We start from the raw sequence: 57,350 nt of genomic DNA, 5'->3' as shown, positions 1-57,350 counted from the left end.
GACACTTTTGGATCAAGAAGCCTTTCAGGCAGGAATGCGTAAGGCGCAAATCGTCGATGTTCGCGAAAAGAAAGATTTCGATGCTGGCCATATTTTGGGTGCCCGCAATATTCCTTACTCGATGTTTGGTCAACGATACAAAGAAATCCGTGAAGATTTACCGGTGTACCTTTACGACGAAAGCAAAACATTGAGCACTCGGGCCGCGTTGCGGTTAGCACGTCACGGCTATTCAAAGCTATTTATTCTTAGCGATGGTTACGGTCGGTGGGACGGTAAAATTAAAACTAGCAAGCATTGATTGAAAGCAAAGCCGGTGAGTAACCACAAAAAAGACGCTGATTTCCTGCCTAATAAGCAGACCATCAGCGTCTTTTTGTTAGAATTAATGAGCGTGGTTAGACTAGCTAAGATGGGCTGAGCGAGATTTACGCATTGCCCGTCGACGATTATCATCAAAACGTTGTTCCTCTTCTTCAATTGGAGAAACAACGGTTTTGTGAAATGAGAAAATGGCCGCAGCCACCGCCCCAATTGTTGCTAGTGTACCCCATAAGAAGCCTTTGCCAAATGATTTCATGGTGAACCTCCTTTTTAGGCGCTGTTTTACAGCAGCCCGCCTTTTTGTTTACAATCATATTATCGTCGTTTTAAAGACAATCGTCCAGTTAAACGGATAAGTGTGGAGGGAAATCATGACTTTGATTTTTGCGCATCGTGGTGTAACCGATCAAGCACCGGCTAATACGTTAACTGCATTTGCGGATGCGTTATCTTTAGGGATTGATGGCATTGAAACTGATGTGCAGCAAACCCAAGATGGCCAGTTAGTCATTTTCCATGATGCTCGATTGGAATACCAGACGAATGGATATGGTCCGGTTAGTGCGCACACATTAGCTTATTTGCAATCGCTGGTTATTCGTGATCATACTCGGCGCGGGAAGATGATGACGGTCGATGAACTGTTAACCTTTCTTCAGCAACAAGATTTTCGTGGCTTGCTTAATTTGGAGCTCAAAACGCGCCAAAAAATCATGCCGCAACTAGAAGCACGTTTGGCGGCAAAGCTCCTATCTGGCTCCTGGCCGTTTACGGTGGTGATTTCCAGCTTCTCATCAAAACGACTGCAACGATTTCATAAACTAGCACCACAAATTGATACAGCATTATTATTTCGATTCACGTCTTGGCAGGCCCGATGGTTGTCCAGACGGGGAATTATTACTGCTTGGCACTCGAAAACTTGGTGGTGGCAGCGGCATCAGCAGCCCACAAAGGCGTCGGTGCGTGTTTGGACAGTTAATGATCGTTCGACGCTGACAGCATGTTTTGAACAGCAAGTTAATGGCGTGATTACCGATCGGGTGCGTTTGGCTAAGCAGCTGCGGCAACAGCAGACCGATCATTAAAATTGGTTTTTTAGAGGAGATAGCATGAACAAACCCAAAGTACTACTCATTGTGGGGCCCACGGCGGTTGGCAAAACGCAACTTTCAATCGAACTAGCTAAGCAATTTAACGGTGAAATCATTTCTGGGGACTCGATGCAAGTCTATCGTCACCTTGATATTGGGACAGCTAAAGTAACGCCAGTCGAGCAAGAACATGTTCCACACTATTTAATCGATATTCGTGAAGTAAGCGAAGGATTCACCGTGGCGCAGTTTGTAGATGAGGCGACAAACTTGATTAGTCAGATTACCGCACGTGGAAAATTGCCAATCATTGTTGGTGGTACCGGATTTTATCTCCAAGCGTTGCTGGATGGCCTACAATTAGGCAGTCCCGCTGATGAACAGCGCCGACAATTTTGGCAAACCATGCTGGCAAACCACGATCAACGGTGGCTCTGGCAACAATTGGCACAGCGTGATCTGAAAGCCGCCGATCAAATTCCGGTTGGTAATTCTCGTCGAGTAATCCGGGCGTTAGAGGTTTTCGAACACACAGGACACTCCATTTTAGATCAAACGCGCCGCTCACCACAGTTTGATGCGTTGATCGTTGGATTAACAACAGATCGGGCGGTTTTGTATAAGCGGATTAATCAACGAGTTGACGAGATGATGACAGCCGGACTGACCGAAGAAGCTCATTGGTTATATGAACGGCGACAGGTGGCGCCGCAGGCCAGTCGTGGAATTGGCTACAAAGAATTATTTGCGTACTTCGAAGACCAAGAATCATTGAGTGAAGCAGTTGCGGCCATCAAGCAGCATTCTCGCCACTATGCGAAACGACAGTTAACCTGGTTTCGCCATCAACTACCAGTTGAGTGGTTTGATCTTGTCAGCGGGGCAGATACCGTCGCTGAAATTGAACAACGGGTCGCCGATTGGCAGCCTAAGTCGGACAACGGCTAAATTAAATTGGCGTTCATGTCAGAACTTATGACATGAACGCTTGTTTTATTCGGGGAAACGTGGGAAGATGCTCTTGTACAAGTTCGTTAATGGCGTTGTGCTTTGAATTGAGGAGGTGCCTATGGCTGAAAAGCAATTACGTCGGTCACTGGCGGTGCTGCCAATGAGCACGGTAATGACACTAACCGGGCTGACTGCTCGGCAAATCCGTTACTATGAGACGCAAGCTTTGGTTCATCCAGTGCGCAACGAAGGTAACCGGCGCCGCTATTCATTACAAGATGTGGACCGATTATTGGAAGTGAAAGATGGTTTAGCAAGTGGCATGGATTTTGCCACGTTGCGTCGGCTCTTTAGCCAGTCCGCGCGGATTCAAAAGCAAGCAACGGCTTCGCTTAGTGATCAACAAGCCCGCCAGTATTTAGAACCAGAGATGCAACAATTAGCGGGGATGAAACCACCAGAACCAGGATTATGGCGTCATCTCTAGTCTGTTTAAGTTCACTAGTAGGAAAGGAAATCGATTATGCCAAGGAAAAATTATACCAAGGATGATATTCGTAACATGGTCAAGTCAGAGCACGTCGAATTTTTACGGTTGATGTTTACTGATTTGCTCGGCTCAATTAAAAATGTGGAAGTCCCAGTCAGTCAACTGGAAAAACTATTGGATCACAAGCTCATGTTCGATGGCTCGTCAATTGATGGGTTTGTTCGAATTGAAGAAAGCGATATGTACTTGATTCCTGATTTGGCGACCTGGATGGTTTTCCCTTGGGGCAGTGAACATGGTAAGGTTGCGCGGTTAATCTGTGAAGTTTATACATCTGATGGAGAACCCTTTGCTGGTGATCCACGGAATAACTTAATTCGGGTGATGGACGAAATGCGAGCGGCCGGATTTACCACGTTTAATATTGGGCCAGAACCAGAATTTTTCTTATTTAAGATGGACGAAAATGGCGAGCCAACGTTGAAATTGAATGATAAGGGGAGTTACTTCGATCTCGCGCCAATGGATTTGGGCGAAAATTGTCGCCGGGATATTGTACTAGAAATGGAGAAGATGGGTTTTGAAGTTGAAGCCGCTCACCATGAAGTTGCTCCTGGTCAGCATGAAATTGATTTCAAATATGCCGACGCCTTAGAGGCCGCCGACAATATTCAGACGTTCAAGCTGGTGGTTAAAACCATTGCTAGAAAATACGGCCTATTTGCGACGTTCATGCCTAAACCGCTGGAAGGCATTAACGGTTCAGGGATGCACATGAATATGTCGTTATCAACCGCTGAGGGCAATGCTTTTTATGATCCAGATGGGGAATTACAACTAAGCCAAACAGCTTACTATTTCCTCGGTGGTTTGTTGGCCCACGCGCGGGCCTTTACCGCAATTGTTAATCCAATCGTGAATTCATATAAACGCTTGGTACCCGGTTTTGAAGCGCCTGTCTACGTGGCTTGGTCTGGTTCCAATCGTTCGCCACTTGTGCGGGTGCCTAGTGCCCGAGGCAATTCAACCCGTCTGGAATTGCGACAGGTTGATCCGGCGGCTAATCCTTATCTGGCTATCGCAGCGATGCTAGAAGCTGGTTTAGATGGGATTCGTCATGAGATCACACCAAATGACTCGGTTGATCGAAACATTTATTCTATGAATGAAGCAGAGCGTGAGGATAACCACATCAGTAATTTACCAGACAATTTGCATAATGCGACGAAAGCGTTGCAAGCTGATCCAACGATGCGTGCTGCGCTAGGTGATCACTTATATCAGAGCTTTGTTGAGGCTAAGAAGCTCGAATGGGCGTCTTATCGTCAGTCAGTTACCAAGTGGGAACGTGATCAGTATTTGGAACAGTATTAAGCCTCATTTTCAATATTAATAATGCACCGATCTAAGCTGTCTACCATTGGATGTCAATTATGGTGGGCAGTTTTATGATTAATCAGAAATTTGTGAAACCTAGCGAATGGTTAAAAATTGCGTTGATTTGGCGGGTGATGATTGTCGCTGTGGTTGCATTAGTGTACGATGAGACAGTAAGAACACTTTGAAGTTAGGGGTAAGACGGCATGGATAATCCACAATCAAATGAAGAACAGGCACGGCAGGTGCAGCCAGCATTATCCGGTAAGTTAAGTCAAAAGTCGCATTATTTACAGGACTTGACGGACGCCATTGATGCTTTTGATGATCGACGTGTCTATGAGTTAGTTGACCCGCAACGTTACGCGACACTGATTCGGGGTAATGATCAGGCCGAAGTTAATCCATTGGCAAGTCTGGTTACTGATCTGCATCCGGACTTAAGTCATTATCTTAGTCATGACTTATTAGCTTATTTAAAACAAACCTATCCTTTCTTTTACTTTGAAGAAAGTGATCAAGGACACTTTGAAATTTACTTTGGTAACTGGTGGGATCGCCGCCAATTTGGTGAACTCGATGTCTTAAACGTTCAATTTGTTTTTGATCAGGTAGAATATGAAAAGTTAACGCAATCCTTTGCACTAGAAGCTGAAAATAAGAATTACAATTCCGATCGTATCAAGGATATTGCTCATCAAAGTCAGGAATTGCAAGCGTTGATGGATCAGCAAGAGCAACGTGATCTAGAAAAAGAAAAATTGCGTGCGCAACTAAAAGAAGTCGGTGAGAACCGCGGTATTTTTGCTGGTGGTCGGGCTAAGTCGGAACGGCAGGAGTTATTAGATCGTTTAACGGTTTTAGCGGATGAGGATGACCGCGCTAATAATGCTTATAAGGGCATGAAAGCTAATGAAGATGAGTCGTTGGTACTGGCTAAGGAAGATACAATCCTTAGTTATGAAAAACAGGCGATTCGTAAAGTGTTCGGTGATTTCGCCACGTTTGAAGATCGTAATGCCAATCTTTATGTGGACTATTTAAGCCATTTAATTGGACGGCACATTGAGTCTGATCAACAACACGAGGAGCTCCGGGCTTCAAAACAAAATAGCGGGGTGAAACACAATGGCAAGTGAGACGCAAAAAGAACAATTAGCGGCCGATGATAGTGCAACATCAGCAGAATCGATAAGTGAACAAGCGAAAGCATCACAGGCGACTGAATCAGATAGCCAAGCAAAAGATCAATCAGCGACTCACAAACCCAAACCGGCCACGTTATCGCCTAGTCAACGATTCCGAATTTACAATAACAATTTAAAAGCTGGTTTAAAAAATGGATTGGCCTTTACAGATCGCTTAGATCAATTGACAGAAACTAGCGATACTGATGAATTATTAGCGTCTGCAACAGCATTGTTCACTTTTCATCTGGATACAGCCTTCGTGACCTTTCCACATCAGTATTCCGCGGCCGATTATTATTTACTGTTTATGGGGCGTCTACTGGAGCTGCATCGTCAAGCTGGGATAACCTTAAGCAGCGCGGCAGAACATGAAGAACTGAGCTTAACGGTGGATGCGTTGGGCGATCAGCATGCCTTCAAATTTGTGTTAGTCGGTGGTCAGAATGGCGGCGCATTCTTTACCGACAAGCACTCCGGCTTACACTTGTTTTACATGAATCTTGAGCGACAACAGGTTCGCTTTAATAGTAAGGCTTTCACGGATTTATTCGCGATTGAATTGGCTGATCAGCCTGTGGAACAACGGATGACTGCCATCAAAACATTGATCTTATTTGCGAAGGATCTGGAGCAGGATTATGATTTCTCCGCTGATTATAACTTGTTAGAGACTGACAATCAGGCTCGTTATCTAACGAAGCATGCTGATTTGCCTGCTGGTACGGTGGATAAACTCTTTGTCGCATCGGCGGATAGTCATTATATGCTACAAAATGCTCCAAGTGGCCAAGGCGCGATGATTGAATTGGCAGATGGAACGGTCTTTGGCATTGCCAATGCTGGGGATGATAACGCTCCTAAATGGGTGATCACAGTCACAGATAAAAATGATGCGATATCTCTAATGGCAATTCTGCTCAACTATGATTTTATTCGGCAGTGGTATCTCGCTAATCGTGATGATCTAGAAATTCAATCAGATCCGTTGATTTTTGCTTAAGGAGGTAATCGTCAATGTTAGATTTGGCTTTGCTACTGCGTGAGTCAATTGAGTTCGATCAGCAAGTCTCCCAAGCGAAACAATTACATTGGAGCCGTGATGCTAGTTTACAAAATGCTTATGTCGCACTATTGGTTGAATTGGCCGAAATTGCGAATACCAGCGAATGGTTTAAAGTTTGGAAGGAGCACCGGGGCAAGCATAATTCAGGGCAAAGTGAACGGACAACGCTGCTAGAAGAATATGTCGACGCACTGGATTTCTTCTTACTAATTTTCCATAAGCAACAGTGGACGCATTTAACCGTTTTGACATCAGCAGAGCTAGACAAGTTGGCGATTGGCCCGAAACTGGATTTAGATCAAGTTTATCTGGGCATCAATAGTATGGTGCTTAGCAGTTTAAAAGAACATCGTCAAGGCGATTTTGGGCATGCTTGGCATCTGTTTTTAACCATGGGCTTACGCGGTTTTGGGTTTAGCCAAGCCGAAATCCAGACTGCCTACCAAGACAAACGAGCCGTTAATTTACAACGCCAAGCTGATAATTATTAAGTTGGCTAGTGATTCTGAGAAAAAGGTCAAAAAATAGGTCGCCTTCCGTGATTTAGGAAGGTGGCCTATTTGATTTATCTAATTCCGTTAGGTCATTGTGGATGCCTAATCCGGTGAAAGCGTCTTTTAGCGTCTAAACGAGGGTGACGCGGAAAAAGGATGCGGATTGTGTGACATCTTTTATTTAATAGCTGGGATTAACTGACTAGATCCTAGTTGGTAGCTGGGTGAGGCACAAAATCAGCTTGTGCATAGAAAAAGTCGCTGAAGGTAATCTTCTGTGGATCATGACTAACGAGATCAGTCATTTTTTGAATTGAACTGGTCATATAGTGTGGCGTATAAATTAAGCCATCTACCAACCAATTTTTAACGAGCCCAATATAAGCAGACACGATAAAAGCAATTTGAATGTTTTCGGGAACGTCAATTTCCAAAAAGTCGGACTTTAACTGATCGTGAAATCGTTCAAGTGCTTTAGTTAAGCGCGCAATTAGTTGATACTCAAAGAGCCCGTTTTCTTGGGTATTGAGCAAGACATTAAACATGTTCGCCTCAGTTTCGATATAGCTGAAAGCTGCATTGACGGAGAATAATTGGGTGACTTGGGTCGAAGGCCTGATCAATGGTAATCGGTCAGTGCTGTCGATCATCACAGCATTAAAAAAATCATCTAAAATTTCTGTCATTGCGCTGGCAATAAAATCGCGCTTGTCTTTATAGTGGAGATAAAAGGTGCCTCGAGTGATGTGGGCAGTTTCAGTAATTTTTTGCACACTAATGTTTTCGATCTTATATTGCTGCATCAAATTGATGAGGGCAGCTTTTAAACTTGACCGTGTTTTAATTACCCGAGGATCCAAATGCTTAGCCATGTGAATTCCCCCAAGCTGTCATTCGATGAATTCTTATTAGACAGCTTATTGATAAATGTTTACAAAGCCCATTATATAAGAAATGAAAGCGCTTCGTCAACCGACATATCACGGATAATGTACAAATGATTGCACGCTAGTTGAACAAGCCACGATAGTCAATTAGGTCTAACGTGGGTTCTTCAAAGAACTTAGCCGCATTTTGTTTAAGGAAAAGCTCGGAATATAAATTGACACTATGACACCACTTTTCTATACTGATATGAGTGAAGTTACGCAGCAGTAGCTCAGTTGGATAGAGCATCGGTCTTCTAAACCGAGGGTCGTGGGTTCGAACCCCACTTGCTGCATTGTTTAGATGACTAGTTTTACAGAAAGCCTAACGGAGCGGCGGAGGTAGCAAGATGTGGAAAAAGATTGTGGCAGCGATGGTTGTCTTAGCAAGCATGGTAGTTCTGACAGCTTGTGGCCAAAAAAGTTATGGCGGCGTCCAGGTGACGCAAAAAGAATATACCCGTGTTCAAACTGAGAATAACCGGATTGAGGCCTTGGTCACAGCGCTACAAAAATTCCGTTACGATGACGAAGCGAGTGCTAATAAAGTCTATCAGGCGGCTGATAAAGTTAATCAAACTTTACGGCCCGGATTAAGTGAGGGACAAAAAAATCAGTTGGCTAATACCCTTGGCGATGGTCCAACGGGCGTGAAGGGCATCGTGAAAGCTGCCGTTGGCAAGCAATATAATTTCGATGATGAAGTTGCCTCGCAATTTCATGCCAATTTTCGTTTGATTTTTGATATGGCAGCCTACTCAATTGGCAATTCCGCCCAGCAACGTAGCAAGATCGAGACACAGATGCGCAAAGACACAAATGCGGATACTGAGTTGTATAAAATTGGCAGTCAAGAATAACAAATGTAATGATTTAGTAAAAAAAGACTTTTTTCTGTTAAGAAAGCGTTGAAATTTGAAACTCCCAGACTAACCTTGGTAAACTAATCCTAGTAAAGTTGCTGTCTAGCAACACCAAGGGAGGTTTTAAGATGGTCGCAGTTGTCGTTTTAGTCGTTGTTTTAATTGGTAGTGGCGCGTGGGAGTTGATGTACCGTCCTGCCGCATCACATTTATCAACCAATCGGACGACTGCCCAAGCCTCTCGCCGCCAACGGTTGAAACGCGATTAATTTAAGCTTGATCTAACGGGAATCCACAAGTTAACGGATTCTTTTTTTGTTTCATTGAGTGACGTTTTCTCATAGCCAGTTAATGGGCCGGGATGGATGCACTTGTCCTATCAGTTTGACGTTGACCGTGCCGTTTTTTTTTGGTATACTTTTAACGTTGTCGTTGTGGGCTTCCACACTGCAACCGCACAGAACAAGTTATAAGTTTGTTTCATGGTGAGACAGCACTTGTTTTTGGCGAGTCTAAGACTTTAATTTGAGGAGGTGCACAACGTGTACGCAATTATCAAAACTGGTGGTAAGCAATATAAAGTTGAAAAGGGATCACCGATCTTTGTTGAAAAGTTGGATGCAAAGGAAGGCGACAAGGTCACTTTTGACGAAGTTGTGTTAGTTGCTAGCCGTGCCATTACTGTTGGGACACCATTGGTTGAAGGTGCTTCAGTAGCAGGTACAGTTGAAAAGCAAGGCAAGGAAAAGAAGGTTGTAACCTTTAAGTACAAGCCAAAGAAAAACCAACACACTAAAAAAGGTCACCGTCAGCCTTATACACGGGTTATGATTGACGATATCACCACAAAATAACTCAGTTTGCTTAAACCAAAACTAAGAAGATTATGATAAAAGTTGCGATTTCAAGAAATTCCGATCAGCAAGTGACGTCATTTAAGATGACTGGTCACGCTGGTTCAGGACAATACGGTGAAGACATTGTGTGCGCGGCCGCATCTGTGTTGGCAATTACCACGGTTAATGCGTTAGACGAGGTAGCGACGGTTCATCCGTCACTGACTTCTGACGATGCAAATGGCGGGTATTTAGCCTTAACAATGCATGATCGCAATCAGGCAGCTGAGACGATCCTCGCAACATTCACATTAGGAATGACACAAATCGCCGAGAAATATGCACAATTCATTACGATTAGTGATGGTCACTTTAACTAATGGAGGTGGAACCACATGTTATTGGACATGAATCTACAATTCTTCGCTCACCATAAAGGGGGCGGATCGACAACTAACGGTCGTGACTCAGCAGGTCGTCGGTTAGGAACGAAACGGGCAGATGGTCAACAGATCAACGCCGGTTCGATCATCTACCGTCAGCGTGGCACGCACATTCTACCTGGTCTTAATGTTGGCCGTGGTGGGGATGATACCTTGTTTGCATTGACTGATGGTGTTGTTAAGTTTGAACGGAAGGGTAAGGATCGCCGTCAGGTGTCTGTTTACCCGGTTGCTGAAGCTGAATAACGAGTCGATTGACGGGCATGATGTGTAAAACATTGTGTTCGTTTTTTTGTTTGACGAAGTGAAATGTCACAAGTTTACGATGATTTAGTTGTGGAGATGACGCAATGAGTAGACAAGAACGATTAAAACGCGTTCAAAAGGAGTTAGTGCACTTGCGATTAGATGCCATCATGATCACGGATGGGTTTAATTTACAGTATTTAACTGGTTTTAGTGACGTGGGCGGCGATGGTTGTCTATTAATTAGTCAATCCAACTACTGGATGATTACTGATGCGCGCTATGAAACCGCAATGACTGATGATTTGCCAGCGGGTGTCCAGCTGCTAATTACCAGAGATTACTATGGACAAGTTGCGACCTTAGTTGAACAAGAACAAATGACAGTTGTCGGCTTCGAGGATACTTTGCCATATGCTATTTGGGCCCAACTTGATGAGCAGCTAACGGCGGACTTTGTTGGCATGCATGCGATTGTGGATCATTTACGTGAGGTCAAGGACGAAACAGAAATCATGGCTCTGCGACATGCCATTACTTTATCCAGTCAAGGATACGATGAAGTTTTACCAACGATCGTTGCCGGCATGACCGAGATCGAGGTGGCCAATCGCTTGGACGAATGGATGCGAGCTCATGGTTCAACCGGTCCCTCATTTGCCACGATTGTCGCTAGCGGTCCACGAGCGGCGCAACCACACGGCGCAGCGACTAATAAAAAGCTTCAACAAGGCGAATTAGTGACCGTCGACTTTGGCTTTTATTTCGATGGGTATACCTCTGATATTACGCGAACATTCGCCCTGGGGCATGTTGATGAAACGCTAAAACGAATTTACGACTTAACTTTAACCGCTAATCAGGCTGTGATCGCTGCCATTAGACCCGGCGTTTCAGGCGCTGAGCTTGACGCTGCTGGTCGCGACATCATCATTGCGGGAGGTTATGGGCCGCAATTCAATCATGGAATGGGCCATGGAATTGGCCTGAATATTCATGAAGAGCCACAGGTTTATGGACCACGGATGCCATATCAACTGAGCGCGAACCAAGTTATTACGGTAGAACCTGGTATTTATGTGCCAGATGTAGGCGGAGTCCGGATTGAAGATGATGTGTTGGTGACTGAAAATGGGGCAGAAGTCTTAACAAGTTCACCCAAGACGTTGCAAGTTATTTAACTGTCGTACCGTCCGCACTTGTGGATGCTCAATATCACTTAGTTTATTTCGCGCTGAGCTGTTTTTGAAATGGTTGCTATTGCAACGCTAGGAGCGATTACTGTATACTGAACAAGAATGAATTTTAGGAGGAACGATTATGTCGATCTCAACTGCAGACTTTAAAAATGGATTAACGATCGAAGTTGACCATGCCATCTGGCGGATTGTTGAATTCCAGCACGTTAAACCTGGTAAAGGTGGGGCGTTTGTTCGATCAAAGTTAAAGAATTTGCGGACTGGTGCCGTTCAAGAAAAGACGTTCCGCGCCGGTGCCAAGATGGAATTGGCCGAAATTTCACAGGCCAAGATGCAGTATTTGTACAACGATGGGACTAATTATGTTTTCATGAATACTGAAACTTATGACCAAGTTTCCATTCCAAATGAGTCGATGAAAGATGCAGCCAAGTACTTATTGGAAAATATGGAAGTGACTGTGACTTCATTCGGTAACGAAATCCTTGGTGTGGAAGTTCCTAACACGGTTACGCTAGAAGTTGCTGAGACTGAACCAGGTATTCGCGGAGACACGGCTACTGGTGGTTCTAAGCCAGCAACCATGGAAACTGGGCTGGTTGTGCAAGTGCCATTTTTCGTGAATGCCGGTGACAAGTTGATCATTAATACCCAGGAAGGGACCTACGTCTCTCGGGCCTAGGTAGGTTGCTAGATTGGAGGTCGTCATGCCTGAAGTGAATAAAATCACGTTAAATCAGCCAGAAGATGCATTGGGCACCATTGAAATTTCAGCTGACGTTTTGGAGATTATTGTTGGCGTTGCAGCCAGTCAAGTTGAAGGCGTTAATCGAATGCGTGGAAACATTGCGAATAACGTTTCCGAATTGTTTGGCCGAACTGAATTGAGTAAGGGTGTCAAACTTAACTTGGAAGACGGCGTTATTACAGCCGATGTGTTCGTTTATCTTGACTACGGGGTTAGCGTGCCAAAAGTTGCCTTGGAATTGCAAGATAAGATCAAGCAACAAGTTGCCTTAATGACTGAGTTGACGGTCGGTGAAGTGAACATTCACATTGTTGGGATTGTTCCAGAAAAAAACAATTCGGATATTGATCCTGACGACATCTTCGGCGATCATTTAACGACTGAATCAAATGAAACGACAAGTAAAGATGGTGAAGCGTAGTGGATTTATCGCGGCACCAAATTCGTGAGATTGCCTTTCAGGTCTTGTTCGCCAAACACGCGAATTCTGATGCTGATGTGGCCGCTTTGTACCAACAACTTATTGATCACGATGAAGATCAGTCCACAATTGTGCCAGAGTATCTAGTTACGTTGGTCAATGGGGTACTTGAACATCAAGATCAATTGGATGCTGAAATTGACGCGCAATTAGCCAACAAGTGGTCGGTTAGACGATTAGCTTATCCTGATCTCATTATTTTGCGGTTAGGTTTGTATGAGATGAGCTATTCGGCGACAGTTCCGACTCGAGTCGCTTTAAATGAGGCGATTGAGTTAACTAAAGAATTTTCCGATGACGATTCTCGGCGTTTTGTTAATGGCGTGCTTTCTAAGTTGTTTGATCAAGCAGACCAGAAAAATAAGGCTTGAGTTACCGTATTTTAAGTAAAATATGAGCGTTCGGATTCTTTTAGTCGTCTGACTAATAAGTCCGAGCGCTTTTTTGGTAAGCTTCGTCTTGTTAGTGCTTAGGATCATCCGGCTGGCCTCACTCTGATTATTTTTGGTGTATCCAGATTATCTTGGCGTAATTCGACTTGGTTTCATAAACGGTCAACTGCCACGATCAGCTGTAATGTGGTAAAATTATTCAGCATAAGTTAATAAAATGGACTGAAGAAATGTAAATGGAGTGAGACGCATGACAGCAAAATTAATTGATGGACGGGCAATTGCTAAGCAACTAAATGAAACAACTGCAAAGCAGTCCTTGGCTTTAACCAGTCAAGGGGTTATTCCTGGCTTGGCTGTTATAATGGTCGGCGATGATCCAGCCAGTGCCATTTATGTTCGAAATAAAGAGCGTCAAGCAGGCAAACTGCATTTCAACTCAGTCGTGAAGAAGTTACCGTCCAGTGCAACACAGGCTGAACTATTAGCGTTAGTGGCGCGGTACAATCAGGACCCTGAAATCCATGCGATTTTGGTTCAGTCACCGTTACCAGATCACTTGGATGAAGAAGAAGTTGTCCAAGCCATTAACCCAGTGAAGGATGTTGATGGTTTACATCCGCTTAATTTGGGTCGTTTATTTGGCGATGTTGGGCTGCATTATCCGGTGGCGTGCACGCCTAAGGGCATCATGACAATGTTGCATGACCAGCAAATCAATATTTCCGGGCAACATGTCCTCATGATTGGCCGTAGTCGACTTGTTGGTAAGCCAATGGTCGCCTTATTAAATAATGAGAATGCAACGGTAACCTTGGCCCACCGGCATACTAGTGCTGCTCAGTTAATGACTTTAAGCAAAATGGCCGATATTATCATTGTGGCAGTCGGCCAGCAAAATATTGTGACCGCTGATATGGTCAAACCTGGCGCGACGATCATTGATGTCGGGATGAATCGTCGAGCGAATGGTAAATTAACCGGGGATGTGGCTGACGGTGTTGACGAGGTTGCCGGGTTTATTACGCCGGTCCCCGGCGGTGTAGGCCCCATGACCATTGCTACATTAATGCAGCAAACCGTTCAATTAGCTGCTTGGCAAAATGGGTTGGAGGTTTAAAATGGTTGCTCGTGAAGATTACTTAACGGTAACCACTTTAACGCGCTATTTGAAACGAAAATTTGATGCCGATCCGTATTTGGGCCGAGTGTATTTGACTGGCGAAATTTCTAATTTTCGCTTACGCCCGAATGCACATCAATATTTTAGTCTAAAAGATGATCAAGCTAAGATTAGTGCCATCATGTTCAAGTCAGCGTTTGCCAAACTTAAATTTCAGCCAGAGGCCGGCATGAAAGTACTGGTTACCGGAAGGATTTCGCTGTACGAACCCTCAGGCAGTTATCAAATTTACGTCGATCACATGGAACCTGATGGTGTGGGGGCTTTGTATCAGGCCTATGAGCAGTTAAAACGAAAGTTAGCTAGCGAAGGACTATTTGAGCGGCCAAAACGTGCATTATCGATGTTTCCTAAGCGAATTGCTGTGATCACGAGTCCATCAGGAGCCGTTATCCGAGATATTATCACAACCACACGACGACGTTATCCGATTGTGCAGCTTGTTTTATTTCCGGCGCAAGTTCAAGGGGACGCGGCAGCCAGTGATTTAGTCCGGCGGATTGAGCAGGTCAATGCGTTAGGTGGATTTGATACACTCATTATCGGTCGTGGTGGTGGATCGATTGAAGACCTGTGGCCGTTTAATGAAGAAGCCGTGGCCCGCGCTATCAGTGCCAGTGCAATTCCAGTGATTTCATCCGTGGGTCACGAAACGGATACCACAATCGCTGATTTAGTTGCGGATGTGCGCGCCGCCACACCGACAGCTGCGGCGGAACTGGCAACACCGGTGTTGACTGATGTGTTGTCGGCTTTAAGCGAATTAAAAAATCGGTTGCTGCAAGCACTAACTAGTCGATTACGTGTCGACCAGCAACGCTTAAGTCGGTTACAGCAAACATACGTCTTCACGCAGCCGCAACGATTGTATGAAGGGTATGTACAGCGTTTGAGCTTGTTGACAGATCAATTAATCCGCGCTCAACGGCAAGTAGTCAGCCAAAACCAGCAGCAACTCAGCACGCTCCAAACTCGCTTAAGTCCGCGCTTATTATCAGATCGTTTTAACCAACAACAAGAACAACTGTTGGCATTACGGACGCGTTTGTTCACATCGGGGACCACTCTTTTTCAAAAGCGACAGCAACAGGTGGCGGCGTTAGCCAGTCAATTAGATTTGTTGAGTCCGCTAAAGATAATGACACGTGGTTACAGTTATGTGACCACCGATGAAACAGTGATTAAATCCACTAGTCAATTAACGATCGGCCAGTCGGTTACGTTACACTTAGCGGATGGTCAGGCAACTGCTCAGATCGCAACACTTAAATCAGATCATGAAAGGAATTAATCATGGCAAAATCAGACGAAGCACAACCAACATTTGAAGAAAATTTAACGCGGCTTCAGGAGATTGTGACCCAGTTAGAGCAAGGTGATGTGCCGTTAGAAACGGCCTTGACGCAATTTCAAGCGGGGGTCAAACTCAGTCAACAACTGCAGGAGACCTTGACAAAAGCAGAAAAAACGCTCACTCAGGTGATGAATGACGACGGACAAACCGTTGATTTTGAAGTCAAGCCAGCTACTGGTGATAATGCTGATGAGTAAAGTCTTAACGGCCTTTGAAGCGACTTATTTGCCACAAATTAACGACTGTTTGACAAAGCAAATGGCGCACAGCAGCACGCAGCCCACCTTGCAGGCGGCGATGTCTTATTCGGTGATGGCCGGGGGCAAGCGGTTGCGGCCGTTGTTAACCATTGCGGCTTTGACCGGCTTGAACGGTGAACTAACAGGCGAAGAATTGGCAGCAGCTTGTGCCGTGGAATTGATTCACACGTATTCCTTGATTCACGATGATTTACCTGCTATGGATAATGATGATCTACGACGTGGACAAGCAACTAATCACAAAGTTTACGGTGAAGACGTCGCCATCTTGGCAGGGGACGGTTTACAGGCACTTGCGTTTGATTGGCTCAGCACATTGTCGTTGCCGCTAATAACTAAAGTGACATTGATTGGTGAACTTGCCCATGCTGCTGGACCGGGCGGAATGGTTGCTGGTCAAACATTGGATGTCACTTTAGCTGGCACCACGATTTCACTGGCAAAATTGCAACAATTACATCGCGAAAAAACCGGGGCCTTACTTGTTTATGCTGTGCGCGCCGGGGCATTTATGGGCCAAGCGTCCAAGGAACAGCTGGCGTTACTAACGAAATTTGGGCAGGCTTTCGGATTAGCGTTTCAAATTTATGATGACATCTTAGATGAAACTCAGACGGCTGCGGCTCTTGGTAAAACGCCGAACAAAGACGTGGCAGAAGGTAAAAATACGTATCCCAAATTACTTGGTTTATCTGGTGCTAAGCAGGCATTGATCGAACAGGTGGTTGTGGCTAGACAGTGTTGCAATCAATTGGCGACTACGGGGATGAACGTTGAGCGGTTAGAAGCGTTGCTTGACTACTTTATCATTGATGGGAAGGAAACGAATTAATGGAAAAACAACGGGTGGATATTCTACTGGTGGAACAGGGACTTTTCACTTCACGTGAACAAGCTAAGCGTGCGGTCATGGCTGGCGAGGTTTTGGGCAAAAACGAAGAGCGTCTGGATAAGCCGGGCGAAAAAATTCCCACTGACACGGAGCTGCACATTAAGGGAGTACCCATGCCATATGTTAGTCGGGGGGGCTTCAAATTAGCCAAAGCGTTACAGGTGTTTAATATTGATGTGAGTGGTCAAACAGTATTGGACATTGGCTCATCTACAGGTGGCTTTACAGATGTGATGTTACAAAATGGCGCTGCGCGGTCCTATGCACTCGATGTTGGTAGTAATCAGCTCGTCTGGCAACTTCGCGAAGATCCCAGAGTGGTCGTAATGGAGCATACAAATTTCCGGTATGTAACGTTAGCTGACTTCACGCAGGGACAACCGACTTTTGCCAGTATTGATGTTTCATTTATTTCATTACATTTAATTTTACCGAACTTAAAAACAATTCTAGCCCCAGGTGGGCAAGTGGTCGCGTTAATTAAGCCACAATTTGAGGCTGGTAAGAATCGGGTCGGCAAGCATGGTATTGTCCGTGACTCGGCAGTGCATCGAGCCGTATTAGAGGATATGGTAGACTTTGCCAGCCAGAGTGGTTATGACGTGTTAGGCTTAGATTTCTCGCCAATTAAGGGTGGTGGCGGCAACATCGAATTTCTTATTCACTTAGTTAACGCTGGTGAACAAGGTCAGGTTAGTGCAAATGTATCAATTGATGACACACTGTCAGCTGCTTATACCCAGTTAAATCAAAAACAGGATGGCAAGTAGGGATGAAGAAGAAAGAACGCCAGGCGCAAATTCGCCGGTTAGTGGCCAATCAGGCCATTCATACCCAAACGGAATTAGTGACGGTCCTTCAGGAAGCCGGTTTGGCAGTCACCCAAGCGACTGTTTCACGAGATATTACCGATTTACAATTAGTTAAGGTGCCTGACGATCAGGGGCACACCTACTACACATTTTCTAATGATCGACCTGTTGATGGCGAGGCCAAACTGCGACGAAATTTGCGCGGTAACGTGGTTGAAATGAAAGTCAACGATCGGTTTTGTTTGTTAAATGTGTTACCAGGCAATGGACCTGTCATTGGTAGCCTGATCAAACAGATGAATTACGCAGAAGTGTTTGGTGTCCTGAGTGATGATAGCTCAGTCCTGATTGTCGGCAATTCCGTGCTGAGCACGACCCAGATCCGAGCCCGGTTGGCTAGTTTAGGTGCAGAATAGCGAGGAACCGCGATGCTACAGGAATTATCAATTAAAAATTTTGCGATTATTGAATCTTTAAATATCGCCTTTGATGACGGAATGAGCGTTTTGACTGGGGAGACAGGCGCCGGAAAGTCGATTATTATTGATGCGGTTGGTTTGCTAGCCGGTGGTCGAGCAGCCAGTGATTTCATTCGGAAAGGGGCTAACAAAGCGACGATTCAAGGCTTGTTCGTTTTGCCAAAGGCGTCACCGACCTTTAAAGTTTTGGATCAACTCGGCGTCGACTATGCGGATCGACAAGTGGTCATCGATCGCGAATTGAATAAAAATGGACATAATGTGAGTCGGATTAATGGCACCATCGTGAATACAACCACCCTTAAGCGTGTTGGAGAAACGATGGTTGATATTCATGGTCAAAATGAACATCAAGAATTAATGCAACCCGAGAAGCATTTGAGCTTACTGGATGAATTTCAGCCGCAAACGTTGGCACCGCTAAAGGCCACGTATGAGCAAGAATATGCCACTTTTAAACAGGTTAGTCGATTAGTTGTCAATAAGCGTGAACATGCTCAAGAATGGGCGCAGCGGTTAGATATGCTTTCGTTTCAGGTGCAGGAGATTGGTGACGCCAATTTGCAACCAGATGAGGAAGAACAGTTGCTGACTGAACGGGATCATTTGGCGAATTATCAACGCATTGTCACTGCTTTAGAAAGCAGTCATGAGGCGATCACAGGTGGTGAAGATGCTGCCGCCTTGGATCAAATTGGTGTCGCAATGACTGCGATGCAAGATATAGCGGACCTCGATCCTGCCTATGAAACACTAGCAGATGGCTTAGCTAATGCCTATTATGGCTTACAAGATACGGTTAACGATTTGTCTAGTCAACTAGCTAATCAGGAGTTCGATGAAGGTCGATTGGATGAAATTGAAAGTCGGCTGGAAGAAATTCATCAGCTAAAGCGAAAATACGGCGATTCGGTTGCTAGTGTGTTGGTTTACTTTGACAAGATTAAGTCTGAGTTAGCAAATATGCAGGCCGATCAAGATGATGATCAGGCCTTAGAAACCCAACTTGCTGAGGTTAAGACCCGTTTAGCTGCGGCAGGAGATCAATTAAGTCAGAAACGTCAGGCATTGGCAAAAACGTTGGAACAGGCAGTCCATAAGCAACTCAAAGCGTTGTATATGGAAAAGGCCGTCTTCCAGGTGCAGTTCTTGCCGCATAAAGAGACCCCGTTTTATGCCTCGGGAATCGACAATGTCGAGTTTTACATTCAAACTAACCCTGGTGAGGATTTGAAGCCCTTAGCCAAAATTGCTTCTGGTGGAGAATTATCGCGAATGATGCTGGCTTTGAAGACAATTTTTTCGGAGACTCAAGGCGTGACCAGTATCATTTTTGATGAAGTGGATACCGGTGTCTCCGGTCGGGTCGCCCAAGCCATTGCTGAAAAAATTATGGCCATCGGTCGTCATTCACAGGTTCTCTGTATTACTCATTTGCCTCAGGTGGCTGCGATTGCGGACCATCAGTTTTATATTCAAAAGCAAGTGGTTGGTAAGCGCACAAAAACAACGGTTGCTAAGTTATCAGAAGCAAAGCGGGTGGATGAATTGGCACGCATGTTAGCGGGAACTACCGTGACCCAATTGGCAACCGAACACGCTTCTGAGCTATTGAAGTTGGCGGCTGCAGAAAAACAGACATATAACATTTAAGTATTGATGGATTCATCAAAAAAAGCCTTCATAGCAGAAGGCTTTTTAGGTTGATTTAATTAAGGGCAGCAATCCTGGCAGTCAAGGCGACTTATTTTGACAAAAGATTAACAGTTAGGCTACCATCATGCCATAGCAAATCTCGCGAACTTGTTCGGGCAACAAAACGTAGCTACTACCAGTACTGTGATTAGTTAAAATTAACGAATGCCGTTGTTGCTGCAAGGTTCCGGTGATAATTGGGAGCTGCTTAGCAAAGGGATTACGACTGTTTAGCATGACAGAAATAACCGTGTGGTGGGCTAGCGCATCATTTAAAAGGTTGATTAGTTGATTAGATGACATTTGCGAATGCACGAGCGTATCACCACGTTCACCCGTCCAGAACCATTGGCGAAAACGAACTAAGTGAGCATGTAGACTGTGCCGCGTAGGAAGCGCTACTGGCTTACGCCAAATAAAGGGCACATGACTTGGCCGTTGTGGTTGAATGTAGGTGTTTGGTAACAATTGATCCATGGCGATAGCCTCCGTGACTTTGTTCGTGTTCGCCGAACATTTGTTTGTGTTTTTAGTATACGAACAAATGTTCATAAATGCAACTACCAGTTGTCAATTGTTCAGAAATTTGGTCCTTTACGTCCAGATCCCGCCATTCCTACGGGTGAAACGGATTATAGCTTGAATTTTTGGTTAAAAAAGTTCAGAATTAGTGATAAATCTTTTTTAAGCTGTTGAAAGGAACGAAGCAGTCGATGCCGAAACGTGGAATGTTAATTGTCTTGTCTGGACCGTCAGGTGTGGGCAAGGGGACAGTTCGTAAAGCAATGTTTGATCAGGGAGGAACTGATTTTCAGTATTCCATCTCGATGACCACTCGCCACCCCCGAGCGGGAGAAGTGGATGGCAAGGATTATTTTTTTGTTTCTAAGGCCACGTTTGAACATAATATTGAAACTGGTGGCATGCTAGAGTATGCCCAATATGTGGACAATTATTATGGTACGCCGATGAAATATGTTCAAGAAACGCTCGCAGCCGGCAAGGATGTCTTTTTAGAGATTGAAGTTAATGGCGCGATGCAGGTTCGTGAGAAAATGCCAGACGGTGTATTCATCTTTTTAACCCCGCCAGATTTAATGGCTTTAAAACAGCGACTGATCGGTCGAGGGACGGAAACAATGGCCGTGATCGATGAACGGATTCATCAAGCCGTGACAGAAATTAAAATGATGCGCAACTACGATTATGCGGTGGTGAATGACAAAATTCCGTTGGCCGTCTCCCGAATTCGCGAGATCATTCGGGCGGAACGCTTACGAGTTCCCCGGGTTTACCCAGAGTATGCGCAGATGTTAGAATCGAGTGAGTTGCAAACAGGCAATTTGGAAGACAAGAAGGGATTGTAAACTATGATTTTATATCCATCAGTTGATAAATTATTACAAAAGGTTGATTCACGCTACTCATTAATTATGTTGGCTTCTAAGCGTGCACATGAACTAGATGCCGGTGCTCAAGAGTTATTATCAAGTTATGATTCGGACAAGTCGGTTGGCAAAGCGCTTGAAGAAATCGAAGCCGGTGAGGTCACGATTGATCCAGACCATGAAGAAGATCTTGGGCGTAACCGCAATATCACAGATGTTGAGTAAAGCTCAGTCAAATATAGTGATTAAATCGTCTTCTTTGATTTGGAGGACGTTTTTTTGTGGCCAGAATTAATTTGATTTCTTGGCCCATTGTGACTTTTAGTTGGCTTTATTTGAAATGGGTTAACTAATTATGGTGGGATCCTTGAGCGAACTGGATCAATCATTTATTTTAATTTGAAATAAATGATTTCGGCAAAACAAGTCATTCTGAGTGTTTCTTATTGTTCAATGCGCTATGCTTATAGAGGAAGATAAACCTAATAGGGAGCTGAAAGACATGAATACCGACACAAAAGCAATTGTTTTTTTTGACCTTGATGGCACGCTTTTTGATGATGATAAGCATGTTTTACCGCAAAGCATTGCAGCAATTAATGAAATGCAACAAAATCATATTTTGCCAGTCATTGCGACAGGAAGAAATATCTTTGAAATCCAATATGTGCTGGATGAGACCGGAATTGATACCGTCGTCAGTGCCAACGGATCTTATGTTCAATATCATGGGCAGGAATTATTCCGAGAAGCGATCGATCAACAACTAATTGAAGAATTCACGGCGTTTGCAAAAGATCAAGGTGACGCGGTGGCTTACTACAACAATGAGGGATTTGCCTTAACAGAATCGACACCAGATGTCGTCAATAATTATCACGCGTTGAAGTTAGACGTGACGATTGATCCAGACTATTTCCGTAAACAGCCGATTAATTTCATGAATGTGTTTAATCGTGATAAAGAGGATCTATATAATCAAGCTTTTGCGGGACGGTTGGCCTTGGTCCGCAATAATCTAGTTTGTTTAGACACGATGAAGAGTGGCGTAACGAAACGAAGTGGGCTGGAACGGTTACTTCAAGAAACGCACCTAACTGGTATTCCAACGTATGCTTTTGGTGATCAGCTAAATGATTTAGAAATGTTTGCGAGCGTTGATACCGCGATTGTGATGGGCAATGGGCACCCGCGGGATAAGGCAGTGGCTGATTACGTAACGACAACTAATACGACGGACGGAATTGTGAACGGGTTGCGCCATTATCATCTGATTGCTAGTAAATAAATGACATGTCCCAAACATGATGATCTGATGAAAGCGAGGTTGTTCAATGAAATTAGAAATTCCGTTACAGAATGGGATCTTGGCCGATCGCTACGGGAAGTACGCGGCTCCGGATGAATTGTATCAGGGCCATGCGACGATTTCGTTTCCACTACGTTTTGTGGACGTCCCCAAACAGGCGGTCAGTCTAGCTTGGGTCGTGATTGATGACGATGCCATCCCAGTTGTTGGTTTTACGTTTATTCATTGGACTGGTGCTAATCTGTCTGTTGAGCACGCAAGCTTACCAGAGGATGCAAGTCGCCATGCAGATGGACACTTCATTCAAGGGAAAAATAGTACTGCTGGTCGGCTAATTCACGAGACGGATCCGATGATTACGCAACGTTATACGGGGCCGACACCGCCTGATAAAGATCATGAGTATAAGGTTTTAGGCTATGCGTTAGATGAGCAATTGCCTTTAGCTGATGGTTATTGGTTAAATGAGTTTTACCGAGCTATCAAAGGCCATATCGTCGCTAAAGCAAGCACAACATTTATCAGCCGTGCATAATTAGACTCGAACCATTAAAAAAACCACGTTTATGTGTACTTCCCAAGGATGGAAGTTACAGTAAACGTGGTTTTTAATGAGAAATCAGTGAAATCAAGGTTAGTCGTTATTTCGCCATTTGAGCTTCAATATTGGCTAATGTCAAGGCACTTGTCTCTGAAAAGATGACGTCGGCAGCGCTTAATTCGTTGGCATCACCAATGCCAATTGACGTCTCATGGGCACCGTTGATGGCCGCAACGCCTGCTGCAGCATCTTCCACACCAGCACAAGCTTCTGGTGGTAGATTAAGGATTTCTGCCCCGCGAGTATAAATTTCTGGATCTGGTTTTCCTTTGCTCAGCGTGGCTGGGTCAACGATTTTGGTGAAGTAATCTGATAAGCCAATGTGCTGTAGGATTGTTGGCGCATTTTTTGAAGCGGAAGCTAAGGAGATGACATATCCCTTGGCTAGTAAATCATCAAGAAATTCTTTTACACCAGGAAAGACATCGGCCGGGGTCATATTACTAATTAACTTCAGGTAATTGTCATTCTTTTTTGTTGCGTAGGCGACTTTTTCCGCTTCGGTGTAGTCATTTTCCTTGCCACCAGCTTTTAGAATCATTTCTAGAGAGTCCATGCGAGACACACCCTTTAGACCGTTGGCTAATGATTCAGTCCAAGTTACACCGAGCTCATCGGCGAGTTGGTGCCAAGCCTGTCCATGAAATTTAGCTGTCCCAGTGATCACACCATCTAGATCAAAGATAAATCCTTTTAAGTCTGCAAATTTTGCCATGTTATGAGGCCTCCGTATTTTTAATTGTAAGTGGTTGGTTCGATTTTAAGTGTTGCATTTTGCCAAACACCTTGACCGTTGCCTCTTTATCGGCTGTGATGGTCATTTCGTCATGGGTGAAGTTAAAGCGATAATTGACACCCTTGAATTGTTCGCTAAATGCTAGGCGCTGCCAACGTTCTGGTAGGTGAGGCGTCACCGATAAGACATCGTCGAACTCAGTTACACCGCCGTAATTGCGCATCTCAAGGAGTAAGACGGCGCCCATGACACCCAGGTGGATTCCTTCAGCGGTTGTTCCGCCTTGAATATCATAGTAATCCGACCTTAAAGCTGTGTTGAAGAAGGCAAACGATTGATCCATGTTGCCCGTAATCAGACTCAAGACTGAATAAACAATCCGTGAGAGAGTAGAACCATGAGTTGTACGGGCAAGGTAATATTCGATGTTGCGAGTCAAAGCACCTTTAGGTAGTTGATAGCCGAGCTGTTTCAGGATGTTATCAATCGTATTAAAGCTGAGGTTATAGTAGGCCATCAAGGCATCAGCTTGTTTAGCGACTTGATAGGAATCAGGAGACTTGTCCTCAGCCTTTAACAGGCGGTCGATCCGAGAAATATTGCCATACTTTTTTCGATACTTTTCAAAGTCTAGCGTTGGTAATTTAAAGTAACCTTCAAATTGACCGATGACACCATCTTTATTGATATCTAAACTTAGCTGGTGGGCGATGTCATCGAAACGAGTAAAGTCTGCCGTGGTTAATCCGGTTTTCTTTGTTAACGCTGTCCAAGTCTTTTGATCGACTTGTTTTTTTAAATCAGCCAGTGTGGTGAATAACCAGCTCACCATAATGTTGGTATAAGCGTTATTTGTCAACCCGGGTTCATCCGCATTCGGATAATTTTCATGAAATTCATCTGGGCCCATGACGTTCTTAATATCAAACCGCCCTGTCGTTTCATTTTTGACTGCTTTACTGGACCAAAAATGGGCGATTTCGAACAGCATCTCTAAGCCATACGTTTTTAGAAAATCGACGTCGTTGGTGCTATGGAAGTATAACCAAATGTTGTAAGCAACCGCCAAGGAAACGTGACGCTGCAGGCGACTATTGTCCGGATCAAATTTGCCACTATCTGGGTTGAAGTGAACAAATTGTGACTGTTCATCGCCATATTGAGCTGATTGCCATGGATACATGGCACCTGCATATCCCGCCAATTGCGCGTTCTTCTTAGCGGCAGCTAATCGTTGATAACGATAAAGCAGTAGTTGCTTCGTTAGGTCAGGAGTATGCAGGGTGTAAAATGGCAGGACAAATAGTTCATCCCAAAAAACATGCCCGCGGTAGGCCTCACCATGTAGCCCACGAGCGCCAACGGAAGCGTCCAAATGAGGGTTACTATTCGGGGAAGCTGAGACAAACAAATGATAGATATTAACGCGCGTTAGTTTTTGGGCAGTTAGATCACCATCGATTTGAATATCACTATCGTGCCAGACGCGTTCCCAGAATCGTTGATTAGCTGTTACGACATCGTTAAAACTTGTCTGACCGAGTTCATTTGTGACCGCGTCATTTAAACTGCCGTCTGTTTCTAGGCTAGTATTAATGGCGATTGTTTTTTCGATCACATAAGTAGTTCCTGTTTGTGCTTTGAACGTAAAGCTCTGTTCTAAAATATCGTCGGTAACGCTTTCATTTACCGGTGAGTCCGGTGTTAATTCTTGACTAGTTAACCGTGTTCCAATGACGAAGTCTACTTTGGAAGTCTTGGTTTGTCCGCCGAGGGTCGCATCTTGACCATTAATAGTAGTCTCAGTGATATCAAAATGTCGTGATTTGAAAGCCTTATAGCGATCCACGTTGGCGTTAACAACGCTACCATCGATGCGAGAGAAAATCGTAATTGAGCCTTCAAAGTTCATCGGGGTCACTTCATAATGAAGGACAAAGCGATGCCACTGATGCATGTCGGCAACTCGCTGCTCACATATTTTTAATAAATGACCGGTTGGCAAGGAGACCAGCAGGGTGGTGGTTAAAACACCGGTGTGTAAATCCAAAGATCGATAAATGTCACTGATGTTTTCGCGTTTAATCGTAAAGGGTTCTTGTTGATCCAAACTAAAGGATAAATATTGGGCATTAGGTAAATTGACGAGATCCTCATTGATAACATCATGTCCTGCAATATCCGTCGTCAGTTGATTGTACAGACCGGCGACATATAAGCCTGGGTAGTTATCTTGATCGGCATTAGCTGCAAGATAGGCGCCACGAAGGCCAAAATAACCGTTACCAATCGTTAACATCGCCTCTTGACCATAATTGCGCTTGGCAGCGTATTCACCATAATAATCAAGATGCCATTCATTATAGGTACGTTTATTTTCGACGGCGGTTGCTAAGCCTTCCCGGTCGGCCGTTTCGTGGCTAACCACTGGAATGTTAAGCATATTGGAGAGGGCTAGGCCCATGTCGATGCGCTGGTGATTGACGCCGATGACAGTATCTGAAAAATCATAGTCTAGTGGATTTTCAATGATTGCGGCGTCAAAGTCGATCCCGGCTAATTTTTCACGAATTTTTTCCAAATTTTCACCAATCGGAACATCGGCATCACACACAATCGTGATGGTTTTAGTGAAATTTGTCTTTCCGTTTGGTACGTAAGAGATTTCAAACGCATCGTCAAGGACACGAACTGAAAACGTACGCATATGTCTTACCCCCTATAAAGTTCTGGTAATGTTTGTACCCACCCTCATGGTAATTTTTATTGCTAAACTTCTCAACCTAAATACCTCGGTTCTTGTAAAAAAGCTCACGATCGCCGAATCTGTTACAATAAGTTGATTATTTCAATTGGCCTGAATTTCATAAAAATGAATTTGATCCGAATATCGAAAGGAGTCGAATTGGTGACCCAAGCAGCGCAAGTTATTGTGGACGTGCCGACGATGCAAACGAATCGGCCGTATACGTATATGATTCCTACTGATTTAGTGGACACCGTGGTGCCTGGTGTTCGCGTTTCCGTTCCATTTGGTAAGGGAGATCGGGAAGTGGGTGGCATGGTGGTTGGCTTAGTCAATCTGGAGCAAAATTTAGAACATGACGCCGTGTATCAGGGTGATTTAAAGCCAATCAATCGGCTGCTGGACTTAGCGCCTGTGTTAAATGAAGAGTTACTAGCACTCAGCGATTGGCTAGCTCAACAGACTTTTGCCTTTCGAATTTCAACGATTCAAACAATGTTACCGGCAGCGTTGAAAACGGCCAGTCACAAATGGTTGGTGGCTGATCAATCAATCGATAATGATGAGCTAGCTGATTTATTCGATGCACAGGGACGCTTAGATTTTACCGCGACAACCTTGTCTGAAAGTCAGGTTAAAGCGTTAGCCCGTTTACAACGTGCGGGGGTGGTTCATGCGACCTACCAAGTGAATAGCCGAGCGCAAGTTAAAACGAAGACGTGGGTGACCAGCCAACTAAATGAAGCACAGCTTACAGAAAAATTAGCCTCACTACGAGCCAATGCGACCAAACAACGCCGTGTATTACAAGTACTTTCTCGACAAACTGCACCACAACCTTTAGCGGCGTTACTAACTGATGCTCGTTTAACTCGAGCTGATTTCACGGCCGCCGCTCAACGTGGCTGGGTGAAAATGACCGAAAGAGAAGTGTACCGCGATCCCTTTGCGCAAAGTGAGGTGCAACCGACCACTTCCATGACGTTACAACCTGATCAGCAACGAGCCGTGACGGCGATTAATGAAGCGATTACTGATAATCAGGCGACAACATTCTTGCTTGAAGGGGTGACGGGTTCCGGTAAAACAGAGGTTTATCTGCAAAGTATCGCTAAGGCGTTGGCCCAACAGCAAACAGCTCTGATGTTGGTACCAGAAATCGCGCTGACACCACAGATGGTGAAGCGAGTTCGCGGGCGATTTGGGGCGCAAGTGGCCGTGTTGCACAGCGGTTTGTCGGCTGGTGAAAAGTACGATGAATGGCGGCGAATTGAACGACATGAAGCAACGGTCGTGGTTGGCGCGCGATCAGCGGCGTTTGCCCCATTGGATAATATAGGGCTGATCATCATGGATGAAGAGCATGAAACGAGTTATAAACAATCGGATAATCCTCGTTATCAAGCGCGTGATGTTCTGCTATGGCGGGCAAATTGGCACAATGCACCGGTGATTTTGGGATCAGCCACACCGTCATTAGAGAGTCGTGCACGAGCTGAACGAGGTGTCTATCAGCATTTGATGCTACCTAAACGCATCAATCAACGGCCACTGCCACCTGTCCAAATTATTGATATGCGTGAACAATTGAAAACGCGTCAAGAAAGTAATTTCTCGGTGGCCTTGTTAACCGCCTTAAAGCAGCGTTTAGAGCGCGGTGAGCAAAGTGTCTTAATGCTGAATCGGCGTGGTTTTTCGTCATTTATGATGTGTCGGGACTGCGGCTTTGTCTTAAAATGCCCGAATTGTGATAATACGTTGGTGTTGCACATGGATTCTCACACCATGCGTTGCCACTATTGTGGACATGAAGAGGCCATTCCTCATCGTTGTCCTAATTGTCACAGTCGCCGCATTAGTTACTATGGAACGGGTACTGAAAAAGTGGCGGCCGAATTAAAGCAGCTATTACCGACTGCGCGTGTTATTCGGATGGACGTTGACACAACACGTCGCAAGGGCATGCACGAAAAGATGCTAGCTGCTTTTGGCCGGCATGAAGCCGACATTTTATTAGGAACGCAAATGATTGCTAAGGGCCTTGACTATCCAGATGTAACGCTAGTTGGTGTCTTAAACGCCGATACGGCTTTAGGTTTGCCTGATTTTCGTGCTAGCGAGCGAACATTTCAGTTGCTCACTCAGGTCAGTGGGCGAGCCGGCCGGGCGGACAAGGATGGTGAAGTCATGATCCAGACGTTTAATCCAGACCATTATGCGATTCAGCTCGCGCAGCAGCAGGATTACGAACGATTTTTCCGTGTGGAAATGAATTTACGTCATTTGGGCAATTATCCGCCGTACTTTTATACCGCGCTAATCAGCGCTAGCGATCAAGACGAGAATACGGCGGCCAAAAAAATGTTCGAACTCGCGGATTGGTTAAAACAACGCTTGTCATCGAGTACCATTATTTTAGGGCCAACGCCGCGACCGATTGCACGGATTAAAAATCGTTATTACTATCAAATTTTCTTGAAGTATAAGCAAGAGCCACAACTTCACGATGCTTTGATGCAAATATTGGAAGAATCACAGCACTTACGGGGATTACAAATTAGTATTGACATGGAACCACAAAATTTCGTCTAGGAGGATCATTTATGACCAGAATCGTCTTTATGGGTACACCAGCTTTTTCAACACCAATTTTAGCGGCATTAATTGACCAATATGATGTGGTAGCTGTGATGACGCAGCCAGATCGGCCAGTTGGGCGCAAACATATTTTGACACCGTCACCGGTTAAACAACTTGCTTTAGCACATCAAATCGAAGTTTTACAGCCGGAAAAGGTTAGCAAGTCACCGGAGATGCAGCACGTCATTGATTTAGCCCCAGATTTCATTGTGACAGCGGCCTTTGGCCAATTTTTGCCAACCAAGCTGTTAAAGGCCGCCACCAATGCGGCGATTAATGTCCACGCGTCACTCTTGCCACGGTATCGTGGTGGGGCGCCGGTTCATTATGCGATTATGAACGGTGACAAAGAGACTGGGGTATCCATTATGTACATGATTCGGCAGATGGATGCCGGTAATGTGATTGCTCAAGCGAAGGTGGCGATCGGCGATCATGATGACGTTGGCACGATGTTTGATAAGCTTAGCCTTGTTGGGCGAGACTTGTTGTTGGCAACCCTGCCGAAACTGATTGCGGGACCCATTGCCGGCACGATTCAAGATGAGGCGGCAGTGACCTTTTCACCGAATATTAGTCGCGCGCAAGAAGAGATCGATTTTAACCACACTGCTAGCGAAATTGATTGGCAAGTGCGGGGATTGCGCCCATTTCCAACCGCTTATATTCGCTTGAACAACGTGCGAACAAAATTACTCGATGTTACGGTATTGACTGATCAAAAAACGACATTGGCACCTGGCACAGTCGTCGCCCGAACTAAACATGCGTTGGAGCTAGCTGCTGGTAATGGCACCGTCTTACGTATTAATCGTTTGCAGCCAGCTGGACATCCACAAATGGCGATTACTGATTTTTTAAATGGTGCAGATGAAGCATTTACGGCTGGCGCACATGTGGTCGCCGACAAGTTTAAAGGAGAACAACATGGCTAATCATGATCGTCAGCAGGCGCCAGTGTCCCACAAACGATTGGTCAACGAGAATCCTCGACAGGTGGCCGTAGATGTTTTGGTGCAGGTGGCCCAAGGGAGCTATTCAAATCTTACGTTAAATGCTGCCTTAAAAGATCATCACTTATCTGATCGTGATGCCGCTTTATGTACACAGTTGGTTTACGGTGTATTGCAACATCGTTTGTTACTGGAATTTTGGCTAAAGCCGTTTGTTAAGCGACCTAATAAGGTGCAACCCTGGGTATTAGCTTTGTTAGAAACAGCGGTGTATCAACGTGAACTGTTATCAAAGATTCCTGATCACGCGATTTTTAATGAGACCATTGCCTTGGCCAAACAGCGTGGCCACGAAGGAACTCGTCGATTTGTGACTGGCGTGCTGCATGCCTTAGCTAACCAAGGGGTGACGAGTGTGGACACGATTAAAGATCCCTTAACGCGCTTAAGTGTGCGTTACAGTGTGCCAATGCCTTGGATTCAGCGATTACGCGTTGAGTTGGGCGATGAAAAAGCGCAACGTATTTTAGCTAGTTTGAATCAACCGGCGGCGCAATCGATCCGAATAAATCAGGTCGCTGGCGATCGTGATGCGATTTTAACCGCACTTCACCAATCTGGACTGGCCATTAGCACAAGTGAAGTGAGCGGTGATGGATTGCGAGTCACCAAGGGTCATCCCGTCTTATCAGCGGCTTTTCAGGAAGGTTTATTTACAATTCAGGATGAAAGTGCCATGTTACCAGTCGAGGCGCTAGACGTTCAACCAACGGACCAAGTGTTGGATGCGTGTGCAGCGCCGGGCGGAAAAACAACACAAATTGCCGGCTACCTTGACGCTACTGCTGGCGGGCATGTCACGGGTTTAGATTTGTATGATCAAAAAGTTGCCTTGATTATGAATAATGCCCACCGGCTACACGTTGCTGACCGTGTTTCGGCCGTTAAACTAGATGCTCGGCAAGCTAACGAACACTTTAATGAAGCAAGTTTTGATCGAATTTTGGTGGATGCACCTTGCTCAGGAATTGGCCTCTTACGTCGCAAGCCAGAAATTCGTTATGCGAAAACATTGGCGGATAGTCAAGAATTACAACAAATTCAGCTGGGAATTCTGGATGCAGTCGCACCGCTAGTGAAGAAAAACGGTATAATTATTTATAGTACCTGTACGATTGTTCAAGCGGAAAATGACGACGTGGCCAATGCCTTTGTCACGTCGCATCCTGGCTTTGAATTCGTAACGGTTTCGACCACAAAGCACCTGAAATCGCAGCGGAGCACGCCATGGCTGACGATTTATCCAGATGACTATGGGAGCGATGGCTTCTTCATTTGTGGATTTAAACGGCGTGATTAAGCTGATAAAGGCGGCAAATAGATATGCAAGTAGCCTCTCTGTCTGACATTGGTCGGCAACGAGAAACAAACCAGGATTATGTCGGTAATTTTATGAACAAGGCCGAATTGGGATTCACGATTGTGGCGGATGGAATTGGTGGGCATCGCGGTGGCGATGTCGCTTCATCAATGGCGGTTTCCCATATTGGCACCCGTTTTGAAGAAACCCGGTTTACCGATCCGGCAACGGCTGCCAAATGGCTCGCAAGTGAAGTTCGGCAGGAAAATGAAACCATTATTGAAAAGGCCCAACAATACCGTGACCTAAGCGGCATGGGCACGACATTAGTAGCCGCAATTATTTTTCCGACGCAGTTTTTAGTCGCCAATATTGGTGATTCGCGGGCTTATTTGTTGCGACATCGAGAGTTAGCGCAATTAACTGAAGACCACTCATTGGTTAATGAACTGATTAAGCTTGGTCAAATCACAGAAGCTGATGCGCGCACTTATCCTGAAAAAAATATTATTACGCGCACCTTGGGGATTAATGATGAGGCTGATGCTGATATTAACTTATATCGGGCGATGCCGGGGGACTTATTAATGCTCTGTTCGGATGGCCTAACGAACATGGTCACCGATGATCAAATTCAAGCAGTCCTCGTGGAACCTGGTCGTTCACTAGCTGAAAAGTGTCAACGTTTAATTGATCTAGCTAATGAAGCTGGTGGTCGCGATAACATCACCGTGCTATTAGTTGAAACGGATCGTGAGGTGGCAACCTCATGAGGGCAAATTACACGCTAGCTGGTCGTTATCGCATTATTCGGCCACTTGGTGAGGGCGGAATGGCCGACGTTTACTTAGCTCATGATTTGATTTTGGATCGCGATGTTTCTGTTAAACTGTTGCGGCTAGATTTACGTGACGATGCGGGAACGATGCGCCGATTTCAACGAGAGGCGTTAGCAGCCAGTGAGTTGGTTTCGCCGCACATCGTTAGTGTTTACGACGTGGGTGAGGATAATGGGATGCAATATTTGGTCATGGAGTATGTGCCCGGTACCGACTTAAAGGCGTATATCCATGATCATTTCCCAATTCCTTACGCCAAAGTCATTGACATTATGGAACAAATTCTTGATGCCGTAGCTGTGGCACATGAGCATGGGATTATCCACCGTGACTTAAAGCCCCAGAACGTGCTGGTTGATGTGCAAGGTAACGTTAAAATTTCTGATTTCGGAATTGCAGTGATTAGCAATCAAACCAGTATGACGCAAACCAACACAGTATTAGGCTCGGTTCATTATTTGTCTCCTGAACAAGCTCGTGGCGGAATGTCCACGAAAAAAAGTGATATTTATTCCTTAGGGATCATCTTGTATGAGATGCTCACCGGCAGTGTGCCCTTTGAAGGCGAAACCGCTGTCTCGGTGGCGCTCAAACACTCCCAGAGTCAAATGCCGTCAGTACGTGATTTTGATTCACGTATTCCTCAAGCACTAGAAAATGTCGTGTTACAAGCAACTGCTAAACGACCTGAAGATCGTTATGCGTCTGTCCATGATATGGCGGTGGATTTACAAACAGCACTTGCGCCAGAACGACGTGGAGAACGACGTTTTGAACCGAAAAATCACGGCGATGATGGCACGACTAAAATCATTCCGGTAGATCAGGTGATGGCCGCTAGTCAGTCCACTCATGCGGTAGCTCAATCAACCATGGCGGAGAAGTCACCTGCTGAATCTGAAACAACGCCAGCCAAGCGCCGTCGAACTTCACGGGGGCGAAAAATCTTTTTATGGCTCTTAGGCGGCTTTTTGTTGCTGATGCTCATTGGCGTGTTATGGCTGTGGTTCTTTCCTGGCCGGGTGACTGTACCCAGTATTTCAGGCATGACGCAAGCACGAGCGACAAAAGTGTTAAAGCAAAATAACTTAGCGACCGGTTCCGTCAAGAAACAAACTAGCGAAACATACGCGTCTGGGCGTGTCATTAAAACAAGACCTAAGATTGGGGCTCAGGTTAAGCGTCGCAGTCGAGTTGATTTAGTCGTTAGTGCCGGACGTCCCAAATTTGTGGTTGACGATTATACTGGTGAGCAATTCACAACCGCCAAACGGCAGTTAGAAAAAGCTGGTTTAAAGGTCAAACAAGTCAAGCAGTCGTCCGCTGATATCGATCAAGGTGTCATTATTGATCAAGACGTGTTGCCAGGGGATGCGGTGTACAAGCATACGACGATCACCCTAACGGTCAGTTCCGGACCTAAAAAAGCCAAAACACCGGAGCAAGTGAAATTACCTGATTTCGCCGGAAAATCGCAGGCGGCAATTCAAACATGGGCCGATGACCACGATGTGAATGTGAGCTTCTCGGATGAAGTCTCAAGTCATATCGATCAAGGCTCAGCGATTCGTCAGGCACCTGCTGTGGGCTCAATGTTAGCGGTGGGTGAGACTTTTAGCGTCGTCATTTCTTCTGGACCAGAATTGCACAGTTTTCACGTCGACATCACCATTCCGTTTTCACCTAATGGTCAATCGAGTCAAGATTCTGGTAGTAATTCTTCAACAGGAGAAAATGATGTGAAGATCTATCTAGCCGATCACGATAAAAACATTGCGGATGTGTATCAGGAAATGCAAATTTCCCAAGACACGCCAGTCTCGCTACCATTTACGTTAGCAAGTGGCAAAACAGGTCGTTATGTTGTGATTCGGGATGGCAAGACAATCATGACTGACAATCACGTGACAGGAAATTAAGAAGGGGCCATATGAGAGGACAAATTCAACAGTTATTAGCTGGCTTTTACGATGTTCAAACTGCTGATGGTAGGATTTATCGTACCCGAGCTCGCGGAAATTTTCGCAAACGTAAAATCAGCCCGATGGTCGGTGATTATGTAGAATTTAAAAACGAAGACAATTCCGATGGCTATATCTTAAGCATCGAAGACCGAAAGAATGCGTTAGTAAGGCCACCGGTGAGTAATGTTGACCAAGCAGTAGTCGTGACCGCGGCTGTCGAGCCTAACTTTTCAACTAATTTGCTGGATCGGCAACTGGTCGCTTTGGAGAGTCAGGCGATCACACCGATTATCTATGTGACCAAAACAGATCTGTTATCAGCAAGTCGGCTGGATGATTTAACAACCATTGCCTCTGGATATCGACAAATTGGGTATCAGACATTCCTGGCGACCACCGCCTTTGATCCAAGCGTCCTTGAGCAATTGTTGAACTTGTTTAAAGATCGATTAACTGTGTTTATGGGGCAGACCGGGGCAGGCAAGTCGACATTACTTAACCACTTAGCACCGGACCTTAATTTGGCGACCGGTGAAATTTCGCAGGTTTTAAACCGGGGTAAACACACCACTAGAAAAGTTGGTTTACTAGCCGTTGGTGACGGACTCGTCGCGGATACGCCGGGATTTTCCTCATATGAAGATTTCCCCATGGCCGCGAGGGAGCTAGGCCAGTATTTCCCTGAAATGGCCGCGTTGGCCCCACAATGTCGCTTTCGCGGATGCCAGCACATCAATGAACCCGGCTGTGCGGTCAAGGATGCTTTAGCCGAGCACAAAATTATGGCGAGTCGTTATCAGAACTATTTGCAATTTCACCAGTTGATTGTTGACCAGAAACCACAGTATGATAAGAATAAAAAATGAAGGATTTGTTGGAGGAGAAATTTATGATTAAAGTAGCCCCATCGATTTTAAGTGCGGATTTTGTCAATTTTGAACGGGATATTAAGATGGTTGAAGAAAATGGCGCGGATCTATTGCATGTGGATGTGATGGATGGCATGTTCGTGCCAAACATGTCCTTTGGCTGGACCACGCTGGCGGCTATTCGGCCAATTACCAACTTATTTTTAGATGTTCATATGATGGTCCAAAACCCAGAACGGTATGTTGACCAATTTGCAAAGGCCGGCGCTGATTTAATTGGGGTCCATGTTGAGGCAACGCCACATATTCACCGTGCCATTCAGATGATCAAAAACGATGGGGTGAAGGCTGAAGTAGTCATTAACCCAGGCACGCCAGTTAGTCAAATTGAACCGTTATTACCGTTTGTTGATCAGGTTCTAGTTATGACTGTTAATCCAGGCTTTGGTGGACAAAAGTTCTTACCAGAAATGATTGAAAAGATTCAACAGTTGCATGACTTAAAGCAACAAAAGGGTTATGAATTCGACATTGAAATTGATGGCGGCGTGAATGACAAGACGGTTGTTGATTGCTATAAAGCAGGCGCGACGGTTGCAGTGGCCGGTTCCTTCGTGTATGGTGCTGCAGATCCGGCGGCAGCCATTGAGTCGATTCATCATGCAACGCGCTAGTGATCGGCCTAAACTTTCACGACTTAATATTTTAGTTGGTGGACCTAAGCGTGAGTGGCCACTATCATTAGTTGCCGGGCAAATTCCTGGTCCGTGGATCGGCGTGGATCGAGGGGCGATCCGTTTGTTGGAATTAGGGATTACACCCATTATCGCGCTAGGCGATTTTGACTCTTCTAAACAAGGTGAATTTGAACGAGTTCAGGCCGCCGTAAAAGATTTACGCCAGGTGGGATCGGCCAAGGATGAAACGGACACTCAGCTCGGGGTTCGCGTGGCGATGACCGAATTCTGTGCAGATGAAATTATGGTCTACGGTGCTACCGGCGGCCGGCTTGATCATTTGCTAGCCAATCTATTTTTGCCCCTAGAAACTCGATTTCAGGCGGTTGTTTCCCGTTTAACCTTTGTTGATCGTCAAAATGAAATTCGGTACTTTTTACCCGGACAGTATCAAATTGAGAAATTGCCGGAGATGCGTTACTTGGCATTTGTCACATTCGGAGAGGTCGGCAGCCTTACCTTAAGTGATGAGCGTTATCAGCTTGATCACGTTGACATTCATCAACCAATTTCCTTTGCCAGTAATGAGTTTGTCGGTCAAACAGCTACTTTTTCATTCACGAGTGGGATTGTGGCGGTCGTTCAGAGTACAGATCTCAGTGATAATCGTGCGGAACGCTATAATTTAAATGCATAAACAAGCGGAGCATAAGTCAAATTTTGGCTTATGCTCCGCTTGTTGGTTATATTAGGCTTGTTTTCAGGTTTTTATATTGGGACAGAAAAAGCGTCACCAACAATCATTGTCGATGACGCCTCCCGATTTAATCAGTGATTAAACACGGGTCACTTTTCCTGATTTTAGCGTCCGGGCAGAAACCCAAACCCGCTTTGGCTTCCCATCAACTAAGATGCGAACCTTTTGCAGGTTAGCTTTCCAGCTACGACGACTGCTGTTTAAGGCATGGGAGCGGGTGTTACCAAAGTGAGTCCGCTTGCCAGTAATAAAATCTTTAGCCATTTGCTCATCCCTCCTTCTCGGATTTCCAAAGGGAACCTCTTTTTTCTCACCTGAATAACTTACCATATGGGTGAATTGAATGCAATATTAAATTGCCAAGGGAAACTACTTGACAGGCATTTTCGAAGTAACGGTCAAGTGATTTGCGGGTAAACTAAACATTGCCGATGCTGGTCTTATTAAGGCCTTTCTTTAAGGAAGCTCCAGAACGTGCTCGTCGAAAAGCTGGCCTGATCCTGGAAAAGTTTGAACCAGCCTTCATCTAAAATGATTGTCTGTTAAACTTGACCCTAACCAGCTGACGGCGACATTTGCCTTTTTTCGGCTCGGGTTTTATGATAGCATGATTGAAGATTGCATTGCGGGTCTTTAGGTTATTGATCGAGAAAGTTGAGGAGGCCTTTTTTCATGGCTGTTAAAATCAAAACGCAATACGGCACAATTGACATCAATAATGATGTTATTGCCACAGTTGTGGGTGGTGCGGCGACAGATAACTATGGTGTTGTCGGCATGGCATCCAAGAACCAAATCCGTGACAATGTCAATGAAATTCTTCGACGGGATAACTATTCACGAGGCGTCGTTGTTCGACAAGAAGACAACGGTGTGGCGATTGATGTGTTTATTGTTGTCGGTTACGGTACTAAAATCTCGGAAGTTTCAAAAAACGTCCAACAAAAAGTTCGTTACAACTTAGACAGTATGCTTGGCATTTCCGCCAACTCAGTTAACGTGACGGTCCAAGGTGTCCGTGTGTTAGCAGACTAAGTGGCTGCTTGTAACGAAGTGGGGGAAATAGAATTGGAAGCAACGTTAACAGCGATTACAAATTTGGAATTTGGCAAAATGGTTCAGGCGGCTTCGCAGCGACTAAACGGACAAGCTGAATTTATTAACTCTTTAAACGTCTTTCCCGTGCCTGACGGTGACACTGGTACAAACATTTCATTGGCTTTTGCCAGTGGCGCTAAATATGAACGTGAAGTTACCACGCCATCCGTTAGTGATCAAGCGGAAGCTTTAGCGAAAGGGTTACTGATGGGTGCTCGTGGAAATTCTGGGGTGATTACCTCACAAATTTTTCGTGGCTTTTCTAAAAGCGTTCAAGGTAAAGCGACGCTTAGCGCCAGCGATTTAGCCGAAGCATTTGCCGCCAGTGCCCAGACCGCGTATAAGGCGGTTATGAAGCCAACTGAGGGCACGATTCTGACGGTCATTCGTGAGGCAGCCAAGGCAGGTCGAGACGCTGCGGCTAATACAGACGACGTGATCGTCGTTATGGACACGATTTATGCCGCGGCAAAAACAGCCTTGGCATCGACACCGGATTTATTACCCGTTTTAAAACAGGTTGGTGTCGTTGATTCTGGTGGACAAGGACTGGTCTTTATTTTGCAGGCCTTTGATGAAGTGCTAAGCGGAAAAGTCGCGCAAGACGAGATTGAAACACCAGATGATGCCCAGATGGATGAAATGATTAACGCCGAACACCATCGTAGTGTTCAAGGAGAACTAGACCCTAAAGATATTAAGTATGGCTACTGTACGGAAATTATGGTTCGCCTTGGTGGTGGCCAGCAAGTCGACCGTCAATTTGATTACGATGAATTTTACCAATATCTGGCTAACCTAGGTGATTCTCTATTAGTAATCAATGATGACGAGATTGTAAAGGTGCACGTGCATACGGAGCACCCTGGCGATGTTCTCAGCTGGGGCCAACATTATGGTGATTTGATTAAGGTCAAGGTTGATAATATGCGCCATCAGCAAGAAGAAATCATGGCTCAAGACGCTGACAAAACGCCAGCTTCACCCATGACTGACATGAGTGAAGCAGTCGCACCGGAAACAGCGGTTATTTCGATTTCGGCTGGTGATGGGGTCGCTAAATTGTTCAAGAGTCTCGGCGTGACCCAGGTTATCAATGGGGGGCAGACGATGAACCCTAGTACTGAAGATATCGCCAATGCGATTAATCAGAGTGGGGCTAAACGTGCGATTGTCCTCCCCAATAACGGCAATATCTTTATGGCCGCTGATCAAGCTGCCCAGGTGGCTGAAATTCCCACTGTGATCGTGCACAGTAAGTCAATTTCTCAAGGAATGACAGCATTACTTGCTTACAATCCAGATGAAGATTTATCAGCGAACCAGCAAGGGATGGAAGACAACTTGTCGACGGTTAAGAGCGGTCAGGTGACTCACGCTATTCGTGACACGACCCTAGATGGAATTGCCATCAAGAATGGTGAATTCATGGGAATTGTCGACGGTAACATTAAAGTAACCGATCCTGACTTACTTGGTGCCGCGACGAAGATGATTCAGGCAATGCTAGATGAAGATAGCGAAATTGTGACGATTATCTATGGTCAAGACGCCAGCGAAGCTGATGCAGAGGCCTTAGAGACTGCCGTGATGAACATTGATGGTGATCTTGAAGTGGAAATTCATGAAGGGGATCAACCAGTTTACCCGTTCTTGGTCTCGGTTGAATAATCATTTACCAAGTTAAAATAAAGTGATTCAAGCCGTGGCTGATATCAATAGATGTCAGGGCGGCTTTTCCTTTTATTGCTATTTCTATAAGTACGCGTGATTGATTTCGGAAAACGAGACTATTGTTTCTAACGGTCATTTGATAGGATAGCAGTAAGAATTTAACGGAAAGGAGGCACACTTTGACCACGTTAAAATCATTAGAAGATCCAGTGACGGAGCTCAGTGGGGTTGGCTCACAGCGGGCGGCAGCATTAAAAACGCTGGGGATTCAAACGATCGCCGATTTGCTTACTGATTTTCCATTTCGTTATGACGATTTGACCGCGAAAGATTTGGCAACTGTCAGTGAAGGCGAAAAGATTACGTTAAAGGGAACCGTGGCTAATGAACCAGCGGTAGTTCGCTTTGGTCGTAAAAAAAGTCGCCTTAACTTTCGCTTATTGATTGGTCAAGATGTTGTAACGGTTACTTTTTTCAATCAACCTTGGTTAAGTCAACAACTAACCGCTGGTCAAGAGACGGCGGTTTATGGTAAATGGGATGCCACGCGCAAAAGTTTGTCTGGTATGAAGCTGATTAGCGCAGATAAGGGGGCATCATTCGGGGCGATTTACACGGTGAATAAGCATATTCGTCAAAGTACGCTCGCTCAGTTGATTAAACAAGCTTATGATGCTTATCAAGACGTGATTTATCCGCTGTTGCCGCCCTACTTGTTGCAAAAATATCGATTGTTAGACCGGAAAACGATGATCCATGACTTGCACTTTCCCAAGGACCCCCAGGCAGCTAAATTGGCTCGGCGCACGGCAGTGTTCGAAGAATTTTTCTTGTTTGAGTTGCGTTTACAAATGATGCGGGCCAAAGATCATCAGGCTGCTGGAACAGAGATTGACTATGATAATGAGGCATTAAAGACATTTATCAAGACATTACCGTTTGAACTGACAGCTGCTCAAAAACGGGTGGTCAATGAAATTTGCGCGGCGATGAAACGACCGACGCATATGAATCGGTTGTTACAAGGCGACGTTGGTTCTGGTAAAACGATTGTGGCGGCCATTGTGATGTATGCGGCAATCACGGCCGGTTACCAAGCTGCACTGATGGCACCCACGGAAATCTTGGCTGAACAGCACGCCAAAAATTTGGCGGAGGTCTTTACTGATATGCCAGTCAATATTGTTTTATTGACTGGTTCCACCAAAACAAAAGCGCGCAAAACGGCTTTAGCACATATCGCCAGTGGCGAAGTGAATTTGATTGTTGGTACTCATGCCTTGATTTCAGACGATGTGATCTATCATCGTTTGGGATTAGCAGTGATTGATGAACAACACCGCTTTGGGGTTAACCAACGGCAAACGTTGCGTCGAAAGGGCCAATATCCAGATGTTTTGGCGATGACCGCCACACCGATTCCGCGAACTTTACAAATTACCGCTTACGGGGAAATGGATGTCTCAATCATTGATGAATTACCGGCCGGACGTAAACCGATTACCACGCGTTGGCTACACAGCAATCAAGTGGAAGCCGCGATGACCTTTATTCGTCAGCAGTTGAGTCATGGACAACAGGCTTATGTGGTGACACCATTGATTGAAGAATCTGAAGCCCTCGATGTTAAAAATGCTGAAGCCATTTATGCACATTTAAGTGAAAATTTTGCGCCAGACTATCAGGTTGGCTTGTTACATGGTCGTTTAAAAAACGAAGAAAAAGAAGCGGTTATGGCGGCATTTAAAGCGCACGAGTATGATGTGTTAGTGTCCACGACGGTGATTGAGGTCGGTGTCGATGTGGCTAATGCGACCGTTATGTTGATCTTTGACGCAGATCGCTTTGGTTTAGCCCAATTGCATCAACTCCGAGGGCGCGTGGGTCGAGGTGAAGTCGCTTCGACGTGTATTTTGATTGCCGATCCTAAAACACAAGATGGTATTGCTCGAATGCAAGTCATGACTGAAACAACCGATGGTTTTATTTTGGCGCAAAAAGATTTAGAATTACGAGGTTCAGGCGATCTACTGGGGACCAAGCAATCTGGGGTTCCTGACTTTAAAGTAGGCGATCCTGTGGCTCAATTGAATATCCTCCAGATTGCTCAAGAAGAGGCGTTGGCCTTAGTCGAGCGACCTAATTGGCAATTGGAACCAGATAATCGTGAATTGGCCGGCTATGAGCAACATCAGCTCAAACGGCATTCAACCCTTGATTAACGATTAACCCTTGATTATTTTAGCTAAACTAATAGAAAGTGTGGCATTAATATCGTGAAAATCGCAATAGACGCAATGGGCGGCGACAATGCACCAGAAGAAATTGTTAAAGGCGTTGAATTGGCTCGTGATGCTTTTCCGGACATGACATTTCAACTATTTGGTCCCACAGACCGCATTACGCCATTGGTGAGAAATACTGATCGCATCACTGTGATTCATGCCGCCAGTGTGATCGCCATGGAAGATGAGCCCGTCCGTGCGGTTCGCTCAAAGAAGGATTCATCAATTGTTTTAGCAGCAACTGCAGTTAAAAATGGTGAGGCCGATGCCTTTTTCTCAGCAGGTAACACCGGTGCGGTTTTAGCCGCCGGATTATTTATCATTGGGCGGGTTAAGGGAATCGACCGACCTGCCCTAACGACAACGCTGCCAGTAGTGACTGGCGATGCAAGCGGCAGTTTTACGATGCTTGATGTTGGCGCCAACGCGGACTACAAACTCAGCAATTTGGAGCAATTCGCGATTCTGGGGAACTTCTATGGACAAACGGTCATGGGCATCAAGCAGCCACGAATCGGACTGCTCAATAATGGCACGGAGGCCGACAAAGGGGACAAAGTGCATCGTGAAGCTTATCAACGTCTGAGTGAATCCGCTCCGCTTAATTTCATTGGTAACGTTGAATCACGTGAGTTATTGAACGGCGCTGCCGATGTGGTCGTCACGGATGGTTTCACTGGTAATGCGACCTTGAAAGCCATTGAGGGTACAGCACTGTCGATGATGAGCCTGATTCGAGCAAAAATTATGGGTTCCACAAGTGCTAAGCTTGGCTACGTGTTAAGTCGCAAGGCTTTTCACCAAGTTGGCCAAGTGATGGATTACTCGAAGCATGGCGGGGCTGTTTTATTGGGATTAAAGGGAGCGGTCATTAAAACGCACGGTTCTGCCAAGGCTGAAACGGTCCGCAATACGATGAGCCAGATTCATCAAATTGTGGAAAGTGGTTTGATTCAAAAAACGATTGATTATTTCGAACAAGAGGCCACCGAAAAAGCAGCTGATGATCAGACTGAAAAATAGCGGTGATAGTGGACATTTACCTGCGAAAACGATAAACTAAGTGACTGTAAAACACTTCTTAGAAACTAGGGAAATCATGACTAAAGACGAGATTTTTAATAAAATTGCCGATATTATTGACGATCGCTTTGAGGTCGATCGAGACAAGGTTACTAATGACCTGAATTTTCGAAGTGACCTGGACGCGGACTCAATTGATTTTGTGGAGTTTATTATGGAGCTAGAAGATACATTTGGCGCCGAAATTTCCGATGAAGATGCTGAAAAATTGAGCACGATCGGACAAGTGGTGGATTACATTTACAACCATCAGGATAAAGCTGAGTAATAGTAAAAACCGCCGGTAAGGCGGTTTTTTTAAGACAAAAGGAGAACTATTTTGATACCAGGATTACAAGCAGAACTTGCCAGTCAGTTTGATATTCACTTTAATCGTCCTGAATTACTGGATGAAGCCTTCACTCAGGCAAGTTATGTCAACGAACACCCCCATCAAGGATTGAAATTTTATGAACGGATTGAATTTTTAGGTGACGCTGTGTTGCAGCTCACCGTGTCAGAATATATTTATCGGCGGTATCCAGAAATGCCACAAGGTAAGTTGACCCGTTTACGAGCGGCCATGGTTCAGGAAGCTAGCTTTGCGAAATTTGCGCTAGAGTGCCATTTTGATCGTTATATTCGGCTTGGTAAGGGTGAAGAAAAAGAGGGTGCCCGTCACCGTGCGTCATTACTTTGTGATATTTTTGAATCTTTTGTTGGCGCGTTATATTTGGATCAAGGCAAAGATGCCGTGGTGGCGTTTATTAGTCGGGTGATTTTTCCTAAACTTGATGCGGGATGGTTTGATCACGCGATTGATTATAAGACGGCGTTACAAGAGTGGTTACAACGGGATGGTGACGTGCACATTGAATACGATTTAGCCGCCGAAACCGGACCAGAAAATGATCGTGACTTCACGATGACGGTGGCCGCTGCCGGTGAAATTATCGGTCAAGGCACGGGTAAATCAAAGAAGATTGCGGAACAATCAGCGGCTTTACAAGCGCTGACTAGTTTACGTGGCCAGCAAGAAACCTTAGTGGATCATGGTCGCGATCAAGCTGACAATTAATGATGTAACGGATGGTGTGCATGAAACTCAAGACGCTAGAAATCAGCGGCTTTAAGTCATTCGCTGATAAGACAAAAATTGAATTTATGCCGGGAATGACTGGAATTGTTGGGCCTAACGGGAGCGGTAAAAGCAACATCATCGAAGCAATTCGATGGGTGTTGGGCGAGCAATCAGCTAAAGATCTGCGTGGTAATAAGATGAGTGATGTGATCTTTGCTGGGGCGGCTAACCGAAAGCCTTTGAATCGTGCTGAGGTCTCGATCACGTTTGATAACACGGATCACTACTTGAAAAGTGACTTTAGCGAGGTCAAAGTGACCCGTCGTTTATTTCGAAATGGCGAAGCAGACTACTTAATCAACGGTCAAGACTGTCGATTGCGAGATATTTTAAACCTGTTTATGGACACCGGATTGGGCCGAGAATCCTTTTCAATTATCAGTCAGGGTCGTGTTGAGGCGATCTTTAATAGTAAGCCTGAAGACCGTCGTAGCATTATCGAAGAAGTAGCTGGTGTTTACAAGTACAAGCAAAACAAAGAAAAAGCGCAAAAAGAGTTAACGACGACGAGCGAGTATTTGGATCGCGTCAATGATATCATTGCTGAATTGGAGAGCCAGTTAGAGCCGCTGGCGGAGCAAAGTGCATTAGCAAAAGACTATTTGGCCCAGAAACAACGTTATGATCAATTAGATCAATCGCGATTAGTCTTGGAAATTCAGGCGAATCGGACGGCTAAACAGACAGTAGATCAGCAAATCACGCGGGCTAACCAGCAAGTCAGTGATTACGAAATCAAGGTTAAAGAACAAATGGCCGAGGTTGATGAGCGCAAGCAACGGCGTGCCGAATTAACCACGACCAAAGATCAGTTACAGGACCGATTGGTTCAATTGACTGAACAGGTGGCAACCTTAACTGGTCAACAAGCAAATGTCGCGACACGCACCCAGTTTCAGCAGCGCCAACTAGCAGAGTTGAACGCTAAGAAACAAGAAGTTGTTAAGGCGTTAACTAAGTCACAGGCGGAATTGGCGCAACTGTCAGCGACCATTGATGAGCAGACAGACGCCGTGAATAATGCCCAAGCGACTGTAGCGGCTTTAGCAGGGGATAAGCTAAAGCAACAACAAGCGAAATTAACAGATCGCTTATCCGCGTTACAAGATGAATATGTTTCGATCATGCAAACGGTGACGACTTTGCACAATGAACGCCAATTTTTGGTCCGTAGCCATGAACAGGGTAGCCAACAACAAAGCCGGTTAACGGAACAAACACATAAGTTGACCACCCAGGTTGCCGATATTGAACAACAGCTCAACACGACTGCTGAACAAGTCACGGCTGCCAAGATTGATCACGATCAGCTGCAGGACCAATTAGAAAAAGCTAGACAACAGCATCAATTGTTAAGTCAGCAATTTGATCAAGAACAAAAGAATTGGTATAACGCACTCAATGTACAGCAGCGAGCTAAAGCGCGAGCTGAGAGTTTATCGGCGGCAAATAGTGATTATGCAGGCTTTTATCAAGGGGTCAAAGCGATTTTAGCTCATCGCCAACAATTCACGGGACTGGTGGGACCAGTGGCTGATTTATTGACCGTTCCACAGTCCTTAACGAAGGCCATTGAAACAGCGCTGGGTGCGCAACTGCAACAGCTGGTCGTTAAGGACGAACAGACAGCGCGTGATGCTGTTCATTACTTGACCCAACAACGCGCAGGTCGAGCAACATTTTTACCGCTGACAACGATTCATGGTCGAACATTAATTGCATCACAACTAGCGCCATTGCGATCGATGACCGGATATGTCGGTTTAGCCAGTGAGTTGGTGACCTATCAAACACAGGTTCGTCCCGTCGTGGATTATTTACTTGGCACGACGATTGTGGCAACTGATTTAGATGCAGCCATTGCAATCGCCAAGCAAGGTGGCCATCGTTTTCGGATTGTGACCCAAGATGGTCAAGTGATGAATGCGAGTGGTTCCATCACCGGTGGGGCTAATCGTCATCAAACCAGTGGCCTGTTGAGTCAGCGAGCAGAAATTGATGAGCTCAACAACGCTATCGATAAAATGCAACAAGAACTTCGTCAGCAAGAACAGTCGCTGCATGAGCGGCAACAACGGTTGGATGACAGTGCAACTGCTGGCGCTAAATTACGCGACCAAACCGATCAGGCTGCGGGAACTTTACAACGTTTGCAAGGGCAAGCAACCTTGATTAATGAGCAGCTAACGGTCGCTAAACGGCGGCTAGCTGCGAGCCAATTGGAGCAACAGCAGCAAGGGCTAGATGCGACTGATTTTCAAAGTCAGCTGACACAAAACCAGGCCAAAACTGCCGAAGCGGAAGCTCGGCTGGCACAGCTAACTGAGCAGAGAAAACAAACTCAACAGGATCTGACTGCTTTAAGTGCGGACGTGGATACTAAACGATCGCAACGACAAGAAAAGCAGGAGTGGCTAGCGGCTGCTCAGGCCGAATTAGCTGCTAAGCAACGCGACCAAAAACGGGTGCAGGCCCAAATTAAAGAGTGGCAGCGGCAAGCAGCAGACCTAAGCAACCAGGTCGTGGCATTAACAGATGACCATCAAGCAGCTGGTGCAGATTCGCAAACCACGAGCCATCAGTTGAAACAAGCAGAAGCGAAACGAGACACGACCGAGCAAAAAATTCAGCGAGTTAGCGACGAGTTGACGGGTTTAGCTGAGATATTGGTTCAGTCAGAAGCAGATTTAACGCGTCGGCAGGAGCTTCAACGGGCTGCTTTGAGTGAAATGAACGATTTCAGTGCGCGGCAATCACGATTAGCAACTTTGCTAGATAACGATCTGACGCAATTGAGTGAAACGTATGGGTTGAGTTTTGAAGCCGCTGCTGAGGCATTGGCTGATTTGCCAATTGACGCGATTAAAAAACAATTGAAATTGCTAAAACGAGGTCTCGACGAGATCGGGGATGTTAACATTGGGGCAATCGATGAATACCAGCGCGTTTCCGATCGCTACGATTTTTTAGCCCGCCAACAGTCCGACTTGGTCACAAGTCGTCAACAATTGGAGACGACCATGGCGGAAATGGATGAAGAGGTACAAACGCGTTTTAAAGCAGCTTTTGATGAAGTGGCCGCGGCTTTTAGCGAAATCTTCGTCAAAATGTTTGGCGGCGGTCAAGCTCGATTGCAACTAACCGATCCCGAAAATCTGCTGACGACAGGGATCGACATTATGGCACAACCACCTGGCAAAAAATTCCAAAGAATGAGTCTGTTATCTGGTGGTGAACGCGCACTTACGGCGATCACGTTATTGTTTGCCACCTTAGTCGTGCGTCCAGTCCCATTTGCGATTTTAGATGAGACAGAGGCAGCCTTAGACGAAGCCAATGTTAGCCGATTTGCCCATTATCTAAGAGATTTCGGTGGTGAAACGCAATTTATCGTGATCACGCATCGTAAGGGGACCATGGTGAATGCTAATCTGCTTTATGGGGTGACCATGCAGGAATCTGGGGTCTCAAAGATGGTGTCAGTTTCATTGGATGACTTGGCTGATGATGCGTCGTAATGAATTAATTAAAATGCTAAAATAATCGGGAAAAGTAGGTGATTTGATGGGCTTATTTGATATTTTCAGAAGACGTAAAAATGATGAAAGCGCGGCCGACGCAGCTTCAAAATCGACAAGCGAGCCGTCCAGTACGGTCGCATCGGCAAGCGCTGAGTCGGCCCAATCGCTTGAGTCGACAGTATCCGATCAGCAAATTGAACCAGATTCAAATAGTGGTGCAACAGCGAATATTGCTGGAAGTGAGTCGAATTCAGAAGCTGCGACCGAATTAAGTTCGTCAGTAGTGAACACTAGCAGTCAGTCCGCTGAAGTATCAGTGTTATCAGCGACGGAAATGGTGCAAGAGGAAGCTGTCAGCACGCCCCCTTCCTTGACCGCGCGGCAGTCCGTTGCTGATTCATTGTCTGCAGCTGCCAAAGTCATTCAGTCCCAGGCTGATGTGGCAGTCGCCGATCAATCGGGTGACGCTGAATCTACAGTTAAGGCCACGGTTGAGACGAGTGATAGTTCGGTAGAAACGGTTTCAACAGCAGTCGCTGAGAATGAGCGTCAGGCAAATGACGAAGATGGTAGTCATGAAGGATCAACTGACAGCCAGTCAACTGATGCCGAACTTTATGATAAGGGATTGGCCAAATCGCGGCGGACTTTTGGTGACCGGTTAAACGCCTTTTTAGCGAACTTTCGAAGCGTTGACGAGGACTTCTTTGAAGACTTGGAGGAGACCCTCATTGGCGCGGACGTAGGCTTTAATACGGCAGTGACGATTACGGATCAGCTACGTGATGAAGTCCGCTTGAAGAATGCCAAGAAGCAATCAGATGTCGAAAACGTCATTATCGAAAAATTGGTTAATTTGTATGATGCAGAGGGAAATGGTGAGGATAATTCGGTTAACTTTGCCAAAAATGGTCCAACAGTCATTTTCTTTGTCGGTGTCAATGGAGTGGGGAAAACCACAACCGTTGGTAAAATGGCGAATATGTATAAGCTACAGGGCAAAAAGGTTTTGTTAGCCGCTGCAGATACTTTTAGAGCGGGTGCGATTGAACAACTGCAAGTTTGGGGGCAACGCGACGATGTGCCGGTGGTTGCCCTGCCTGAAAAGAGTGATCCGGCAGCAGTTGTTTATGATGCCGTTCAGCGGGCTAAACGAGATAATGTGGACATCTTGATGGTTGATACAGCCGGACGTTTGCAAAATAAGGTTAATTTGATGAACGAATTGGCCAAAATGAAACGTGTGTTGAGCCGGGAGATTCCTGACGCCCCTCATGAAGTCCTGTTAGTCTTAGATGCGACTACTGGTCAGAACGCTTTGAATCAGGCCAAAACTTTCGGTGATGCCACTGATGTGACGGGGATCGTGTTGACGAAATTGGACGGTACCGCTAAAGGTGGTATTGTTCTGGCGATTCGCAATGAATTACATTTACCCGTTAAATTCGTGGGCTTAGGTGAGCAAGTGAATGATTTGCGGCCCTTTGATCCAAGTGAATTTGTTTACGGCTTATTTAAAGATCTCATTACTAACTAAATTGGGTGAGCAAAACGGTCCCGGCTGGTAAAGTCAGGACCGTTTTTTCTACAAGAGGCGAGAGAGATTCCGGTTAGCCACGAAGATATGCAAGAATATTCCGCTGATAGGGCATAAATTCAGGGGTGATGCCTTTATGTCTTCTTCTAGCTCAGCGATTGTTGTCAGGAACTTTTCAAATGGCATTGTTTTAAGCGGCGGGCCGCTGAAGATGTAAATGAGCTCTCGGTCAAATGAATCTCAAAGAAATCCGGTAAAGACGAAGTGCTGTCTGTCACAACGCGGCAGTAAAATAACCATAACGGGAGTAAACTGTAGTGAAGATGGTCGGTATTTGATTTTGAAAGGGGATGTCTCGAATGATTGACTACAGTAAAGTAGATCCTAACTTTGATCGATTTATTATGCATGCGAAAGATGTAGCTGTTACTCACCCCAATGTTTCAAAAGAGGCTCGTCAAAAACAGGTCGAAACCCTAGCGAGACTGGAAAAAGAAGATAAAGAGAAATCTAAATGAAATACAATCTTATTTAAGCGATGACTGCAACAAGTCACCGCTTTTTCTTGAATGCAGGCCGAATAAAGAACAACTGAGACGTTTTCCAAGACCCTAAATGCGAGAACGGAGCCAAAGATTATGTCAGAAGAAACAACAGAAAACACTGAGGTAGAAACTCTTGAAACGCCGGTAGTTGATTCTGATCGGGCGGTTGCGCAAGGAAACTGCCGATAAGAAGAAGTGGTAGCTTGCCGAAATGCGCAACAATTGTGTTAGCCAACGTTGATCTGTAATTGTCATTGTGTACGTCTCACTTGATGTGGGCATCATACGAACAAACGTTCCGGAATAGCAAGACAAAAAAGTACCAGTTCCTGACATCAGAGTAATAGGGAACAGGTACTTTTTCTATTTTAATTCGTTCTTCTTAACGGATTTACCGGTGAAGTTCACCATTCCAGAGTTCTTCATTGATATGTCGATAAAATGCTTCGGTGGCGGGAATTCTAGGAATAACTACGCCTTTCATCGACTTTTGAACCGAATCAGCAGTTCTGGTATTTATTACATTAAATTTCGTGCGTTTATTTTTCATATTATTTCTATATATAATTAACCCGCCCAAGTTGCGAACAAAAGTTGAGATAAGTTTAAGGTGGGCGTTCCGATATCGAAACGCACTCAATTTGATGAATCTCTATGAAATTTTGAACAAATAAAAAATGCGTATAAACGCTGGTGTATCAACGTTTATACGCATTTTTACAAGGCTTTAAAAACCCATTCGATTGCCCCTGGCTGGGTTCGAACCAGTACTCACCGAGGTGAACAGCGACCTGAACGCTGCGCGTCTGCCAATTCCGCCACAGGGGCATGAAACAATTGAGAACTCTCAACAAAGTAATAGTTTACACGACCGGCTCGAACACGGCAAGCGCTGCCATGAATTTCGTTTAATTATTTTTGAATTCATATTGTGTTGACTTTTATATTATACTCCGTATAATATAGTCATATTCAAAGTTGGCTAGTCAGGCCTAACTAAATTAAAGTAATGAGGAGGCGGTGGCATGAGTATTCAAGTTAGCAGTGAGTTACTTGATGGCATGGTGCTAGCGTTGCTAGATCGTGAAGATCTATATGGATATGCACTCACGCAGCAAATTCAGGTCTCGATTTCTGTTTCAGAGTCAACAATGTATCCCGTCTTACGGCGCCTAAAAAAAGAGGCTTGGTTGACCACGTATGATCAGCCCTTTCAGGGACGTAACCGACGATATTATCAGATTACTGATGCGGGTAAAATTCGACTGGGCGAAATCTTACACGAATGGACGGCTTACAAGGTTAGTTTAGATCGGATTTTTAATCCGTTGGCAACGCCGTCGACAGATGAACGGGGGGATATTGATGACAAATGAAACATATTTAATTGAACTGCAGCGGCGCCTACACGGATTGACCGAGGAAGAACGCGCTGATGTCTTAGATTTTTATACGGAATATATTGAAGATGCTAATTTAACGGATGGTGACGAAATCATCGCTAAGCTTGGTACGCCAAAACAATTGGCGCGTAAGGTGTTAGCAGATTATTCAATTAAAGAAAATGAGACTGCAGAACAAAAAGGTGAGCGGCGTAGTCCTCGGTCAAATGCGACAATGGTCTGGTTGATCATTTTGGCAGTATTATCAACGCCGGTCACGATTCCGGCGGCGATCGGCATCATCTTAATTCTCTTGCTGGTTATATTTATGGCAATTTTGGCGGTTGGGCTGGCAGTTGTTTTGGCAATCACTTTATTAGCGGCTGGTCTGATGGTGGCTGGGGTATCACTTTACACTGGTTTTTGGCTGTTGGGCAGTCACGTCTTTATTGGGATCGCCTATATTGGCATTGGCTTAACTGGACTCGGTGGCGCTTTAGTCCTGATGCCATTGTTCTATTATATTGTGCGCTGGCTCATTCAGATGATTGCAAACTTCATTCAGTTTGCCTATCGCAAGTTTAATAATCGTCGACAACAACCGCGAGGGGGGCAATCCGCATGAAACGAACGTTAAAAATTGGTTTAGTTATTTTAGTGACTGGTTTAGTCTTAATGGCAATTGGAGCCATGACGCACAGCTTTAAAAGCGTGACCTTTAACGATCAACATCAACCAGAGCTAGTGCACGTGAAGACGTTTGATCGAAAGGTGAAATCATTCAAGGTGCTTGATGTCAATTTAAAAAGCAACCAGCTCCGGATCAAGGAAGGCGATAGTTATCGAGTGCAGGTTCGCAGTAATGCCAAGGCGATGCCACGGGTTACAGTTAAAAATCAACGCTTGGTCATCGAACAAACTAAGCATGATAACTCGACTTCTGGTTGGCATTTTGGGTCCGATGGCAATGACATGATTGGTTATAGTTTTAGTGGCGGACGCAGCCAACTGCCGGATCGAACGGTGGTTGTCACGGTCCCACGAGGCACAAAATTGGATCAAATTAAATTAGTCAACCGAGACGGGGACCTGCGGTTGACGGATATTCAAACAAATAAACTGACAATTCGCACGGATAGTAACGTTAGCTTGGAGCACGCCACGGTTGGTGAAGGCATGCGACTAAGTACTGGCGATGGCAATATTTACTTGCAGCAGATGAATCTCACAAATCCGCAGCTGACAACTGACGATGGTGACGTTGCTTTGAAAGACGTTTGGTTAAATCAAGCGACGGTTCAACTGACGGATGGGGACTTTCGGATGCGTAATGGCGGAATCACCGGGATTGTAAACGTTAATAATCAGGATGGTGATAATACGGTTGTCGGTGCAGATCGTGGTAAAGGCTATATTTTACATGGTGCTGATAATAATCGTTTGTTCGATCAGCATCGTGAAGACGGTGGCTTGTTACAGCAAAACGAAACCAATAATGATCGCCTGCAATTAACTACCAATGATGGCGATAATTCCGTACAATGATGTTGAACGTTGTTGATTTATGCTAGTTGGGAGGTATAACGATGAAAAAACATTTAACTAAATCTAATGATCGTGTTTTAGCGGGCGTTTTTGGCGGAATTGCCGAATACTTTGGTTGGGACGTGGCGCTAACAAGGGTCATTGGTAGTATTTTGATACTTTGGTCAGTTGGAACCGGTTTGATTGCCTATGCGATTGCAGCATTAGTGATGCCTGAGCCGGATGGCACACATTTTTCAGCGACTGACCGGTTTAATTCCCAAGCTGACACACATCATGAAGACACTTTTGATGGCGAATTCACTGATCCAGATCGACCTCATCATGATGATAAGTAACCAAGTCTAAAAAGTACGTGGTGCCATTAACCTGAAAGTGACAAAAATGAGGCCGTCTCCCGTGATTGCGGAAGACGACCTCATTTTTTATCGAACGATGTAAATGCTGGTAGTTAATTTAGTAAGTGCGTCTAATGTAAGATCGTAACTAGTAGCTGGGTCATCGCCAAACTATTAATCAGAAAATGGACTAAGATTGAATTAAACTGTTTTCCGGTCCATAGATACGTCGCCGCCAAAACAGCGCCCATTAAACAATAAACAAGAAAACTAATTGGGTTGGATGAAAGATGACCGGTAGAAAAAATGAGGCCAGAAAGGATAATTTTCAACCAAGTTTGCGATGGTTTAAAAAAGATATTTGTGATCACGCCACGAAAAACAAGTTCTTCCAAAAATGGCGTTAAAAAAATGGCTGAAAAAACGAACGCGACTAGTGCAACAGGGCTGGTCTTCATAATTTGACTAATGGCATCATTATTCGCCGTTGATTGTTGATGGTATAGCACCTGTTGAAGGCGAAGCAACAGTGATTCACCTAAGACGATGACTAGATAAGCGAGGATGGCAATTCCTAAATCGCGCCATTTAAAATCATGGAACAAGCGCTGACCTGACCAATAACGAAAACGACGATAAGCGATACAGATCGCTAGTCCGAAAGCCGCCCAATAGCTTAAGGTCAACAGATAGCCACTGAAATTAGCGTAGGAGGCATGCTTAGCCATTCCCAGTAGCGCTGGTGGTAGTTGGACCATGACCCACAGCGCAATTACTTCGAGGATTCTAGACCAGCGGGAGTGGTTAGTTGGTTTCTCGGAATTAAAGTTGGTCATGAGGTTCCTCCTTGTCAGTTTGCTGCCCACGCAATTGCCACACTTTAATGACCGTGATTAAGATTGTGGTGATAATAAAGGCTCCAATCCACAACAAGAACAAGGCGACACCGGTCAGGTGTTGAACTTCGGTTATCCAAACGACGCTGCCAAAGATGAGCACCGCGATTAAAATAATAATGAGTGAACTTTGCTGTCGCATAATGGACCTCCTAAAAAGTACGTTCATTGTAGCATAGTCTTGTCTAACACCGACTTTTAAAAATAATTGGCTTAGGTCATGGAAATTAGACCAATAATAAAAGCCCCAGCGTTCACTGGGGCAGCAAGGCTAACATGGCGCTAGTCGAAATGAGTTGCATTGGCCTGAGCTCTGCCCCACAGGCGGAGTAGGATGAACCGTTGCGCGGCAGAAAATAGTGACTAAGCAAAGGCGTGGTTTAGATTTTGCACGACGGCTCACTAAACTTCGGCGTCCTTGCCAACCTTGCGTGCTTTTAGTGTAGCGAGAAAGACTTGTCTGCGGCAACAAATGTGCCTAAACGACAGCTTTACCGATCTTTAAAAGAATCAATTGGATTAGGTTACTGGCTCGATTGAGCAAAAAAATCGCCGCTTTGCGCGACGATTAGAAGGGTGACCGTCCAAGTCATGCACCTTGACGCACATCCTTGGACCATGGTTGGCGAATCATCTGACGGCCATTGAGGGGGCCAATTTTGATGGTTGTCATAGACACAAGTGTTTGTAAAACAAGCAATGTGTGAAAGTTGAAACCCTGTGCCATAAGTGGCAGGGATGAACTTGATATCCGCAAAGGGATATCAAAAAACGACAACAGCCAAGACCACGGGGTCTCAAAATTGACGGCACCTTGCACAGCGGTTACCACCTATCCGATAGTGATCGTCGCAGTTTGGCAGCTGACCCTTCCAGTGATTTTATTATAGTCATCCGGTTGGCAAAGCAGTTATTAAACGTGCTTCAAACGTATTAACTGCACTAGCTGCTGTCACTGTTGTTGGACGGTTACCTTACAAACTTCCGAATTGACTCAAAAAGTGATTGAACCCGCATTTAAATAACGGCTGTGCTAAGATAAAACAAGACATTTGAGAAAAGAGCGTGACAAGATGGGCATGATTCGCATTAATAATATGAGCTTCCACACATATAATGGTGTATATCCTGAAGAAAAAAAACTTGGTCAGCGACTAGAAGTCGATGTTGCATTGGCATACCCAATTGAGACCAAGGTACATGACGATGATATTACAACGACCATTCACTATGGCCATGTCTACCAAGACATAGAAGATTACGTATTAAATCATCCGTTTAATTTGATTGAATCACTCGCTAATCATTTATTGACGATGCTACAAACTAAATATCCCCAGGCGACGGGGGTCCAGTTACGAGTTCGCAAGTATGCTGTACCGATCGCGGGCATCTTTGATAACGTTGAAATTGAGGTGTCGGGAGGCGATTTAACATGACCACTGCTTACTTAAGCTTAGGATCTAATTTGGGCAACCGCCGTGGCCATTTGTTGGCCGCCATCGCACAATTACGGGCCTCACGAGCGATCGACAACATCCGGGTGGCACATTTTTATGAAACGCAGCCAGTGGGTGGCGTCATTCAAGACAACTTTTTGAACACTGCCGTTGCCGTGGAGACTGAATTAAGTGCTGACCAATTGTTGGCTAGTTTACATCGTTTGGAATACGCCGAACATCGCCGACGATTCGTACATTGGGGGCCGCGTACCCTTGATATTGATATCATTTTTTTTGGCGACGAACATATGCATACGAACACCTTAACGATTCCGCACCCAGAGGCACCTAACCGCAAGTTCGTGCTTGTGCCATTATTAGAAATTAGTGGTCCTGATCGACAAATTCAACGGCAACTTGTCGATTGGTTAGCAGAGACCAATGATCAGACGGAAATTATTAAACTAGGCAGTGATGCCTGAATGGAGCATGATGGAATGACAGATGAACAAATGGCAACCGTGGCGGATGCTATCAAAACGATTCTGGAAGCGGTGGGAGAAGACGCTGATCGACCAGGATTACAGGAAACGCCCAAGCGGGTTGCTAAGGCATACAATGAAATGTTTTCTTCACTGACAGAACCGACGTTTACGGATTACAAATTATTTCATGAAGCAGATAATGCGGATATGGTCGTCGTGGGGCAAATTCCTTTTTATTCGATGTGTGAGCATCATTTATTACCGTTTTTTGGGCGTATTAGCGTTGCATACATTCCTACGGATGGGACGATCATCGGGTTGAGCAAGATTCCTCGGCTAATCGATTTTGTCACCCACCGACCGACCGTTCAGGAAAATGTAACTAATGCAATTGCCACAGAATTAACGCGGATTCTCAATCCGGCTGGCGTGGCGGTGAGTGTGGCAGCTCGACACATGTGTATGGAAATGCGTGGTATTAACAAGACCGGTTCCGTCACCCAAACGGCCAAATACTTAGGCGCGTTTGCCAGCGACCAAACTTTAAAACAGGAATTTTTAATGAGGGCCGAACATGGCAACCTTAACCTATGAGCAACTGATCAAACAATTAAATCAGGCTATGTTAGCTGGGGAGGCTAACCGGGTTCCTTTGTTACGTCGAGTCTTGGCACAGGCTGGGCATCCGGATCAACAGGCACCACGAATTCATGTCGTTGGGACCAACGGCAAAGGCTCAACAGTGGCACTGCTAGCCCGAACCATTCAGGCTGGTGGCTATCGCGTGGCAGTCTTTGCTAGCCCAGCCATCCTTGATCAACGTGAACAATTGACAATCAATGGGGAAATGATTGAAAAAACGGTATTTGTTCGCTGTTATGAACAATTGTTACCGGCGGTTGAAGCAGTGGTCGGTTCGGCAGATCGGCTAACTATCTTTGAATGGCTATTTTTAATTGCGATGCAGTGGTTTGCTAATCAACACGTCGATTTGATGATTATCGAAGCCGGATTGGGTGGTCAGTTTGATGCAACTAATGCAATTACGGTGCCATTAATGAGTGTCTTTACCCATATCGCCCTAGATCATACCCGTTTATTGGGGCAAACAATTGGTGAGATTGCGACCAATAAGGCGGGCATCATTAAGCCGCAAACGACGGTCGTCATCGCGCCTCAGCAGGCGATAGAAGCGACAACGGCGATTAAAAAAATTGCGAGTGCGCAACATGTTCCCGTGATCACGGCTTCGTTAACGGCGTTCAGTCACATTCACCTCGGCTTAGATGAGACAACGTTGACCATCGATAGTTCATTGGGACGTTGGTCGGGCGTCAGCTTAAATCTCGTTGGTCGTCATCAATTAGCGACTGCCGCGACTGTATTGACAGTATTGGTCCAGTTAAGCCAACGTGGGTGGCAGCTAGGTGAAGACGCGGTCCGTAGTGGGTTTAAAGAAGTTCATTTGCTGGGCCGATTTACTCAGGTACCGGCAACGAGGCAACATCCTGCGTTAATTCTTGATGGTGCTCACAATCCTGATGCAATGGCAGCTCTGGTGACTACTCTGCGGGAGCTCGCGCCAAACCAGAAATTCACGTTTATTTTGGGATTTCTGGCCGATAAAAACATTCCAGCCATGTTAACGATGCTGCTACCACTAGCAGACAATGTTATTTTAACGACCCCGGATCAGCCGACACGAGCGCTGGCAGTTGATGATTTGGCTGAACTAGTCGCAGATGAAATCGGCCGCCTGACATTATCG

61 protein-coding genes, 2 tRNA genes and 1 other annotated feature (2 of these 64 running past the window's edge) are annotated in these 57,350 nt (G+C 45.3%); of the genes, 54 read left to right on the top strand and 9 right to left on the bottom strand.

Annotation, left to right across the window (positions count from 1 at the left end; all coding sequences use genetic code 11):
• Positions 1-301: the 3' portion of a rhodanese-like domain-containing protein gene (locus AC27FN_RS02855; protein ID WP_487166587.1), read on the top strand. Its footprint begins 86 nt before the window's first position; the window shows 301 of its 387 coding nt (coding positions 87-387); its start codon lies off the left edge, out of view; its stop codon occupies positions 299-301.
• A 102-nt stretch (positions 302-403) separates the two neighbouring features.
• Here the strand turns inward: AC27FN_RS02855 and AC27FN_RS02850 are convergent, their stop codons facing one another.
• Entirely contained in the window at positions 404-580 is a 177-nt protein-coding gene (locus tag AC27FN_RS02850) for a DUF3042 family protein (protein WP_487166510.1), read from the bottom strand.
• A 115-nt stretch (positions 581-695) separates the two neighbouring features.
• On the opposite strand from AC27FN_RS02850, the gene AC27FN_RS02845 reads away from it, so the two are divergent.
• From AC27FN_RS02845 to AC27FN_RS02815, 7 genes are all read left to right on the top strand, one after another.
• Positions 696-1,412 carry a glycerophosphodiester phosphodiesterase gene (locus AC27FN_RS02845; protein WP_487166509.1) on the top strand — a complete coding sequence of 239 codons (717 nt, stop codon included), beginning with the start codon at positions 696-698 and terminating at the stop codon, positions 1,410-1,412.
• A 24-nt stretch (positions 1,413-1,436) separates the two neighbouring features.
• Entirely contained in the window at positions 1,437-2,366 is a 930-nt protein-coding gene (gene miaA / locus AC27FN_RS02840; protein WP_487166508.1) for a tRNA (adenosine(37)-N6)-dimethylallyltransferase MiaA, read from the top strand.
• Between the two features lie 121 nt (positions 2,367-2,487).
• Positions 2,488-2,856, top strand: coding sequence for a MerR family transcriptional regulator (locus AC27FN_RS02835; protein ID WP_487166507.1), 369 nt, complete (start codon positions 2,488-2,490; stop codon positions 2,854-2,856).
• Positions 2,857-2,892: 36 nt separating this feature from the next.
• Entirely contained in the window at positions 2,893-4,233 is a 1,341-nt protein-coding gene (gene glnA / locus AC27FN_RS02830) for a type I glutamate--ammonia ligase (RefSeq protein ID WP_487166506.1), read from the top strand.
• 209 nt (positions 4,234-4,442) lie between these two features.
• Positions 4,443-5,375, top strand: a complete 933-nt coding sequence (locus tag AC27FN_RS02825; RefSeq protein WP_487166505.1) for an exonuclease SbcC — start codon at positions 4,443-4,445, stop codon at positions 5,373-5,375.
• The gene (locus AC27FN_RS02820; RefSeq protein WP_487166504.1) at positions 5,365-6,426 is read left to right on the top strand and encodes a hypothetical protein; all 1,062 of its coding nucleotides are present in this window, start codon (positions 5,365-5,367) and stop codon (positions 6,424-6,426) included. Before AC27FN_RS02825 ends, AC27FN_RS02820 begins: the two co-directional genes overlap by 11 nt.
• Positions 6,427-6,440: 14 nt before the next feature.
• Positions 6,441-6,980: a dUTP diphosphatase gene (locus AC27FN_RS02815; protein WP_487166503.1), complete on the top strand. Its 540-nt coding sequence runs from the start codon at positions 6,441-6,443 to the stop codon at positions 6,978-6,980.
• A 212-nt stretch (positions 6,981-7,192) separates the two neighbouring features.
• Here AC27FN_RS02815 and AC27FN_RS02810 read toward each other — a convergent pair whose 3' ends face one another.
• Positions 7,193-7,855 (bottom strand): TetR/AcrR family transcriptional regulator, encoded by a 663-nt coding sequence (locus AC27FN_RS02810; RefSeq protein WP_487166502.1) that lies wholly within the window; start codon positions 7,853-7,855, stop codon positions 7,193-7,195.
• 276 nt (positions 7,856-8,131) lie between these two features.
• Between AC27FN_RS02810 and AC27FN_RS02805 the strand changes: the two genes are divergently transcribed.
• The 17 genes from AC27FN_RS02805 (at position 8,132) to recN (ending at position 19,750) form a co-directional block, all read left to right on the top strand.
• Positions 8,132-8,205, top strand: a tRNA-Arg gene (locus AC27FN_RS02805).
• A 54-nt stretch (positions 8,206-8,259) separates the two neighbouring features.
• Entirely contained in the window at positions 8,260-8,769 is a 510-nt protein-coding gene (locus tag AC27FN_RS02800; protein WP_487166501.1) for a hypothetical protein, read from the top strand.
• Positions 8,770-8,900: 131 nt separating this feature from the next.
• Positions 8,901-9,041 carry a hypothetical protein gene (locus AC27FN_RS02795; RefSeq protein ID WP_487166500.1) on the top strand — a complete coding sequence of 47 codons (141 nt, stop codon included), beginning with the start codon at positions 8,901-8,903 and terminating at the stop codon, positions 9,039-9,041.
• Positions 9,042-9,213: 172 nt separating this feature from the next.
• Positions 9,214-9,296: a sequence feature (ribosomal protein L21 leader region), on the top strand.
• Positions 9,297-9,314: 18 nt separating this feature from the next.
• The gene (gene rplU / locus AC27FN_RS02790; RefSeq protein WP_407882123.1) at positions 9,315-9,626 is read left to right on the top strand and encodes a 50S ribosomal protein L21; all 312 of its coding nucleotides are present in this window, start codon (positions 9,315-9,317) and stop codon (positions 9,624-9,626) included.
• 32 nt (positions 9,627-9,658) lie between these two features.
• Positions 9,659-9,988, top strand: a complete 330-nt coding sequence (locus tag AC27FN_RS02785; protein WP_487166499.1) for a ribosomal-processing cysteine protease Prp — start codon at positions 9,659-9,661, stop codon at positions 9,986-9,988.
• A 15-nt stretch (positions 9,989-10,003) separates the two neighbouring features.
• Positions 10,004-10,297 (top strand): 50S ribosomal protein L27, encoded by a 294-nt coding sequence (rpmA, locus tag AC27FN_RS02780; protein WP_407882126.1) that lies wholly within the window; start codon positions 10,004-10,006, stop codon positions 10,295-10,297.
• Positions 10,298-10,401: 104 nt separating this feature from the next.
• On the top strand, positions 10,402-11,478 hold the full coding sequence (locus AC27FN_RS02775) for a M24 family metallopeptidase (protein ID WP_487166498.1): 1,077 nt from the start codon (positions 10,402-10,404) through the stop codon (positions 11,476-11,478).
• A gap of 139 nt (positions 11,479-11,617) precedes the next feature.
• Complete coding sequence (gene efp, locus AC27FN_RS02770; RefSeq protein WP_487166497.1) at positions 11,618-12,178, top strand: elongation factor P; 561 nt, start codon at positions 11,618-11,620, stop codon at positions 12,176-12,178.
• A 25-nt stretch (positions 12,179-12,203) separates the two neighbouring features.
• A complete protein-coding gene (locus AC27FN_RS02765; protein WP_487166496.1) occupies positions 12,204-12,665 on the top strand; it encodes an Asp23/Gls24 family envelope stress response protein in 462 nt (153 codons plus the stop codon).
• The gene (nusB, locus tag AC27FN_RS02760) at positions 12,665-13,096 is read left to right on the top strand and encodes a transcription antitermination factor NusB (RefSeq protein WP_487166495.1); all 432 of its coding nucleotides are present in this window, start codon (positions 12,665-12,667) and stop codon (positions 13,094-13,096) included. The genes AC27FN_RS02765 and nusB overlap by 1 nt, the downstream gene beginning before the upstream one ends.
• A 271-nt stretch (positions 13,097-13,367) precedes the next feature.
• A complete protein-coding gene (locus tag AC27FN_RS02755) occupies positions 13,368-14,237 on the top strand; it encodes a bifunctional 5,10-methylenetetrahydrofolate dehydrogenase/5,10-methenyltetrahydrofolate cyclohydrolase (protein ID WP_487166494.1) in 870 nt (289 codons plus the stop codon).
• A 1-nt stretch (position 14,238) separates the two neighbouring features.
• On the top strand, positions 14,239-15,591 hold the full coding sequence (gene xseA / locus AC27FN_RS02750; protein ID WP_487166493.1) for an exodeoxyribonuclease VII large subunit: 1,353 nt from the start codon (positions 14,239-14,241) through the stop codon (positions 15,589-15,591).
• Positions 15,592-15,593: 2 nt separating this feature from the next.
• The gene (locus tag AC27FN_RS02745; protein ID WP_487166492.1) at positions 15,594-15,851 is read left to right on the top strand and encodes an exodeoxyribonuclease VII small subunit; all 258 of its coding nucleotides are present in this window, start codon (positions 15,594-15,596) and stop codon (positions 15,849-15,851) included.
• Complete coding sequence (locus AC27FN_RS02740; RefSeq protein ID WP_487166491.1) at positions 15,844-16,746, top strand: polyprenyl synthetase family protein; 903 nt, start codon at positions 15,844-15,846, stop codon at positions 16,744-16,746. Before AC27FN_RS02745 ends, AC27FN_RS02740 begins: the two co-directional genes overlap by 8 nt.
• The gene (locus tag AC27FN_RS02735; protein WP_487166490.1) at positions 16,746-17,576 is read left to right on the top strand and encodes a TlyA family RNA methyltransferase; all 831 of its coding nucleotides are present in this window, start codon (positions 16,746-16,748) and stop codon (positions 17,574-17,576) included. The genes AC27FN_RS02740 and AC27FN_RS02735 overlap by 1 nt, the downstream gene beginning before the upstream one ends.
• A gap of 2 nt (positions 17,577-17,578) precedes the next feature.
• Positions 17,579-18,034 carry an arginine repressor gene (locus tag AC27FN_RS02730; RefSeq protein ID WP_487166489.1) on the top strand — a complete coding sequence of 152 codons (456 nt, stop codon included), beginning with the start codon at positions 17,579-17,581 and terminating at the stop codon, positions 18,032-18,034.
• Between the two features lie 12 nt (positions 18,035-18,046).
• The gene (gene recN / locus AC27FN_RS02725) at positions 18,047-19,750 is read left to right on the top strand and encodes a DNA repair protein RecN (RefSeq protein ID WP_487166488.1); all 1,704 of its coding nucleotides are present in this window, start codon (positions 18,047-18,049) and stop codon (positions 19,748-19,750) included.
• A 114-nt stretch (positions 19,751-19,864) separates the two neighbouring features.
• On the opposite strand, the gene AC27FN_RS02720 is transcribed toward recN, so the two are convergent.
• Positions 19,865-20,269 (bottom strand): hypothetical protein, encoded by a 405-nt coding sequence (locus AC27FN_RS02720; protein WP_487166487.1) that lies wholly within the window; start codon positions 20,267-20,269, stop codon positions 19,865-19,867.
• Positions 20,270-20,505: 236 nt separating this feature from the next.
• Here AC27FN_RS02720 and gmk point away from each other — a divergent pair, with 236 nt between their 5' ends.
• The 4 genes from gmk to AC27FN_RS02700 all read left to right on the top strand — a co-directional run bounded on the left by gmk (position 20,506) and on the right by AC27FN_RS02700 (position 23,024).
• On the top strand, positions 20,506-21,159 hold the full coding sequence (gene gmk / locus AC27FN_RS02715; protein ID WP_487166486.1) for a guanylate kinase: 654 nt from the start codon (positions 20,506-20,508) through the stop codon (positions 21,157-21,159).
• A 3-nt stretch (positions 21,160-21,162) separates the two neighbouring features.
• Positions 21,163-21,405 carry a DNA-directed RNA polymerase subunit omega gene (gene rpoZ / locus AC27FN_RS02710; RefSeq protein WP_487166485.1) on the top strand — a complete coding sequence of 81 codons (243 nt, stop codon included), beginning with the start codon at positions 21,163-21,165 and terminating at the stop codon, positions 21,403-21,405.
• Positions 21,406-21,682: 277 nt separating this feature from the next.
• Positions 21,683-22,468, top strand: a complete 786-nt coding sequence (locus tag AC27FN_RS02705; RefSeq protein WP_487166484.1) for a Cof-type HAD-IIB family hydrolase — start codon at positions 21,683-21,685, stop codon at positions 22,466-22,468.
• Between the two features lie 46 nt (positions 22,469-22,514).
• The gene (locus AC27FN_RS02700; RefSeq protein ID WP_487166483.1) at positions 22,515-23,024 is read left to right on the top strand and encodes a YbhB/YbcL family Raf kinase inhibitor-like protein; all 510 of its coding nucleotides are present in this window, start codon (positions 22,515-22,517) and stop codon (positions 23,022-23,024) included.
• A 106-nt stretch (positions 23,025-23,130) separates the two neighbouring features.
• Here the strand turns inward: AC27FN_RS02700 and pgmB are convergent, their stop codons facing one another.
• A complete protein-coding gene (pgmB, locus tag AC27FN_RS02695; RefSeq protein WP_487166482.1) occupies positions 23,131-23,805 on the bottom strand; it encodes a beta-phosphoglucomutase in 675 nt (224 codons plus the stop codon).
• Position 23,806: 1 nt separating this feature from the next.
• A complete protein-coding gene (locus AC27FN_RS02690; protein WP_487166481.1) occupies positions 23,807-26,533 on the bottom strand; it encodes a glycoside hydrolase family 65 protein in 2,727 nt (908 codons plus the stop codon).
• Positions 26,534-26,734: 201 nt separating this feature from the next.
• Between AC27FN_RS02690 and priA the strand changes: the two genes are divergently transcribed.
• Genes priA through AC27FN_RS02650 form a run of 8 tightly spaced genes read left to right on the top strand, consistent with a single transcriptional unit; the run spans position 26,735 to position 36,571 of the window.
• Entirely contained in the window at positions 26,735-29,164 is a 2,430-nt protein-coding gene (gene priA, locus AC27FN_RS02685; RefSeq protein ID WP_487166480.1) for a primosomal protein N', read from the top strand.
• 11 nt (positions 29,165-29,175) lie between these two features.
• Positions 29,176-30,147, top strand: coding sequence for a methionyl-tRNA formyltransferase (gene fmt / locus AC27FN_RS02680; RefSeq protein WP_487166479.1), 972 nt, complete (start codon positions 29,176-29,178; stop codon positions 30,145-30,147).
• Positions 30,140-31,525 carry a 16S rRNA (cytosine(967)-C(5))-methyltransferase RsmB gene (gene rsmB / locus AC27FN_RS02675; protein WP_487166478.1) on the top strand — a complete coding sequence of 462 codons (1,386 nt, stop codon included), beginning with the start codon at positions 30,140-30,142 and terminating at the stop codon, positions 31,523-31,525. Before fmt ends, rsmB begins: the two co-directional genes overlap by 8 nt.
• A gap of 23 nt (positions 31,526-31,548) precedes the next feature.
• Positions 31,549-32,298 carry a Stp1/IreP family PP2C-type Ser/Thr phosphatase gene (locus AC27FN_RS02670; RefSeq protein ID WP_487166477.1) on the top strand — a complete coding sequence of 250 codons (750 nt, stop codon included), beginning with the start codon at positions 31,549-31,551 and terminating at the stop codon, positions 32,296-32,298.
• Positions 32,295-34,283 (top strand): Stk1 family PASTA domain-containing Ser/Thr kinase, encoded by a 1,989-nt coding sequence (gene pknB, locus AC27FN_RS02665; protein ID WP_487166476.1) that lies wholly within the window; start codon positions 32,295-32,297, stop codon positions 34,281-34,283. Before AC27FN_RS02670 ends, pknB begins: the two co-directional genes overlap by 4 nt.
• 11 nt (positions 34,284-34,294) lie before the next feature.
• Positions 34,295-35,194, top strand: a complete 900-nt coding sequence (rsgA, locus tag AC27FN_RS02660; RefSeq protein ID WP_487166475.1) for a ribosome small subunit-dependent GTPase A — start codon at positions 34,295-34,297, stop codon at positions 35,192-35,194.
• A gap of 23 nt (positions 35,195-35,217) precedes the next feature.
• Positions 35,218-35,871 carry a ribulose-phosphate 3-epimerase gene (rpe, locus tag AC27FN_RS02655; RefSeq protein WP_487166474.1) on the top strand — a complete coding sequence of 218 codons (654 nt, stop codon included), beginning with the start codon at positions 35,218-35,220 and terminating at the stop codon, positions 35,869-35,871.
• Positions 35,858-36,571 carry a thiamine diphosphokinase gene (locus AC27FN_RS02650; RefSeq protein ID WP_487166473.1) on the top strand — a complete coding sequence of 238 codons (714 nt, stop codon included), beginning with the start codon at positions 35,858-35,860 and terminating at the stop codon, positions 36,569-36,571. The genes rpe and AC27FN_RS02650 overlap by 14 nt, the downstream gene beginning before the upstream one ends.
• Before the next feature lie 138 nt (positions 36,572-36,709).
• On the opposite strand, the gene rpmB is transcribed toward AC27FN_RS02650, so the two are convergent.
• Positions 36,710-36,895 carry a 50S ribosomal protein L28 gene (gene rpmB / locus AC27FN_RS02645; RefSeq protein WP_057808748.1) on the bottom strand — a complete coding sequence of 62 codons (186 nt, stop codon included), beginning with the start codon at positions 36,893-36,895 and terminating at the stop codon, positions 36,710-36,712.
• Between the two features lie 408 nt (positions 36,896-37,303).
• On the opposite strand from rpmB, the gene AC27FN_RS02640 reads away from it, so the two are divergent.
• The 9 genes from AC27FN_RS02640 (at position 37,304) to AC27FN_RS02600 (ending at position 49,467) form a co-directional block, all read left to right on the top strand.
• Positions 37,304-37,666, top strand: a complete 363-nt coding sequence (locus AC27FN_RS02640; RefSeq protein ID WP_407882166.1) for an Asp23/Gls24 family envelope stress response protein — start codon at positions 37,304-37,306, stop codon at positions 37,664-37,666.
• A 78-nt stretch (positions 37,667-37,744) separates the two neighbouring features.
• Positions 37,745-39,400, top strand: coding sequence for a DAK2 domain-containing protein (locus AC27FN_RS02635; RefSeq protein WP_487166586.1), 1,656 nt, complete (start codon positions 37,745-37,747; stop codon positions 39,398-39,400).
• Between the two features lie 182 nt (positions 39,401-39,582).
• Positions 39,583-41,625 carry an ATP-dependent DNA helicase RecG gene (recG, locus tag AC27FN_RS02630; RefSeq protein ID WP_487166472.1) on the top strand — a complete coding sequence of 681 codons (2,043 nt, stop codon included), beginning with the start codon at positions 39,583-39,585 and terminating at the stop codon, positions 41,623-41,625.
• Positions 41,626-41,679: 54 nt separating this feature from the next.
• Positions 41,680-42,711 (top strand): phosphate acyltransferase PlsX, encoded by a 1,032-nt coding sequence (gene plsX, locus AC27FN_RS02625; RefSeq protein ID WP_487166471.1) that lies wholly within the window; start codon positions 41,680-41,682, stop codon positions 42,709-42,711.
• Between the two features lie 76 nt (positions 42,712-42,787).
• Positions 42,788-43,039, top strand: coding sequence for an acyl carrier protein (gene acpP, locus AC27FN_RS02620; protein WP_407882169.1), 252 nt, complete (start codon positions 42,788-42,790; stop codon positions 43,037-43,039).
• Between the two features lie 51 nt (positions 43,040-43,090).
• A complete protein-coding gene (gene rnc, locus AC27FN_RS02615; protein WP_487166470.1) occupies positions 43,091-43,828 on the top strand; it encodes a ribonuclease III in 738 nt (245 codons plus the stop codon).
• Between the two features lie 20 nt (positions 43,829-43,848).
• A complete protein-coding gene (gene smc, locus AC27FN_RS02610; protein WP_487166469.1) occupies positions 43,849-47,409 on the top strand; it encodes a chromosome segregation protein SMC in 3,561 nt (1,186 codons plus the stop codon).
• 46 nt (positions 47,410-47,455) lie between these two features.
• Entirely contained in the window at positions 47,456-48,949 is a 1,494-nt protein-coding gene (ftsY, locus tag AC27FN_RS02605; protein WP_487166468.1) for a signal recognition particle-docking protein FtsY, read from the top strand.
• Between the two features lie 359 nt (positions 48,950-49,308).
• Entirely contained in the window at positions 49,309-49,467 is a 159-nt protein-coding gene (locus AC27FN_RS02600) for a hypothetical protein (RefSeq protein WP_487166467.1), read from the top strand.
• A gap of 771 nt (positions 49,468-50,238) precedes the next feature.
• Here the strand turns inward: AC27FN_RS02600 and AC27FN_RS02595 are convergent.
• A tRNA-Leu gene (locus tag AC27FN_RS02595) sits at positions 50,239-50,322 on the bottom strand.
• Positions 50,323-50,519: 197 nt separating this feature from the next.
• Between AC27FN_RS02595 and AC27FN_RS02590 the strand changes: the two genes are divergently transcribed.
• Genes AC27FN_RS02590 through AC27FN_RS02575 form a run of 4 tightly spaced genes read left to right on the top strand, consistent with a single transcriptional unit; the run spans position 50,520 to position 52,759 of the window.
• Positions 50,520-50,870 carry a PadR family transcriptional regulator gene (locus tag AC27FN_RS02590; RefSeq protein WP_487166466.1) on the top strand — a complete coding sequence of 117 codons (351 nt, stop codon included), beginning with the start codon at positions 50,520-50,522 and terminating at the stop codon, positions 50,868-50,870.
• A complete protein-coding gene (locus tag AC27FN_RS02585; RefSeq protein WP_487166465.1) occupies positions 50,860-51,501 on the top strand; it encodes a DUF1700 domain-containing protein in 642 nt (213 codons plus the stop codon). The genes AC27FN_RS02590 and AC27FN_RS02585 overlap by 11 nt, the downstream gene beginning before the upstream one ends.
• Positions 51,498-52,421, top strand: coding sequence for a DUF4097 family beta strand repeat-containing protein (locus tag AC27FN_RS02580; RefSeq protein ID WP_487166464.1), 924 nt, complete (start codon positions 51,498-51,500; stop codon positions 52,419-52,421). Before AC27FN_RS02585 ends, AC27FN_RS02580 begins: the two co-directional genes overlap by 4 nt.
• Positions 52,422-52,462: 41 nt before the next feature.
• Positions 52,463-52,759: a PspC domain-containing protein gene (locus AC27FN_RS02575; RefSeq protein WP_487166463.1), complete on the top strand. Its 297-nt coding sequence runs from the start codon at positions 52,463-52,465 to the stop codon at positions 52,757-52,759.
• A gap of 131 nt (positions 52,760-52,890) precedes the next feature.
• On the opposite strand, the gene AC27FN_RS02570 is transcribed toward AC27FN_RS02575, so the two are convergent.
• Positions 52,891-53,595, bottom strand: a complete 705-nt coding sequence (locus tag AC27FN_RS02570) for a CPBP family intramembrane glutamic endopeptidase (protein ID WP_487166462.1) — start codon at positions 53,593-53,595, stop codon at positions 52,891-52,893.
• Positions 53,582-53,797 carry a hypothetical protein gene (locus AC27FN_RS02565; protein WP_487166461.1) on the bottom strand — a complete coding sequence of 72 codons (216 nt, stop codon included), beginning with the start codon at positions 53,795-53,797 and terminating at the stop codon, positions 53,582-53,584. Before AC27FN_RS02565 ends, AC27FN_RS02570 begins: the two co-directional genes overlap by 14 nt.
• Positions 53,798-54,728: 931 nt before the next feature.
• On the opposite strand from AC27FN_RS02565, the gene folB reads away from it, so the two are divergent.
• The 4 genes in view from folB to AC27FN_RS02545 are tightly spaced (at most 15 nt apart) and all read left to right on the top strand, a layout consistent with a single transcriptional unit that may run on beyond the window.
• Positions 54,729-55,094, top strand: coding sequence for a dihydroneopterin aldolase (folB, locus tag AC27FN_RS02560; RefSeq protein ID WP_487166460.1), 366 nt, complete (start codon positions 54,729-54,731; stop codon positions 55,092-55,094).
• Entirely contained in the window at positions 55,091-55,579 is a 489-nt protein-coding gene (folK, locus tag AC27FN_RS02555; RefSeq protein WP_487166459.1) for a 2-amino-4-hydroxy-6-hydroxymethyldihydropteridine diphosphokinase, read from the top strand. The genes folB and folK overlap by 4 nt, the downstream gene beginning before the upstream one ends.
• A 15-nt stretch (positions 55,580-55,594) precedes the next feature.
• Positions 55,595-56,176, top strand: a complete 582-nt coding sequence (folE, locus tag AC27FN_RS02550) for a GTP cyclohydrolase I FolE (protein WP_487166458.1) — start codon at positions 55,595-55,597, stop codon at positions 56,174-56,176.
• On the top strand, positions 56,157-57,350 hold the 5' portion of the coding sequence (locus AC27FN_RS02545) for a bifunctional folylpolyglutamate synthase/dihydrofolate synthase (RefSeq protein ID WP_487166457.1). 144 nt of this gene lie beyond the right edge of the window; 1,194 of the gene's 1,338 nt are visible here — the first part of the coding sequence; the start codon lies at positions 56,157-56,159; the stop codon falls past the right edge of the window. Before folE ends, AC27FN_RS02545 begins: the two co-directional genes overlap by 20 nt.

Source organism: Furfurilactobacillus sp. W61-4 (assembly GCF_057545565.1).
Note: the sequence above shows the minus strand (reverse complement) of the source record. Positions and strands in the feature narration are given on the sequence as shown.

Coding starts and splice junctions, on each gene's coding strand:
- AC27FN_RS02850 (WP_487166510.1), bottom strand. CDS start 580: ATGAAATCATTTGGCAAAGGCTTCTTATGGGGTACACTAGCAACAATT.
- AC27FN_RS02845 (WP_487166509.1), top strand. CDS start 696: ATGACTTTGATTTTTGCGCATCGTGGTGTAACCGATCAAGCACCGGCT.
- miaA (WP_487166508.1), top strand. CDS start 1,437: ATGAACAAACCCAAAGTACTACTCATTGTGGGGCCCACGGCGGTTGGC.
- AC27FN_RS02835 (WP_487166507.1), top strand. CDS start 2,488: ATGGCTGAAAAGCAATTACGTCGGTCACTGGCGGTGCTGCCAATGAGC.
- glnA (WP_487166506.1), top strand. CDS start 2,893: ATGCCAAGGAAAAATTATACCAAGGATGATATTCGTAACATGGTCAAG.
- AC27FN_RS02825 (WP_487166505.1), top strand. CDS start 4,443: ATGGATAATCCACAATCAAATGAAGAACAGGCACGGCAGGTGCAGCCA.
- AC27FN_RS02820 (WP_487166504.1), top strand. CDS start 5,365: ATGGCAAGTGAGACGCAAAAAGAACAATTAGCGGCCGATGATAGTGCA.
- AC27FN_RS02815 (WP_487166503.1), top strand. CDS start 6,441: ATGTTAGATTTGGCTTTGCTACTGCGTGAGTCAATTGAGTTCGATCAG.
- AC27FN_RS02810 (WP_487166502.1), bottom strand. CDS start 7,855: ATGGCTAAGCATTTGGATCCTCGGGTAATTAAAACACGGTCAAGTTTA.
- AC27FN_RS02800 (WP_487166501.1), top strand. CDS start 8,260: ATGTGGAAAAAGATTGTGGCAGCGATGGTTGTCTTAGCAAGCATGGTA.
- AC27FN_RS02795 (WP_487166500.1), top strand. CDS start 8,901: ATGGTCGCAGTTGTCGTTTTAGTCGTTGTTTTAATTGGTAGTGGCGCG.
- AC27FN_RS02785 (WP_487166499.1), top strand. CDS start 9,659: ATGATAAAAGTTGCGATTTCAAGAAATTCCGATCAGCAAGTGACGTCA.
- rpmA (WP_407882126.1), top strand. CDS start 10,004: ATGTTATTGGACATGAATCTACAATTCTTCGCTCACCATAAAGGGGGC.
- AC27FN_RS02775 (WP_487166498.1), top strand. CDS start 10,402: ATGAGTAGACAAGAACGATTAAAACGCGTTCAAAAGGAGTTAGTGCAC.
- efp (WP_487166497.1), top strand. CDS start 11,618: ATGTCGATCTCAACTGCAGACTTTAAAAATGGATTAACGATCGAAGTT.
- AC27FN_RS02765 (WP_487166496.1), top strand. CDS start 12,204: ATGCCTGAAGTGAATAAAATCACGTTAAATCAGCCAGAAGATGCATTG.
- AC27FN_RS02755 (WP_487166494.1), top strand. CDS start 13,368: ATGACAGCAAAATTAATTGATGGACGGGCAATTGCTAAGCAACTAAAT.
- xseA (WP_487166493.1), top strand. CDS start 14,239: ATGGTTGCTCGTGAAGATTACTTAACGGTAACCACTTTAACGCGCTAT.
- AC27FN_RS02745 (WP_487166492.1), top strand. CDS start 15,594: ATGGCAAAATCAGACGAAGCACAACCAACATTTGAAGAAAATTTAACG.
- AC27FN_RS02740 (WP_487166491.1), top strand. CDS start 15,844: ATGAGTAAAGTCTTAACGGCCTTTGAAGCGACTTATTTGCCACAAATT.
- AC27FN_RS02735 (WP_487166490.1), top strand. CDS start 16,746: ATGGAAAAACAACGGGTGGATATTCTACTGGTGGAACAGGGACTTTTC.
- AC27FN_RS02730 (WP_487166489.1), top strand. CDS start 17,579: ATGAAGAAGAAAGAACGCCAGGCGCAAATTCGCCGGTTAGTGGCCAAT.
- recN (WP_487166488.1), top strand. CDS start 18,047: ATGCTACAGGAATTATCAATTAAAAATTTTGCGATTATTGAATCTTTA.
- AC27FN_RS02720 (WP_487166487.1), bottom strand. CDS start 20,269: ATGGATCAATTGTTACCAAACACCTACATTCAACCACAACGGCCAAGT.
- gmk (WP_487166486.1), top strand. CDS start 20,506: ATGCCGAAACGTGGAATGTTAATTGTCTTGTCTGGACCGTCAGGTGTG.
- rpoZ (WP_487166485.1), top strand. CDS start 21,163: ATGATTTTATATCCATCAGTTGATAAATTATTACAAAAGGTTGATTCA.
- AC27FN_RS02705 (WP_487166484.1), top strand. CDS start 21,683: ATGAATACCGACACAAAAGCAATTGTTTTTTTTGACCTTGATGGCACG.
- AC27FN_RS02700 (WP_487166483.1), top strand. CDS start 22,515: ATGAAATTAGAAATTCCGTTACAGAATGGGATCTTGGCCGATCGCTAC.
- pgmB (WP_487166482.1), bottom strand. CDS start 23,805: ATGGCAAAATTTGCAGACTTAAAAGGATTTATCTTTGATCTAGATGGT.
- AC27FN_RS02690 (WP_487166481.1), bottom strand. CDS start 26,533: ATGCGTACGTTTTCAGTTCGTGTCCTTGACGATGCGTTTGAAATCTCT.
- fmt (WP_487166479.1), top strand. CDS start 29,176: ATGACCAGAATCGTCTTTATGGGTACACCAGCTTTTTCAACACCAATT.
- rsmB (WP_487166478.1), top strand. CDS start 30,140: ATGGCTAATCATGATCGTCAGCAGGCGCCAGTGTCCCACAAACGATTG.
- AC27FN_RS02670 (WP_487166477.1), top strand. CDS start 31,549: ATGCAAGTAGCCTCTCTGTCTGACATTGGTCGGCAACGAGAAACAAAC.
- pknB (WP_487166476.1), top strand. CDS start 32,295: ATGAGGGCAAATTACACGCTAGCTGGTCGTTATCGCATTATTCGGCCA.
- rsgA (WP_487166475.1), top strand. CDS start 34,295: ATGAGAGGACAAATTCAACAGTTATTAGCTGGCTTTTACGATGTTCAA.
- rpe (WP_487166474.1), top strand. CDS start 35,218: ATGATTAAAGTAGCCCCATCGATTTTAAGTGCGGATTTTGTCAATTTT.
- AC27FN_RS02650 (WP_487166473.1), top strand. CDS start 35,858: ATGCAACGCGCTAGTGATCGGCCTAAACTTTCACGACTTAATATTTTA.
- rpmB (WP_057808748.1), bottom strand. CDS start 36,895: ATGGCTAAAGATTTTATTACTGGCAAGCGGACTCACTTTGGTAACACC.
- AC27FN_RS02640 (WP_407882166.1), top strand. CDS start 37,304: ATGGCTGTTAAAATCAAAACGCAATACGGCACAATTGACATCAATAAT.
- AC27FN_RS02635 (WP_487166586.1), top strand. CDS start 37,745: ATGGTTCAGGCGGCTTCGCAGCGACTAAACGGACAAGCTGAATTTATT.
- acpP (WP_407882169.1), top strand. CDS start 42,788: ATGACTAAAGACGAGATTTTTAATAAAATTGCCGATATTATTGACGAT.
- smc (WP_487166469.1), top strand. CDS start 43,849: ATGAAACTCAAGACGCTAGAAATCAGCGGCTTTAAGTCATTCGCTGAT.
- ftsY (WP_487166468.1), top strand. CDS start 47,456: ATGGGCTTATTTGATATTTTCAGAAGACGTAAAAATGATGAAAGCGCG.
- AC27FN_RS02600 (WP_487166467.1), top strand. CDS start 49,309: ATGATTGACTACAGTAAAGTAGATCCTAACTTTGATCGATTTATTATG.
- AC27FN_RS02590 (WP_487166466.1), top strand. CDS start 50,520: ATGAGTATTCAAGTTAGCAGTGAGTTACTTGATGGCATGGTGCTAGCG.
- AC27FN_RS02585 (WP_487166465.1), top strand. CDS start 50,860: ATGACAAATGAAACATATTTAATTGAACTGCAGCGGCGCCTACACGGA.
- AC27FN_RS02580 (WP_487166464.1), top strand. CDS start 51,498: ATGAAACGAACGTTAAAAATTGGTTTAGTTATTTTAGTGACTGGTTTA.
- AC27FN_RS02575 (WP_487166463.1), top strand. CDS start 52,463: ATGAAAAAACATTTAACTAAATCTAATGATCGTGTTTTAGCGGGCGTT.
- AC27FN_RS02570 (WP_487166462.1), bottom strand. CDS start 53,595: ATGACCAACTTTAATTCCGAGAAACCAACTAACCACTCCCGCTGGTCT.
- AC27FN_RS02565 (WP_487166461.1), bottom strand. CDS start 53,797: ATGCGACAGCAAAGTTCACTCATTATTATTTTAATCGCGGTGCTCATC.
- folB (WP_487166460.1), top strand. CDS start 54,729: ATGGGCATGATTCGCATTAATAATATGAGCTTCCACACATATAATGGT.
- folK (WP_487166459.1), top strand. CDS start 55,091: ATGACCACTGCTTACTTAAGCTTAGGATCTAATTTGGGCAACCGCCGT.
- folE (WP_487166458.1), top strand. CDS start 55,595: ATGACAGATGAACAAATGGCAACCGTGGCGGATGCTATCAAAACGATT.